Source organism: Delftia sp. WSY_12, assembly GCF_043104645.1.
GTDB classification, from domain to species: Bacteria; Pseudomonadota; Gammaproteobacteria; order Burkholderiales; family Burkholderiaceae_C; genus Comamonas; species Comamonas tsuruhatensis.
Genome location: NZ_JBICKW010000003.1, coordinates 447,945 through 502,549, shown reverse-complemented (window position 1 = coordinate 502,549; position 54,605 = coordinate 447,945). Strand labels below are relative to the sequence as shown.

General features: G+C 68.8%; 52 protein-coding genes and 1 pseudogene (2 of these 53 cut by a window edge). 31 read left to right on the top strand and 22 right to left on the bottom strand.

Going from position 1 to position 54,605, the window contains the following annotated elements; all coding sequences use genetic code 11:
- From ACF8LI_RS02565 to ACF8LI_RS02525, 9 genes are all read left to right on the top strand, one after another.
- Positions 1–609: the final stretch of a thiamine pyrophosphate-binding protein gene (locus tag ACF8LI_RS02565; protein WP_392411955.1), read on the top strand. 1,098 nt of this gene lie to the left of the window's left edge; the window shows 609 of its 1,707 coding nt (coding positions 1,099–1,707); its start codon lies off the left edge, out of view; the stop codon is at positions 607–609.
- A gap of 35 nt (positions 610–644) precedes the next feature.
- The gene (locus tag ACF8LI_RS02560) at positions 645–2,120 is read left to right on the top strand and encodes an aldehyde dehydrogenase (RefSeq protein ID WP_392411953.1); all 1,476 of its coding nucleotides are present in this window, start codon (positions 645–647) and stop codon (positions 2,118–2,120) included.
- A gap of 12 nt (positions 2,121–2,132) precedes the next feature.
- Positions 2,133–3,095 carry a VOC family protein gene (locus ACF8LI_RS02555; protein ID WP_047217885.1) on the top strand — a complete coding sequence of 321 codons (963 nt, stop codon included), beginning with the start codon at positions 2,133–2,135 and terminating at the stop codon, positions 3,093–3,095.
- A 51-nt stretch (positions 3,096–3,146) separates the two neighbouring features.
- Positions 3,147–4,124: a tripartite tricarboxylate transporter substrate binding protein gene (locus tag ACF8LI_RS02550; RefSeq protein WP_199135944.1), complete on the top strand. Its 978-nt coding sequence runs from the start codon at positions 3,147–3,149 to the stop codon at positions 4,122–4,124.
- A 43-nt stretch (positions 4,125–4,167) separates the two neighbouring features.
- Complete coding sequence (locus tag ACF8LI_RS02545; protein WP_012202895.1) at positions 4,168–4,389, top strand: recombinase-like helix-turn-helix domain-containing protein; 222 nt, start codon at positions 4,168–4,170, stop codon at positions 4,387–4,389.
- A gap of 24 nt (positions 4,390–4,413) precedes the next feature.
- Positions 4,414–5,439, top strand: coding sequence for an aromatic ring-hydroxylating dioxygenase subunit alpha (locus ACF8LI_RS02540; protein WP_012202896.1), 1,026 nt, complete (start codon positions 4,414–4,416; stop codon positions 5,437–5,439).
- The gene (locus ACF8LI_RS02535; RefSeq protein WP_012202897.1) at positions 5,436–6,395 is read left to right on the top strand and encodes a PDR/VanB family oxidoreductase; all 960 of its coding nucleotides are present in this window, start codon (positions 5,436–5,438) and stop codon (positions 6,393–6,395) included. Before ACF8LI_RS02540 ends, ACF8LI_RS02535 begins: the two co-directional genes overlap by 4 nt.
- 68 nt (positions 6,396–6,463) lie before the next feature.
- A complete protein-coding gene (locus ACF8LI_RS02530; protein ID WP_012202898.1) occupies positions 6,464–7,531 on the top strand; it encodes a porin in 1,068 nt (355 codons plus the stop codon).
- 29 nt (positions 7,532–7,560) lie between these two features.
- On the top strand, positions 7,561–8,856 hold the full coding sequence (locus ACF8LI_RS02525; RefSeq protein WP_392411951.1) for an MFS transporter: 1,296 nt from the start codon (positions 7,561–7,563) through the stop codon (positions 8,854–8,856).
- A 6-nt stretch (positions 8,857–8,862) separates the two neighbouring features.
- Here the strand turns inward: ACF8LI_RS02525 and ACF8LI_RS02520 are convergent, their stop codons facing one another.
- Positions 8,863–9,771 carry a LysR family transcriptional regulator gene (locus tag ACF8LI_RS02520; protein WP_034363435.1) on the bottom strand — a complete coding sequence of 303 codons (909 nt, stop codon included), beginning with the start codon at positions 9,769–9,771 and terminating at the stop codon, positions 8,863–8,865.
- A 72-nt stretch (positions 9,772–9,843) separates the two neighbouring features.
- On the opposite strand from ACF8LI_RS02520, the gene ACF8LI_RS02515 reads away from it, so the two are divergent.
- The 4 genes from ACF8LI_RS02515 to ACF8LI_RS02500 all read left to right on the top strand — a co-directional run bounded on the left by ACF8LI_RS02515 (position 9,844) and on the right by ACF8LI_RS02500 (position 13,136).
- Positions 9,844–10,509 (top strand): HAD family hydrolase, encoded by a 666-nt coding sequence (locus ACF8LI_RS02515; protein WP_016449108.1) that lies wholly within the window; start codon positions 9,844–9,846, stop codon positions 10,507–10,509.
- A 66-nt stretch (positions 10,510–10,575) separates the two neighbouring features.
- A complete protein-coding gene (locus ACF8LI_RS02510; RefSeq protein ID WP_016452041.1) occupies positions 10,576–11,589 on the top strand; it encodes a tripartite tricarboxylate transporter substrate binding protein BugD in 1,014 nt (337 codons plus the stop codon).
- Positions 11,590–11,608: 19 nt separating this feature from the next.
- Complete coding sequence (locus tag ACF8LI_RS02505) at positions 11,609–12,751, top strand: DSD1 family PLP-dependent enzyme (RefSeq protein ID WP_392411948.1); 1,143 nt, start codon at positions 11,609–11,611, stop codon at positions 12,749–12,751.
- Complete coding sequence (locus ACF8LI_RS02500) at positions 12,741–13,136, top strand: RidA family protein (protein ID WP_392411946.1); 396 nt, start codon at positions 12,741–12,743, stop codon at positions 13,134–13,136. The genes ACF8LI_RS02505 and ACF8LI_RS02500 overlap by 11 nt, the downstream gene beginning before the upstream one ends.
- 34 nt (positions 13,137–13,170) lie before the next feature.
- On the opposite strand, the gene corA is transcribed toward ACF8LI_RS02500, so the two are convergent.
- The 4 genes from corA to tsaB form a co-directional block, all read right to left on the bottom strand.
- Positions 13,171–14,157, bottom strand: a complete 987-nt coding sequence (gene corA / locus ACF8LI_RS02495) for a magnesium/cobalt transporter CorA (protein ID WP_016449112.1) — start codon at positions 14,155–14,157, stop codon at positions 13,171–13,173.
- 173 nt (positions 14,158–14,330) lie between these two features.
- Positions 14,331–15,272, bottom strand: a complete 942-nt coding sequence (locus ACF8LI_RS02490) for a uracil-DNA glycosylase family protein (RefSeq protein ID WP_392411943.1) — start codon at positions 15,270–15,272, stop codon at positions 14,331–14,333.
- A complete protein-coding gene (rimI, locus tag ACF8LI_RS02485; protein ID WP_016449114.1) occupies positions 15,263–15,787 on the bottom strand; it encodes a ribosomal protein S18-alanine N-acetyltransferase in 525 nt (174 codons plus the stop codon). Before rimI ends, ACF8LI_RS02490 begins: the two co-directional genes overlap by 10 nt.
- A complete protein-coding gene (gene tsaB / locus ACF8LI_RS02480) occupies positions 15,784–16,524 on the bottom strand; it encodes a tRNA (adenosine(37)-N6)-threonylcarbamoyltransferase complex dimerization subunit type 1 TsaB (protein WP_016449115.1) in 741 nt (246 codons plus the stop codon). The genes rimI and tsaB overlap by 4 nt, the downstream gene beginning before the upstream one ends.
- A 69-nt stretch (positions 16,525–16,593) precedes the next feature.
- Between tsaB and dacB the strand changes: the two genes are divergently transcribed.
- From dacB to ACF8LI_RS02465, 3 genes are all read left to right on the top strand, one after another.
- Complete coding sequence (gene dacB, locus ACF8LI_RS02475) at positions 16,594–18,162, top strand: D-alanyl-D-alanine carboxypeptidase/D-alanyl-D-alanine-endopeptidase (protein ID WP_392411941.1); 1,569 nt, start codon at positions 16,594–16,596, stop codon at positions 18,160–18,162.
- A 263-nt stretch (positions 18,163–18,425) separates the two neighbouring features.
- Positions 18,426–19,559: an SGNH/GDSL hydrolase family protein gene (locus ACF8LI_RS02470; RefSeq protein ID WP_338498768.1), complete on the top strand. Its 1,134-nt coding sequence runs from the start codon at positions 18,426–18,428 to the stop codon at positions 19,557–19,559.
- 31 nt (positions 19,560–19,590) lie between these two features.
- On the top strand, positions 19,591–20,262 hold the full coding sequence (locus ACF8LI_RS02465) for an OmpW family protein (protein ID WP_016449118.1): 672 nt from the start codon (positions 19,591–19,593) through the stop codon (positions 20,260–20,262).
- Positions 20,263–20,326: 64 nt separating this feature from the next.
- On the opposite strand, the gene ACF8LI_RS02460 is transcribed toward ACF8LI_RS02465, so the two are convergent.
- Complete coding sequence (locus tag ACF8LI_RS02460; RefSeq protein WP_133073068.1) at positions 20,327–21,865, bottom strand: CoA-acylating methylmalonate-semialdehyde dehydrogenase; 1,539 nt, start codon at positions 21,863–21,865, stop codon at positions 20,327–20,329.
- 82 nt (positions 21,866–21,947) lie between these two features.
- Here ACF8LI_RS02460 and ACF8LI_RS02455 point away from each other — a divergent pair, with 82 nt between their 5' ends.
- A complete protein-coding gene (locus ACF8LI_RS02455; protein ID WP_392411939.1) occupies positions 21,948–22,898 on the top strand; it encodes a LysR family transcriptional regulator in 951 nt (316 codons plus the stop codon).
- Between the two features lie 10 nt (positions 22,899–22,908).
- On the opposite strand, the gene ACF8LI_RS02450 is transcribed toward ACF8LI_RS02455, so the two are convergent.
- From ACF8LI_RS02450 to iolC, 4 genes are read right to left on the bottom strand one after another with little or no spacing between them, the layout of a single operon-like run.
- Positions 22,909–23,889, bottom strand: a complete 981-nt coding sequence (locus tag ACF8LI_RS02450; RefSeq protein ID WP_392411937.1) for a tripartite tricarboxylate transporter substrate binding protein — start codon at positions 23,887–23,889, stop codon at positions 22,909–22,911.
- Between the two features lie 46 nt (positions 23,890–23,935).
- Positions 23,936–24,955, bottom strand: coding sequence for a Bug family tripartite tricarboxylate transporter substrate binding protein (locus tag ACF8LI_RS02445; protein ID WP_392411936.1), 1,020 nt, complete (start codon positions 24,953–24,955; stop codon positions 23,936–23,938).
- A gap of 45 nt (positions 24,956–25,000) precedes the next feature.
- Positions 25,001–25,804, bottom strand: coding sequence for a 5-deoxy-glucuronate isomerase (gene iolB / locus ACF8LI_RS02440; protein ID WP_017404006.1), 804 nt, complete (start codon positions 25,802–25,804; stop codon positions 25,001–25,003).
- Complete coding sequence (iolC, locus tag ACF8LI_RS02435; RefSeq protein WP_392411934.1) at positions 25,801–27,774, bottom strand: 5-dehydro-2-deoxygluconokinase; 1,974 nt, start codon at positions 27,772–27,774, stop codon at positions 25,801–25,803. The genes iolB and iolC overlap by 4 nt, the downstream gene beginning before the upstream one ends.
- 104 nt (positions 27,775–27,878) lie before the next feature.
- On the opposite strand from iolC, the gene ACF8LI_RS02430 reads away from it, so the two are divergent.
- Positions 27,879–28,778: a MurR/RpiR family transcriptional regulator gene (locus ACF8LI_RS02430; RefSeq protein ID WP_392411932.1), complete on the top strand. Its 900-nt coding sequence runs from the start codon at positions 27,879–27,881 to the stop codon at positions 28,776–28,778.
- A gap of 36 nt (positions 28,779–28,814) precedes the next feature.
- Here ACF8LI_RS02430 and ACF8LI_RS02425 read toward each other — a convergent pair whose 3' ends face one another.
- The 6 genes and pseudogenes from ACF8LI_RS02425 to ACF8LI_RS02400 all read right to left on the bottom strand — a co-directional run.
- A complete protein-coding gene (locus ACF8LI_RS02425) occupies positions 28,815–29,504 on the bottom strand; it encodes an NYN domain-containing protein (RefSeq protein WP_392411930.1) in 690 nt (229 codons plus the stop codon).
- Positions 29,505–29,718: 214 nt separating this feature from the next.
- The gene (locus tag ACF8LI_RS02420) at positions 29,719–30,717 is read right to left on the bottom strand and encodes an L-threonylcarbamoyladenylate synthase (RefSeq protein ID WP_392411928.1); all 999 of its coding nucleotides are present in this window, start codon (positions 30,715–30,717) and stop codon (positions 29,719–29,721) included.
- A gap of 11 nt (positions 30,718–30,728) precedes the next feature.
- Positions 30,729–31,895, bottom strand: coding sequence for a 5-(carboxyamino)imidazole ribonucleotide synthase (locus tag ACF8LI_RS02415; protein ID WP_392411926.1), 1,167 nt, complete (start codon positions 31,893–31,895; stop codon positions 30,729–30,731).
- On the bottom strand, positions 31,892–32,389 hold the full coding sequence (purE, locus tag ACF8LI_RS02410) for a 5-(carboxyamino)imidazole ribonucleotide mutase (protein WP_016449129.1): 498 nt from the start codon (positions 32,387–32,389) through the stop codon (positions 31,892–31,894). Before purE ends, ACF8LI_RS02415 begins: the two co-directional genes overlap by 4 nt.
- Positions 32,390–32,472: 83 nt before the next feature.
- A complete protein-coding gene (locus ACF8LI_RS02405; RefSeq protein ID WP_392411924.1) occupies positions 32,473–33,861 on the bottom strand; it encodes a hypothetical protein in 1,389 nt (462 codons plus the stop codon).
- Positions 33,858–34,778: pseudogene (locus ACF8LI_RS02400) on the bottom strand (ABC transporter ATP-binding protein); the annotation flags it as partial. The pseudogene ACF8LI_RS02400 and the gene ACF8LI_RS02405, both read right to left, overlap by 4 nt.
- Before the next feature lie 334 nt (positions 34,779–35,112).
- Between ACF8LI_RS02400 and trxA the strand changes: the two are divergent.
- Complete coding sequence (trxA, locus tag ACF8LI_RS02395) at positions 35,113–36,069, top strand: thioredoxin (RefSeq protein ID WP_392411922.1); 957 nt, start codon at positions 35,113–35,115, stop codon at positions 36,067–36,069.
- A 63-nt stretch (positions 36,070–36,132) separates the two neighbouring features.
- Here trxA and ACF8LI_RS02390 read toward each other — a convergent pair whose 3' ends face one another.
- A complete protein-coding gene (locus ACF8LI_RS02390) occupies positions 36,133–36,939 on the bottom strand; it encodes an aminotransferase class IV family protein (RefSeq protein WP_392411921.1) in 807 nt (268 codons plus the stop codon).
- Between the two features lie 99 nt (positions 36,940–37,038).
- On the opposite strand from ACF8LI_RS02390, the gene ACF8LI_RS02385 reads away from it, so the two are divergent.
- Entirely contained in the window at positions 37,039–37,950 is a 912-nt protein-coding gene (locus ACF8LI_RS02385; RefSeq protein ID WP_392411920.1) for a LysR substrate-binding domain-containing protein, read from the top strand.
- A 3-nt stretch (positions 37,951–37,953) separates the two neighbouring features.
- Here the strand turns inward: ACF8LI_RS02385 and ACF8LI_RS02380 are convergent, their stop codons facing one another.
- Positions 37,954–38,850 carry a LysR family transcriptional regulator gene (locus ACF8LI_RS02380; protein ID WP_017406462.1) on the bottom strand — a complete coding sequence of 299 codons (897 nt, stop codon included), beginning with the start codon at positions 38,848–38,850 and terminating at the stop codon, positions 37,954–37,956.
- 94 nt (positions 38,851–38,944) lie between these two features.
- On the opposite strand from ACF8LI_RS02380, the gene ACF8LI_RS02375 reads away from it, so the two are divergent.
- Positions 38,945–39,805, top strand: a complete 861-nt coding sequence (locus ACF8LI_RS02375; RefSeq protein WP_343739854.1) for a DMT family transporter — start codon at positions 38,945–38,947, stop codon at positions 39,803–39,805.
- Between the two features lie 29 nt (positions 39,806–39,834).
- On the opposite strand, the gene ACF8LI_RS02370 is transcribed toward ACF8LI_RS02375, so the two are convergent.
- A complete protein-coding gene (locus ACF8LI_RS02370) occupies positions 39,835–40,419 on the bottom strand; it encodes a DJ-1/PfpI family protein (RefSeq protein WP_016449139.1) in 585 nt (194 codons plus the stop codon).
- A 142-nt stretch (positions 40,420–40,561) separates the two neighbouring features.
- Entirely contained in the window at positions 40,562–41,485 is a 924-nt protein-coding gene (locus ACF8LI_RS02365; protein WP_016449140.1) for a phosphoribosylaminoimidazolesuccinocarboxamide synthase, read from the bottom strand.
- 364 nt (positions 41,486–41,849) lie between these two features.
- On the opposite strand from ACF8LI_RS02365, the gene hpf reads away from it, so the two are divergent.
- The 9 genes from hpf to ACF8LI_RS02320 all read left to right on the top strand — a co-directional run bounded on the left by hpf (position 41,850) and on the right by ACF8LI_RS02320 (position 51,812).
- On the top strand, positions 41,850–42,209 hold the full coding sequence (hpf, locus tag ACF8LI_RS02360) for a ribosome hibernation-promoting factor, HPF/YfiA family (protein WP_016449141.1): 360 nt from the start codon (positions 41,850–41,852) through the stop codon (positions 42,207–42,209).
- A gap of 155 nt (positions 42,210–42,364) precedes the next feature.
- Positions 42,365–42,838: a PTS sugar transporter subunit IIA gene (locus tag ACF8LI_RS02355; RefSeq protein ID WP_016452020.1), complete on the top strand. Its 474-nt coding sequence runs from the start codon at positions 42,365–42,367 to the stop codon at positions 42,836–42,838.
- A 31-nt stretch (positions 42,839–42,869) separates the two neighbouring features.
- Positions 42,870–43,826 carry an HPr(Ser) kinase/phosphatase gene (gene hprK, locus ACF8LI_RS02350; RefSeq protein WP_016449143.1) on the top strand — a complete coding sequence of 319 codons (957 nt, stop codon included), beginning with the start codon at positions 42,870–42,872 and terminating at the stop codon, positions 43,824–43,826.
- A 232-nt stretch (positions 43,827–44,058) separates the two neighbouring features.
- Positions 44,059–46,236, top strand: a complete 2,178-nt coding sequence (locus tag ACF8LI_RS02345; protein WP_016449144.1) for a TonB-dependent siderophore receptor — start codon at positions 44,059–44,061, stop codon at positions 46,234–46,236.
- 4 nt (positions 46,237–46,240) lie between these two features.
- On the top strand, positions 46,241–48,007 hold the full coding sequence (gene fes, locus ACF8LI_RS02340; protein ID WP_392411917.1) for an enterochelin esterase: 1,767 nt from the start codon (positions 46,241–46,243) through the stop codon (positions 48,005–48,007).
- 14 nt (positions 48,008–48,021) lie between these two features.
- Positions 48,022–49,032, top strand: a complete 1,011-nt coding sequence (locus ACF8LI_RS02335; protein WP_392411915.1) for a siderophore ABC transporter substrate-binding protein — start codon at positions 48,022–48,024, stop codon at positions 49,030–49,032.
- 46 nt (positions 49,033–49,078) lie between these two features.
- Positions 49,079–50,062: an ABC transporter permease gene (locus tag ACF8LI_RS02330; RefSeq protein ID WP_392411913.1), complete on the top strand. Its 984-nt coding sequence runs from the start codon at positions 49,079–49,081 to the stop codon at positions 50,060–50,062.
- A complete protein-coding gene (locus ACF8LI_RS02325) occupies positions 50,059–51,054 on the top strand; it encodes an iron chelate uptake ABC transporter family permease subunit (protein ID WP_392411912.1) in 996 nt (331 codons plus the stop codon). The genes ACF8LI_RS02330 and ACF8LI_RS02325 overlap by 4 nt, the downstream gene beginning before the upstream one ends.
- On the top strand, positions 51,054–51,812 hold the full coding sequence (locus tag ACF8LI_RS02320; protein ID WP_392411910.1) for an ABC transporter ATP-binding protein: 759 nt from the start codon (positions 51,054–51,056) through the stop codon (positions 51,810–51,812). Before ACF8LI_RS02325 ends, ACF8LI_RS02320 begins: the two co-directional genes overlap by 1 nt.
- A 68-nt stretch (positions 51,813–51,880) precedes the next feature.
- Here ACF8LI_RS02320 and queA read toward each other — a convergent pair whose 3' ends face one another.
- Both queA and ACF8LI_RS02310 read right to left on the bottom strand, forming a co-directional pair.
- Positions 51,881–52,981 (bottom strand): tRNA preQ1(34) S-adenosylmethionine ribosyltransferase-isomerase QueA, encoded by a 1,101-nt coding sequence (gene queA, locus ACF8LI_RS02315; RefSeq protein WP_016449150.1) that lies wholly within the window; start codon positions 52,979–52,981, stop codon positions 51,881–51,883.
- A 97-nt stretch (positions 52,982–53,078) separates the two neighbouring features.
- Positions 53,079–54,332 (bottom strand): HD-GYP domain-containing protein, encoded by a 1,254-nt coding sequence (locus ACF8LI_RS02310; protein ID WP_016449151.1) that lies wholly within the window; start codon positions 54,330–54,332, stop codon positions 53,079–53,081.
- 184 nt (positions 54,333–54,516) lie between these two features.
- On the opposite strand from ACF8LI_RS02310, the gene recG reads away from it, so the two are divergent.
- Positions 54,517–54,605: the 5' end (the start) of an ATP-dependent DNA helicase RecG gene (recG, locus tag ACF8LI_RS02305; protein WP_392411907.1), read on the top strand. The gene runs 2,176 nt beyond the window's last position; the window shows 89 of its 2,265 coding nt (coding positions 1–89); it begins with the start codon at positions 54,517–54,519; the stop codon falls past the right edge of the window.

Here is a 54,605-nt window from a genome sequence, read left to right as displayed (position 1 = left end):
CTGGTGCAGGAGCTGCAAAAGGCCGTGGGCCGCAACTTCAACTGGGTGCGTGACGTGACCGTCTCCAACAGCACCTGGGGCAACCGCGAGCTGCGCTTTTTCGAGCCCAACGCGGGTGTGCACGCCACGGGCGGCGGCATCGGCATGGGCATGCCCATGGCCATCGGCGCGGCCGTGGGCGCGGCCGTCAGCGGCTCGGGCCGCAAGACGCTGGGCCTGGCGGGCGATGGCGGCTTCATCCTGAACCTGGGCGAGCTGGCCACGCTGGTGCAGGAAGAGTGCGACACCCTGATCGTGCTGATGAACGACCAGCGCTACGGCGTGATCCAGAACATCCAGGACGCCTCCTACGGCGGCCGCCGCTGCTATGTGGAACTGCACACGCCCGACTACGCGCAGCTGTGCGCCTCCATCCAGCTGCCCCATGCCCGCGTGCAAGACCTCAAGGAGCTGCCGGCGGTGCTGCAGTCGGCCTGGACGAAGAAGGGCCCCTTCCTGCTGGAGATCGACATGCGCGCCATCGGCAATTTCAAGGCCACGTTCTCGGGCCCGCCGGTGAACAAGCTGGACCAGATCCCGGCCACCACCACGGCGTCCAAGGCCGCCTGAGGCGGCTGGATTCGAACGAACGAGAGAGGCTCACCATGTCGAACCTGGAACTGCTCCCCATCAATATCGCCGGCGAATGGCGCCTGGGCGGCGGCGGCGAATCCACCACGCTCTATCCCGCCACCGGCGAAGTGGTGGGCCGCCTGCGCGCGCCCAGCCTGGAGGATGTGGAGGAGGCCATCCAGAAGGCCGACCACGCCTTCCGCACCAGCGGCTGGGCCCAGAAAAAGCCCCATGAGCGCGCGGCCGTGCTGCACCGCGTGGCCCAGCTGATCCGCGAGCGCGCCGAGCCCCTGGCCCAGCTGCAGCGCCTGGACAACGGCAAGCCCATCAAGGAAACACGCATGCTGGTGGCCAGCGCCGCCGCCACCTTCCAGTTCTTTGCAGCCGCCTGCGAGACCATGGAGGAAACCATCACGCCCTCGCGCGGCGACTTCATGACCATGAGCGTGTACGAGCCCATGGGCGTGGTGGCGGCCATCACGCCGTGGAACTCGCCGATCGCCAGCGAGGCGCAAAAGCTCGCTCCGGCGCTGGCCGCCGGCAACGCCGTGGTCGTCAAGCCCGCCGAGGCCACGCCGCTGCTGGCGCTGGAGCTGGCCAGGATCTGCGAAGAGGCCGGCGTGCCCAAGGGCCTGGTCAGCGTGCTGCCGGGCCGTGGCTCGGTGATTGGCGATGCCATCACCAAGCATCCGCTGGTCAAGCGCGTGTCGTTCACGGGCGGCACGTCCACGGGCAAGCACATCGCCCACATCGCGGCCGACAAGATGATGCCGGTCTCGCTGGAGCTGGGCGGCAAGTCGGCCACCATGGTGCTGGCCGATGCCGACATCGACCATGCCGTCAACGGCGTGCTCTACGGCATCTTCAGCTCCTCGGGCGAGTCGTGCATCGCGGGCTCGCGCCTGTTCGTGGCGCGCAGCCTGCATGCCGAATTCATGCAGCGCCTGACGGCCAAGGCCGCCGCGCTGCAGGTGGGCGACCCGGCCGACGAGCGTACGCAGATGGGGCCGCTGATCACCGCCAAGCACCGCGAATCCATAGAGAACTATGTGGCCCTGGGCCTGTCCGAGGGCGGCCGGCTGCTCACGGGCGGCCAGCGGCCCGAGGGCGCGCAGTTCGAGCGCGGCTACTACTACCGCCCCACCATCATCGACGGCGTGAAGAACGACTGGCAGATCTGCCAGCAGGAAATCTTCGGCCCCGTGCTCGTGGCCATGCCCTTCGACAACGAGGACGACCTGCTCGCCCAGGCCAACGACAGCGTCTACGCGCTGGCCGCCGGCATCTGGACGCGCGACTACAAGAGCGCCTGGCGCATTGGCCGCGCCGTGCAGGCCGGCACCGTCTGGATCAACACCTACAAGCAGTTCTCCATCTCCACGCCCTTCGGCGGCTGGCGCGACAGCGGCCTGGGCCGCGAGAAGGGACGGCTGGGCATACAGCAGTACATGGAGCAAAAGAGCATGTACTGGGGCTTGAACGACCAGCCTTTGGCCTGGGCGAACTGAAAGGGAATCGACATGAGCGTACTGGGCATAGACGAAATCACCTACGGCGCGGACGACCTGGCCACCTGCCGCCGCTTCTTCCTGGACTGGGGCCTGGCGCTGGTGCAGGAAGCGGACGACCGGCTGGTGTTCGAGACCCTCAACGGCTGCCGCGTGATCGTGGCCGCCGTGGACCATCCCGATCTGCCGCCCGCCATCGAGGCCGGCCCCACGCTGCGCGAGGTGGTCTGGGGTGTGGAAAGCGAGGCGGACCTTGCGCTGTACGCCAGCCGCATTGCCGCGCTGCCGGGCTTCACACAGGGCCAGGGGCGCATAGGCTGCACCGACCCCAACGGCCTGTCCGTGCGCCTGCAGGTCACGCAAAAGCGTGATGTGGATGTGCAAGGCGCCGCCTACAACACCTGGAACCGCAAGGACCGCGTCAACCAGGCCAGCCCCGCCTACGAGCGCGCCCAACCCATCGAGGTCGGCCATGTGGTGTTCTTCGTCAAGGACGTGCAGGCCTGCGAGCGCTTCTACGTGGACAACTTCGGCTTCGCAGCCTCGGACCGCTACCCCGAGCGCGGTGCCTTCCTGCGCTGCGCGCCTGACGGCGGCCACCACGACATCTTCCTGCTGCAGCGCCCCGCCAAGGACGCTGGCCTGAACCACGTGGCCTTCACGGTGCGCGACATCCACGAGGTCTTCGGCGGCGGCATGCACATCTCGCGCTGCGGCTGGGACACCCAGCTGGGCCCGGGCCGCCATCCCGTGTCCTCGGCCTATTTCTGGTACTTCCGCAATCCGGCCGGCGCCCTGGTCGAGTACTACGCCGACGAGGACCAGCTCACCGCCGACTGGCAGCCGCGCGAGTTCGAGCCCGGCCCCACGGTGTTTGCCGAATGGGCCATCGATGGCGGCATCGACGGCAACACCCGGCGCCAAAAGGGCGTGGGTACCAGCGACGGGAAATTCATCACCGACAAGCGGCATTGAGACCGCGCCTGACGGCCTACCCCCACAACCCAACCACCCCACGGCCTCCCCATGAACAAGACACGTCGCCAGGTTTCTCTTGCCGCTGCATTCCTGGCTGCAGCCACGCTGTCCGGCACCGCGATGGCCCAGGCCTATCCGGCCAAGCCCATCACCATCATCGTGGCCTATCCGGCCGGTGGCGACACCGATGCCATGGCGCGCCTGTATGCCGAGAAGCTGTCCACGCGCCTGGGCCAGCCCGTGCTGGTGGACAACCGCCCCGGTGCCAGCGGCACCATCGGCAGCGTGCATGTGGCCAAGGCCGCGCCGGACGGCTACACCCTGCTGCTGGCGCCCAATACCTTCGCCATCGCGCAGTTCGTGCTCAAGACGGCCTCGGGCTCCAGCTACGACGTGCTGCACGGCTTCACGCCCATCGTGCAGACCAGCGTGCAGCCCATGTTCGTGGCCACCAACCAGGCCTCGGGCATCAAGGACATGAAGACCCTGATCGCCCAGGGCAAGCGCGACGGCCTGACCTACGCCAGCCCCGGCAGCGGCTCGCCCATGCACATCCTGGGCGAGATGTTCAACCGCGCCGCCGGCACGCGCATCGCCCACATCCCCTACAAGGGCGTGGCGCCTGCCGTCAACGACCTGATCGGCGGCCATGTGCCCACGACCTTCATGACCTGGGGCCCGATTGCGCCCTACATCGGCGGCAAGGTCACCGCCCTGGCCGTGGCCGACAGCCAGCGCAGCGCGCTGGCCCCCAATGTGCCCACCCTGGCCGAGCTGGGCGTCAAGGATGTGGAAGTGTCCGCATGGCAGGGCCTGTTCGGCCCCAAGGGCATGTCGCCCGAGACCGTGAAGCTGCTGAACACGCACCTCAACGAGATCCTGAAGATGCCCGACGTGGTCTCCAAGATGGCCACCTTCGGCGCGCTGCCCGCAGGCGGCGATCCCGCGCGCCTGGAAAAGACGAACGCCGCCGATTTCAATCGCTTCGGCAAGCTCATCAAAGACTTGGACATCCGCGCCGACTGAGCGCAGCCAACCCCACACAAGACAGTTTTCGAAGGAGAGAACCATGGCCGCTGATCGCTATCTCGAGCCGCACCAGGCGCGCGAACGTGCCCCCACCCTGATGGAAGACCTGCTGGGCGATTCCATCGAACGCGCCTTCGGCGAAGGCGTGCAGACCCTGCCCGAACTGGTGGCCTATCTCAACCGCAGCGGCCCCGCCGGCGAGAACGGCCAGGCCTGGACCGAAGACAGCTTCCAGGCGCTGATGGCGCGGCTGGGCTATTGATACCGAGCAGGACTGGAGAGCCCCATGAACGTACAAACCATCACCATCGATCCGGTGGACGGCCTGCTCAACAAAGGCCTGAAGAACCTCTGGTACGCGGTCTGCCCCTCGGACTTCGTGAAGACCCAGCCCGTGTCCGTGCGCCGCTTCGGCCGCAAGATCGCGCTGTGGCGCGATGCCGCCGGCCAGGTCCATGCGCTGGAAGACCATTGCCCGCACCGCGGCGCGCCGCTGTCGCAGGGCGTGATCCTGGGCGACCGCCTGGCCTGCCCCTACCACGGCGTGGAAGTGCGCGGCGACGGCACGGTGACCAAGGTGCCCGGCAGCCCCGGCTGCAAGCTCGAAGGCTCGCGCGCCGCGCTGGCCTTCCATGCGCGCGAGGCGCATGGCGCCATCTTTCTCTACAACAGCGACAAGGCCGTTGACGAGGCGCCCGAGTTCACGCTGCCCGAGGAGCTGACCTCGCCCGAGTACTCCAACTTCCTGTGCTATGCCGAGTGGCGCAGCGACTACCGCTATGCGCTGGACAACGTCATGGACCCCATGCACGGCACCTTCCTGCACAAGCAGTCGCACTCCATGGCCGAGGGTGACAGCAAGGCCACGTTCCAGGTGCGCGAGACCGATGACGGCTTCGTCTTCGAGAAGGTGGGCCAGCGCGGCGTGAACTTCGACTGGACCGAGTGGGGCAGCACGGGCGTGCACTGGATGCGCCTGGAGATCCCCTATCCCAAGACCGGCGGCCCCGGCGGCAACTTCGCCATCGTGGCCTGCGTCACGCCCATCAGCGCCGACCTGTGCGCCGTGTTCTTCTGGCGCTGCCGCAAGGTGCAGGGCTGGATGCGCGACACCTGGCGCTTCCTGTACCGCAACCGCCTGGAGGCGCGCCACTGGGCCGTGCTGGAGCAGGACCGGATCATGATGGAGCAGATGGAGCTGGACGCCAACGAGCGCGAGAACCTCTACCAGCACGACATCGGCCTGGTGCGCCTGCGCCGCCACCTGCGCCGCCTGGCCCAGGAGCAGATCGACGAAGGCGCCGCATCATGAGCACCAACCTCCAGGCCTTCGTGCACACGCTGCGCTTCGAGGCCCAGGACACCATCAGCGTGGACCTGCGGCCCGTGGCGGGCGGGGAGCTTCCCGCCTTCACGCCGGGCTCGCACATCGATCTGCACCTGCCCAACGGCCTGGTGCGCAGCTACTCGCTGAGCAACCCCAGCGAGGAGCGCCACCGCTACGTGGTCGGCGTGCTGCGCGACCGCGCCAGCCGCGGCGGCTCGCGCTGCGTGCACGAGTCGCTGCGCGTGGGCATGCCCATCACCATCTCCGAGCCGCGCAACCATTTCGCGCTGGACGAAAGCGCCGCGCACACCGTGCTGGTGGCCGGCGGCATCGGCATCACGCCGCTGCTGTGCATGGCGCGCCGGCTCAAGGGCCAGGGCCGCTCGTTCGAGATGCTGTACTTCGCCCGCGAGCGCAAGGGCGCGGCCTTCCTGGAAGAGCTGCAGGCGCTGGGCATGCCGCTGCACCTGCACTTCGACAGCGAGGCCGGCGGCCCGCCCGACCTGCGCGCGCTGCTGGCCCAACGCCAGCCCGACGCGGGCACGCACCACTACGCCTGCGGCCCCACGCCCATGCTGGACGCCTTCGAGAAGTTCTGCGCCGAGCTGGGCCACGCCAACGCCCACGTCGAGCGCTTCACGCCCGTGGAGGTCAAGGCCGCCGACGACGCGCGCAGCAACTACACGGTGGAGCTCAAGCGCAGCGGCCGCTTCATCGAGATCACGCCCGAGAAGTCGCTGCTCGACACCCTGCTGGATGCCGGCATCCAGATGGACCACAGCTGCTGCGAAGGCGTCTGCGGCTCCTGCGAGACGCGTGTGCTCGAAGGCATTCCGGACCACCGCGACTCGGTGCTCAGCCCCAAGGAAAAGGCCAGCAACAAAGTGATGATGGTCTGCGTTTCCGGCTGCAAGAGCGAACGTTTAGTGCTCGATATCTGAGCAGGCAATCAGACCTGCACGGCAACAACCCACCACCCCCAAGCCACCACCCCAGAGGAGACAACCCCATGAAAACCATCCATACGCCCATGCTGGGCGTGGCGCTAGCCTGCCTGGCGTCCTTGCCCGGTGCCGCTTCGGCGCAGTCCAAGGTCGAGATCTTCGGCGTCGTCGATGTCGGCGTCACGCACCTGAACGGCTCCGGCCCCTCCAAGACCGGCCTGTCCACGGGCGGCGCCAACATCAGCCGCATCGGCTTTCGCGGCACGGAAGAGCTGGGCGGCGGCCTGCGCGCTGGCTTCTGGCTGGAGGCGGGCATGGACGTGGACAGCGGCTCGGGCAAGGCCAGCGGTGGCGGCCTGAGCTTCAACCGCCGCTCCACCGTGAGCCTGTCGGGCGACTTCGGCGAAGTGCGCCTGGGCCGCGATGACTCGGCCACCTTCCTGAGCACGCTGATCTTCGACCCCTTCCTCACCAACGGCGTGGGCGGCACCATGGGCTTCACCATGCTGGGCATTCCCGGCACGGGCACGGCCACGGGCGGCGCGCCCATCCAGATCAGCAACGCGGTCAGCTACTTCCTGCCGCAGAACCTGGGCGGCTTCTACGGCCAGGTGCAGGTGGCCATGGGCGAGCAGGCGCGCAGCGCGCCCAACAAGAACCAGGGCGACTACCGCGGCCTGCGCTTCGGCTACCGCCAGGGCCCCTTCAACGGCGCGCTGGCCACGGGCAAGTTCTATGGCGACAGCGATGCGACCAACCTCACGGCCAGCAACGTGGGCCTGAGCTGGGACTTCGGCGTGGCCAAGCCCATGCTGCTGTGGGCCAGCGAAAAGCGCGGCGCCCTCAAGGTCACCGCCCTGCAGCTGGGCGTGACCGCGCCCGTGGGCATGGGCGAGTTCAAGGCCTCCTACGGCCACTACAACACCGACGGCAGCAATGCCGACTGGAACAAGATCAGCGTGGGCTACGGGCACAACCTGTCCAAGCGCACCCAGGTCTACGGCACGGTGGCCTTCCTCAAGAACAAGGACGGCGCGGCCAAGTCCATCGGCGTGCAGGGCCTGTCGGCCCCGGGCACCACGCTGGGCGGCCGCTCCTCCGGCTTCGAGGTGGGCGTGCGCCACTTCTTCTGATACAGCCCATCGGGCGATAGAGACTTGCCATGAAAGATATGCGTGCGGCCCGCTGGTGGGGGGTGATCAGCCTCTTCATCATCGTCGCCATCTCCTATGTGGACCGGATCAACCTTTCGATCCTCATCCTCGACCAGGGATTTCTGGACCACATCGGGCTGACGCACGACGACCGCACGCGCCAGGGCCTGCTGGCCACGGCCTTCATGGTGGGCTACGGCGTTTCTTCCTTCGTGTTGACGCCGTTTTGCGCGGCGCTCTTCGGCGTGCGCCGAAGCCTGGTGGTCGGCATGCTGCTGTGGGGCGCCGTGTCCTTTTTGTCCCCGGCCATGAACAGCTATGGCCTGCTGCTGGCCTCGCGCATCCTGCTGGGCATCTCCGAAGGGCCGCTGTACTCGCTGGCGGGCAGCTACATCAAGGCGCATTTCCAGAGCCATGAGAACGGCTTGCCCAACTCCTTCGTGAACATGGGCACGGGCCTGGGGCTGGCGGTGGGCTATCCGCTGATCGGCTACCTGGTGGCCGGCCATGACTGGCAGACCTCGTTCCACGTGCTGGGCCTGATCAATGTGGCCATCGGCATCCCGCTGGTGCTGGCCTTCATCCGCATGCCCCGGGTGGACACCGGCATGCCGCGCCCGCGCTCGCTGGGCGAGGCGGTGGGCCAGGTCGGCCAGATCGTGCGCGGCGCCATGCACACGCGCTATCTGGTGCTGGTGGCCGTGCTGTCGGCGGCCTTCTTCTCCTACCTCTGGGGCAGCAGCAACTGGCTGCCGGCCTACCTGGAGTCGCGCGGCTTTTCGCTGCGCGAGATGGGCTGGCTGGCCTCGCTGCCCCAGTACGCCACGGTGCTGGCCGTGCTGGTCGGCGGCATCGTCATCGACCGCCTGCCGCGCCGCCAGGTGCCCCTGATCTTCGTCGGCGGCAGCCTGGGCCTGGCGCTGGCCATCTGGCTGGCCATCCACATGGAAGACCGCTACGCGGCGGCCTACTGCCTGATCGCCGCCAACTTCTGCTGGGGCCTGATGAGCCCGGCCATTCCCAGCACCGTGCAGTACTGCGCGCGGCCCGAGCATGTGGCCAGCGCCTATGGCGTCGTCAACGGCACGGCGACCCTGGTGGCGGGCTTCATGCCCGCGCTCATGGGGGCCGTCATCGGCTGGACATCGCATTCGGCCGGCGGCGGTTTCGTTGCCGGCTTCGGCCTGCTGGTGGGCACGCAGCTGGTGGTCATGGTCTGCGGCCTGGTGCTGTGGCTGCGCGAGCGCGGCCAGGGCACCCACGGTGCCAGCGATGCCCGGGACACGTCCGCGCGCACGGCCTGACCTGCACTACAGCGCGCCCGCTGCGGCGCACTGCTCCAGAAACGTCACCAGGGCCTGCACGCGCGCCGTGCGTCCCTTGCGCGTGGGCACCAGCAGGGTGACGGGCGCGCTGCCGAAATGCCAGTCGGGCAGCACGCGCACCAGCCGGCCCTCGGCAATGGCCGGTGCCATGTCCCATTGCGAACGCAGCACCAGGCCCAGGCCCTGTTCGGCCCAGTGGCGGGCCACGCCGCCATCGTTGGTCACATAGGACGGCGTCACACGCAGGGTCTGGCCGTCCACGGCACGCCGGCTGGCGGCGGGGCGCAGGTGCCACAGCGTCACATCCTCCTCGTTCTCGCGGATGCAGATGCAGGCGTGCTCCAACAGCTCGCGCGGCGTGGCGGGCGTGCCATGGCGGCGCAGGTAGTCGGGGCTGGCGCACAGCCAGCGGTCGTTGGCAGCCAGCTCGCGCGCCACCCAGGAGGAGTCGCGCACCGTGCCGATGTGGACCACGGCATCGGCATCGTGGCGGTCGGGGAAAGGCGTTTCGCGCAGGTCCAGCTGCAGTTTCAGTTGCGGGTGCTGGCGCGTGAAGGGCACCAGGGCCGGGGCCAGCCGGCTGCGCCCGTAGCCGAAGGGCGCGGCCAAGCGCAGCGTGCCGCCCAGCTGGCGGGCATCGCCGTGCAGCGAGTCGCGCAACTCCTCGATCTGGCCCAGCAGCCGCACGGCCTCGCGGGCAAAGCGCTCGCCCTCGGGTGTCAGCGCCAGGCGCCGCGCGCTGCGGTTGGCCAGGGACAGGCCCAGTTCGGCCTCCAGTCGGCGCAGGCGCATGGACAGTGCAGGCGGTGTCACGTCAAGCGCACGGGCCGCCGCGCTCAGCGAGCTTTCGCGTAGCAAGGCGGCGGCAAGCTGCAGGTCTTCGATGGCAATCATTCAATTTGCCTTAACGATTGATGACGGCGGATTTAACCACGACCATGGTCTTGGTCCGTACAGTGCCAAGTCATGAACACCCCATACCCCACCTCTGCCGCATGGCCCCGGGCCGTGCTCTTCGACCTGCTGACCGCCTTGCTGGACTCCTGGACCGTCTGGAATGCGGCCGCCGGCAGCGAGGCTGCCGGGCGCGACTGGCGCGCCGAATACCTGCGCCTGACCTATGGCTGCGGCGCCTACCAGCCCTATGAGGACCTGGTGCGCACGGCGGCCCGCAACCGGGGCCTGCCCGAGGCGGTGGCCGACAGGCTGGAGGCGCAATGGGAGCAGTTGCAGCCCTGGGATGGCGCACGCGAGCTGCTGGCCGCCCTGCGCCCGCACTGCCGCCTGGCCGTGGTGACCAATTGCTCCGAGCGCCTGGGTCAACGTGCCGCCGCGCTGCTGGGCGTGGATTGGGATGTGGTGGTGACCTCGGAAGCAGCAGGCTTCTACAAGCCCGACCCCCGGCCCTACCAGCTGGCGCTGGACCGGCTGGGGCTGCCTGCGGGCCAGGCCGCCTTCGTGGCCGGATCGGGCTATGACCTGTTCGGCACCTCGGCCGTGGGCCTGCGTACCTTCTGGCACAACCGCGTGGGCCTGTCGCGGCCCACGGGCGCGCCGCAGGCCGAGGCCGAAGCACCCACGCTGGCGCCGGCACTGCCCTGGCTCAGGGACTTTTCCCTGCAGCAGGGTTGAACCCCGAGGGTGCAGCCGGTGCTGTGCCCGCCGTCCTTTCCTGTCCACCCTTGTGAGGAGCCTGCCATGCAGCTGCGTCCAGCCCTGCCGTTGTCCCTTGTGTCCGCATTCCCGGTCCTGTCCATCGTCTGTGCCATGGCGTGGAGCCAGGGAGCCCTGGCGCAGGCCGGCGCTGCCTTTCCGGCCAGGCCGGTCACGCTGGTCGTGCCGTTTCCCCCGGGAGGCCCCAGCGATGCGCTGGCCCGTGCCGTGGCTCAGAAGATGGGGGAGCATCTGGGCCAACCCCTGGTGATCGAGAACCTGGGTGGCGCCAATGGAACCATCGGCCTGAACCAGGCGCGCAAGGCCGCCGCCGACGGCTACACCCTGTCCTTTGGCGGCATAGGCACGCATGTGGTCAATGTGGCCTTGTACCGCAAGCTGCCCTATGACCCCGTGGCCGACTTCGCCCCTGTGGGACCTGCGGGCGCGGCGCCCATGCTGCTGCTGGCGCGTGCCAATCTGCCGGCCTCCGACCTGCGCCAGTTCGCCGACTGGCTCAAGCGCAACCAGGCCGCAGCCTCCTATGGCAGCGCCGGCGTGGGCTCGATATCGCACTATGGGTGCGTGCTGCTGCTGTCGGCGCTGGGCCAAAGCCCCACCCATGTTCCCTATCGCGGGATCGCGCCTGCCATGAACGATCTCATGGGCGGACAGACCGATTTCATGTGCGACCAGACGACGACGGCGCTGCCGCAGATCGCGGGCGGCCGCATCAAGGCGATTGCGGTGCTGGGAACACAGCGCCTGGCTCAGCTGCCGGGCACGGCGGCCAGCGCCGAGGCCGGCCACCCCCTGCAGGCGCGCTCATGGAACGCGATCTTCGCACCACGCGGCACGCCGCCGGCGGTGCTCGCGCGGCTGACGCGGTCGCTGCAGCACGCCATGGGCGATGCGGGCCTGCGCGCACAGATGGCCGCGCTGGGGGTGGAGCTGCCGTCGCCCGAGCAGGCCGTGCCGGCCACGGTCTCCGCCTTGATCGAACAGGGACTGCGCAACGACGTGCCTGCCCTCAAGGCCAAAGGCCAATACCTGGATTGACGATGGAGAGAGAAACACCATGCAAGACACACTTCTGACCCTGGACACGCCCGCTGCCGTGATCGACCTCGCACGCATGCAGCGCAACATCCACCGCATGCAGCAGCGCATGGACGCGCAGGGCGTGCGCCTGCGCCCCCATGTGAAGACCAGCAAGAGCGTGCCCGTGGCCGCCGCGCAGCGCGCGGCCGGGGTCTCGGGCATCACGGTCTCCACCCTGAAGGAGGCCGAGCAGTTCTTTGCCGCTGGCACCACCGACATCCTCTATGCAGTCAGCATGGCGCCGCACCGCCTGCCGCAGGCCCTGCAACTTCGCCGGCGCGGCTGCGATCTCAAGCTCATCGTGGACAGCGTGGCGGCGGCCCAGGCCATTGCCGCGTTCGGCCGCGAACAGGGCGAGGCCTTCGAGGTATGGATAGAGATCGACACCGACGGCCACCGCTCCGGCGTGGGCGCCGAAGATGCGCCGCTGCTGCTGGCCATTGGCCGCACGCTGCACGACGGCGGCATGCGCCTGGGTGGTGTGCTCACGCATGCCGGCTCCAGCTACGAGCTGGACACGCCCGATGCGCTGCAGGCGCTGGCCGAGCGCGAGCGCGCCGGCTGCGTGCAGGCCGCCGAAGCCCTGCGCGCGGCCGGCCTGCCGTGCCCCGTGGTCAGCGTGGGCTCCACGCCCACCGCGCTGGCGGCATGCCGGCTGGACGGCGTGACCGAGGTGCGCGCAGGCGTCTATGTGTTCTTCGACCTGGTGATGCGCAACATCGGCGTGTGCACGGCCGAGGACGTGGCGCTGTCGGTGCTGGCCACCGTGATCGGTCACCAGGCCGACAAGGGCTGGGCCATCGTGGACGCAGGCTGGATGGCCATGAGCCGCGACCGGGGCACGGCGAAACAGCGGCAGGACTTCGGCTACGGCCAGGTCTGCGACCTGCATGGCGAGGTGATGCCGGGCTTCGTGCTGACTGGCGCCAACCAGGAGCACGGCATCCTGGCGCGCGCTGATGGCGCGATAGAGGCCGACATCGCCGCCCGCTTTCCCCTGGGCACGCGGCTGCGCATCCTGCCCAACCATGCCTGCGCCACGGGCGCGCAGTTCCCGGCCTACCAGGCGCTGGCGGCAGATGGCTCGGTGCAAACCTGGGAGCGGCTCCATGGCTGGTGAAAACGGGATCGATCTGCGCCATGCATCGTCGAACCTGCCTGCGCCGGGCGGCCACTACAGCCACACGGCCATGGGCCAGGGGCTGGTCTTCGTGTCAGGGCAGCTGCCCATACGGCCCGACGGCACGCGCCTGGTGGACGCCAGCTTCGAGGACCAGGCGCGCCAGGCGCTGGCCAATCTGGCGGCGGCGCTGGAGCTGGCCGGCAGCGGCGTGCCCCGCCTGCTGCAGGTGCGCGTGTACCTGGACGACATGGCGCACTGGCCGGCCTTCGACCGCATCTACGCGGACTGGGCCGGCGCACACCGGCCCGCGCGCGCCGTGGTGCCCACCGGGGCGCTGCATTTCGGGTTGAAGGTGGAAATCGAGGCCGTGGCGCTGGCCTGAAGAAAGCCCGGCCCGAGGAGGGGGCCGGCTGCCGCTACTTCAGCCAGCCGCGCTTGCGGAAATACAGCATGGGCCCGACGGCACTGAGCACCATGAGCGCGATGACGTAGACGTAGCCGAACTCCCACTCCAGCTCGGGCATGAAGCGGAAGTTCATGCCGTAGACGCTGGCGATCAGCGTGGGCGGCAGCAGGGCCACGCTGGCCACCGAGAAGATCTTGATGATCTTGTTCTGGTTGATGTTGATGAAGCCGACCGTGGCATCCATCAGGAAGTTGATCTTGTCGAAGAGGAAGGCCGTGTGGCTGTCCAGCGATTCGATGTCGCGCAGGATCTGGCGCGCTTCCTCGAACTGCTCGGCATTGAGCATCTTGGAACGCATCATGAAGCTGACGGCGCGGCGCGTGTCCATGACGTTGCGGCGGATGCGGCCGTTCAGGTCTTCCTGGCGCGCGATGGCGCCCAGCACTTCGCGGGCCACATCGTCGGTCACGTCGCCGGACAGCACCATCTTGCTGGCCTTCTCCAGGTCGTCGTAGATGCCTTCGAGCGTATCGGCCGAGTACTCGGCGTCGGCGTCGAACAGCTTGAGCAGCACGTCCTTGGCCTCGTCGATCAGGCCCGGCGCGCGGCGCGCGCGCATGCGCAGCAGCCGGAAGACCGGCACGTCCTCGTCGTGGATGGAGAACAGCACGCCGCAGCTGCGCAGGTTCTTGTTGTGCTCGTTGACGATGAAGGCCACGCGCACGGAGCGGGGGTCCTCGTCATCGTCGATCAGGAAGTCGCTGCGGATGTGCAGCTCGCCGTTGTCTTCTTCGTAGAAGCGGGCCGATTCCTCGATGTCGTCGTCCATCGCATCTTCGGGGATGGACAACTCGTAGTGCTGCTTGATCCAGCGCTTTTCCTCGACCGTGGGCGACTCCAGGTCCACCCAGATCGGCTTGAAGCGGGACAGCTCCTCCAGCGACTCGATCTCTTCTTGAACCAGGCGGCCATTGGCCAGCGTAAAGATGTTGAGCATAGGCTCACTCCAGGTGTTCTTCTCAGGCGTGCGGGGTATCGGGGGTGCTTTCAACCCCACAGGCCAACCGGGAGTTGAAAGCTACCAACTGGGGTAGGTTTCCACGGAGCTTTCTCCAAGATGCAAAGCATCGGATTATGCAGCGTTGCGCTGCAGCATGCGGGCCGGCCGCGCTATTCGGAAGCGGCTCCAGGGGGCATCTGGCGGCCTGTCACAAAAGCCTGGGCATGGCACAGGTCGGCCCAGGCGCCGGCCTTGGCCTGGGGGGCGCGCAGCAGATAGTTGGGGTCGTAGCTGACCACGGCCGGCACACCGGCGATGCGGTGAGGCTCGGCGCGCAGGCGGCCCAGGGCCTCCTGGCGCCCCAGCACGGCGCGCGCCGTGGCCAGGCCCAGCACCAGCACGCAGGCCGGGCGCAGATCGCGCAGCAGTGCCTCCAGCGACGGTTGCAGGGCCGGGACCTCGGGCGCCTCCTGGCCTTCGGCCGGAGGCTGCACGCGGTGCAGGGCGGCGCTGTACAGGCGCGGATGGTCCTGCAGGTTCAGCGCGCGCAGCATGTTGTCCAGCAGCCGGGCAGCATCGCCTTCCAGCGCGGTGCGCGCGCAGTCGGGGCCGGGGCGCCGGGCGGGCGGCAGCGGCAGGGAGTTGGCCGGCGGCTCCAGCAGGATCAGCCAGCCGCCTTCGCCGCCATCACCGGCCGGCGGCGTTGCCGCATACACGGGACGCACGGGGCCCAGCCGCCAGCCCAGGCCCGGTGCGCCGGCCACGGGCTGCTGCACGTAGCGGCGCGGCGGGCGTTCGCGTTCGGGGATGACGGGTGCGGGAGGCGGTGGCGCCTGGACCGGCGCCTGAACGCGTGCGGGCGTTGGCGCGGCGACAGGCGCCGGTGCATCAGGCGCCGGTGCAGCAGACGCCGGGAGGGGCGCCTCCTGCACGGGCGGCGGCACGGGGCGGGCCACCGGCGGATCCGCCAGGGGCGCCGCTGCAGGCGCATCGGCGGGCACAGCCAGGGCCTCGGACAGCACGGCGGGCGCGGTCTCGGGTTCGGGCAGCCAGACAGTGATGCCCATGGCATGCAGCATGGCCCGCTGGCGGGTGTCTAGATTCAGGGCCATAGCTTGAGGCTCATGAGCACGGCATGCTCGCGCGGGCCGTCGTGCATGGGGTAGTAGTTCTTGCGCAGGCCCACCTCCTGGTAGCCATGCGCGGCGTAGATGCTGCGTGCGCGGACATTGCTCTCGCGCACTTCCAGCCAGATCCATTGGGCCTGGCGCTGGCGCGACCACAGGGCCAGGGCGTCCAGCAGGATGCGGGCCCAGCCCTGGCGCTGGCGCGCCGGGGCCACGGTGATGTTGAGCAGGTGCACCTCGTCGAGCACGATCATGGCGACGAAGTAGCCGACCAGCCCGCCCTGGGCATCCACCAGCAGCTGGGTTTCATAGCCGGCCGCCATGGCGTCGATGAAGTTGCCGCGCGTCCAGGGATGGGAATAGGCCTGCTGCTCCACGGGCAGCAGCGTGTCCAGCCACAGCACGTTCAGCGGCTCGAAGCGCACGCTGTCCCGCTCCGACGCCAAGGCGTCGGTCAGGGGCGGCAGCGGCCGCGAGGGCTGTGGCGTGTGCGTGCTCATGCCTGGGCAGGAGGGGTCTCTGTGGTCTGCACGGGTGAAGCAAGCGCGGCTGCCGCCTTGGCAGCCTCGCGCTCGGCCGTGGTCTGCGCGACTTTATCGCGGATGTAGCGCGGCAGGGCCTGGTCGGCCGGCAGGGCGCGGTCGGCCGCCAGCATCGCAGGGGCCAGGCGCAGCATGGCGGCGGCCGTGGGCAGCGCAGCCACATGGCTGGCCTGGGGCGCCAGGCGCTCGCCATAGGCGGCCAGGGCGTTGCCGGCCACCACGGTGCCGGGCGGCAACTGCAGGGCCTCGGGCGCGCACAGGCCGAAGTCGCCGCTTTGCTCGCCGATGTCGTTCCAGCGGCCATCGGCCCAGTGGTAGGCGGCGTGGTAGACCTCGTTCATGCGCGCATCGATCACGGCGATGAGGTCGGTGCAGCCGTATTGCATGCGCGCCTGCTCGGCCACGGCCAGCAGGCTGTCCATGGGCAGCACGGGCACGCGGGCGGCAAAGGCCAGGCCCTGGGCCACGGAGCACGCCGTGCGCAGGCCCGTGAACGAGCCCGGACCCCGGCCGAAGACGATGGCCCGCAGCTCGGCGAACTCCAGTCCGGCCTGGGCCATGAGGGCCAGGATGGCGGGGATCAGCTCGGTCGAGGTCTGCGGGCCGCCGGGGCCGCTGTGTTCCCAGACGGCATCGCCGCGCTGCACGGCGATGGAGAGGGTGTCGGTACTGGTGTCTAGGGCAAGAAGATTCATGGCGTGGGGCAGGCGGCGGTGCCGCAGCAAGCCCTGGATTATCGGTGCCCCGCCCGGCCCGCGCGCGGCATGGCCGCAATGACCGGCGTAGACTTGCCGGCCATGTTGCATCTTTCGCTGTCTTCTTTCCTTATTTCCTCGATTTCCTCCGCCTTCTCGCTCGGAACGCCGCGTTCACACCGGGGCCTGGCAGCCGCGCTGCTGGCGGCGGCTGCCCTGCCCGGCATGGCCATTGCCCAGGCCGATGCGCCCACGTCACCGGCGGCCCTTTCCACCAAGACTGCGCGCGAAAGCCGGCTGCCGCCTCCCGTGGAAGCCGCCCTGGCGCGCGCCAAGCTGCCGCGCGAGGCGGTCTCCGCCCTGGTGGTGGAGGTCGATGGCCGGGCCGCTCCGCGCCTGGACTGGCAAAGCCAGGTGGCCATGAACCCGGCCTCGGTGATGAAGCTGGTCACCACCTATGCGGCGCTGGACCAGCTGGGTCCTGCCCATGTCTGGCGCACGCCCGTCTTCCTGGGCGGGCCGGTGCAGGACGGCGTGCTGCGCGGGCCGCTGTACATCCAGGGCCAGGGCGATCCCAAGCTCGTGATGGAGCGGCTGTGGCTGATGCTGCGCCGCCTGCAGGGCATGGGCATCAAGGTCATCGTGGGCGACATCGTGCTGGACCGCAGCGCGTTCTCCGTCCCTGCCCACGATCCCTCCACCTTCGACAACGAGCCCTGGCGCCCCTACAACGTCGCGCCCGACGCCCTGCTGGTCAACTACAAGGCCGTGACGGTCGGCTTTGTGCCCGACGCCGCGGCGGGCGTGGCGCGGCTGCAATACGATCCGCCGCTGGCCGGAATCCAGCAACAGGAAACCGTGCCGCTGGCACCGGCAGGCAGCGAGTGCGGCGACTGGCGCGCCCGGCTGCAGCTGGACATGGCCGACCCGTTGCGCATCGCCTTTGCCGGCACGTTCCCGGCCAGCTGCGGCGACAAGAGCTGGTCGCTGGCGCCGGCCCAGCCCGAGGCCTTCGCGGCGCGCGCCATCGAGGGCATGTGGCGCGAGCTGGGCGGCAAGCTCACGGGCACCGTGCGCGACGGCCGCGTGCCGGCCGGCCTGCAGCCGGCCTTCCAGAGCGAATCGCCCTCGCTGGCCGAGGTGGTGCGGGACATCAACAAATACAGCAACAACGTCATGGCCCAGCAGGTGTTCCTGACCATGGGCATGCAGCGCACCGGCGTGGCCAGCTTCGAGGCCTCGCGCCAGGCGCTGGGCCAGTGGTGGCAGGCGCGCTGGGGTGCGGCCGAGCAGCCCGTGGCCGACAACGGCGCGGGCCTGAGCCGCGAGGCGCGCATCACGGCCTCCGGCCTGGGCCGCATGCTGCAGCAGGCCTGGGCCTCGCCCGTGATGCCGGAGTTCGTGGCCTCCATGCCCATCGTCGGCGTCGATGGCACGCTGCGCCGCAGCCTCAGCCGCGTCCAGGGCATGGCGCACCTGAAGACCGGCACGCTGCGCGATGCCTCGGCCCTGGCCGGCTATGTGGATGGCGCCAGCGGCCGCCGGTACGTGCTGGTGGCCATGGCCAACCACGCCAATGCGGCCGCCGCGCGCGCGGCCTGGGATGCGCTGGTGGACTGGACGGCGCACGACCGCTGATACGCCGCCTGCGCTCCTGTTCCAGGGCCTGCTTTTGCAGGCCCTTTCCGTTGTGTTTCCGCCTCCTGCCCGGCAAGGGCCTTGTCCTGCCTGCGGGCGCCAGACCGGTATTTATCGTCTATTCGCCCGCGTGCGAAATGCCCGGTAGGCCCGCGATTCCTATCGGTACTTGCCCGGTGTCGCCAAGGTGCGACTGTCGCTACGATGGCAATCACCAAAAAAGCACGGTCGTGCTATTCACAACACTTCACGGAGATCACACCTTGGCAAATCGTTATCGAATCCTCGCGGCCTCCCTGGCCACGGCCGGCCTGCTGGCCGCTTGCGGTGGCGGCAGCGGCGCCGACACCACCCCCCGTGCCAAGATCACCTCCGTCAAGGTGATGGGCGACAGCCTCTCCGACAGCGGCACCTTCGGCTACAAGTTCACCGTGCAGAACGCCACGCTGACAGGCGCCGGCTCCAACCAAGTCTGGGCCGAGCGCGTGGCGGGCCTGTACAACATCTCCCTGTGCCCGCGCTTCAACGGCACGGCCTTCACGCCCAACACCTCGTGCAACAACTACGCCGTGGGCGGCGGCCGCATCAACTACACCAGCGCGCCCACGGCGCCCATCTCCATCACGCAGCAGATCCTGCTGGCCGGCGCGGCGGGCTTCACGGCCGATGACCTGGCCGTGATCGACGGCGGCGCCAATGACGCGGCCGACGTGATCGGCGCCTTCCTGGCCGCTTCCAGGGACCAGGGCGCCAACTTCAAGGCGCTGCTGTCCACCAAGATCGACGCTGCCACGCTGGGTGCGCTGCTGCAGCAGGGCCAGGCCGGCATGGCCCAGGCCGGCGGCCTGTACATGCAGAACCTGGCCAAGGGCTATGTGTCCGCCATCCAGGCGAATGTGCTGGGCAAGGGCGCCACGCGCGTGGCCATCCTCAACGTGCCGGCCATCACGCTGACGCCGCGCTTCCAGCTGGTACTGCAGTCGGTGGCCCAGCAGCAGGGCTCGGCCGCCGCCGCCCAGCTGGAGACCGTGTTCGACGGCTGGGTCAAGGCCTTCAACCAGCAGGTTGCCACCGGCTTCGCGGGCGAGAGCCGCGTGGCCATCATCGATTTCTACAGCGAGTTCCGCCAGCAGATGGCCGACCCCGCCCAGTACGCCTACACCAACGTGAAAAAGGCGGCCTGCCCTGCCACCGGCGTGGGCGCCGACGGCCTGCCCACCTACAGCTTCCCGACCTGCACCGAGGCCGCGCTGTCCGCCTCCATTCCCGTGGGCGAGACCAGCGCCAACTGGTGGAAGAGCTATGCCTTTGCCGACAGCTTCCACCCCACGCCCTATGGCCATCAGCAGATGAGCCAGCTGGCCTCCCGCACCCTGGCCCGTGCCGGCTGGCTGTGATCGCAGTCATGCAGCACGAGGAGACACATCCATGAAGACATTCCTGCGCATCACCGCCGCCGTGGCCATGGCCACGGCCTGCATGGCCGCCACCGCCCAGTCCGCCGGCACCTGGAGCGTGCGCCTGGGCGCCACGCGCATTGATCCCCAGACCAGCAGCGGCTGGCTGAGCACACCCAGCTTCCCCGACACCCGCGTGGACGTGAAGGCCAACAGCCAGCTCACGGGCGGCGTGACCTACATGGTCACCAACAACTGGGCCATCGACGTGCCCATGGGCCTGCCGTTCAAGCATGACTTCGTGGGCAATGGCGCCATCTCCGGCACGGGCAAGCTGGGCCGCACCAAGGTGCTGCCCGCCACCGTGTTCGCGCAGTACCGCTTCGGCGAGGCCAACTCCGCCTTCCGCCCCTACCTGGGCCTGGGCGTGACCTATGCCAAGTTCTTCGGCGAGCGCACCACGGCCTCCCTCAACGGCCTGACCGGCGGCACGCTGGCCAACCCGACCACGGCCTCGGTGGACAGCAAATGGGGCCTGACGCCCCAGATCGGCTTCGTCTACAACTTCAACGAGCGCTGGTTCCTGGACGTGGCCTACTACAAGAGCTTCCTGAAGACCACGGCGCACCTGTCCTCGGGCCAGAGCGTGTCGCTCAAGCTCAATCCGAATGTCTACGCCATCGGCATCGGATACCGCTTCTGACAGGTCGCAGTCCCCAAAGAAAAACCAGCCCGCGGGCTGGTTTTTTCATGGAGGGGGACTGCGCCTACTTGGCCGTGGGCATCACGAATTCCGCGCCCTTGGGCGTGCTCTCGGGCCAGCGCTGCATGATGCTCTTTTGGCGGGTATAGAAGCGCACGCCTTCCTCGCCATAGGCGTGCATGTCGCCGAACAGGCTGCGCTTCCAGCCGCCGAAGCCGTGCCAGGCCATGGGAACGGGAATCGGCACGTTGATGCCGACCATGCCGACCTCGATGCGGCGGCCGAACTCGCGCGCCACATTGCCGTCGCGCGTGAAGCAGGCCACGCCGTTGCCGAACTCATGGTCGTTGACCAGCTGCACGGCCTCGGCGAAGTCCTTGGCGCGCACCACGGCCAGCACGGGGCCGAAGATCTCTTCCTTGTAGATGCGCATGTCGGGCGTGACATGGTCGAACAGCGTGCCGCCCAGCCAGAAGCCGCCCGAGGTGTCCGTGCCTGTGGAGGCGCCGGCCGCCTTGCCGTCGAAGCCCCGGCCATCGACCAGCAGCTGCGCGCCTTCCTTGACGCCCAGGTCGATATAGCCGCTGATGCGCTCGTGTGCGGCGCGGGTCACGATGGGGCCCATTTCCGCGGCCAGGTCCTCGCCGTCCAGCACCTTCAGCGCCTTGGTGCGCTCGATCAGGCGCGGCAGCAGCTGGTCGGCCACGTCGCCCACGAGCACGGCCACGCTGATGGCCATGCAGCGCTCGCCGGCCGAGCCGTAGCCGGCGCCGATCAGCGCGTCCACGGCCTGCTCGATATCGGCATCGGGCATGACCACCATGTGGTTCTTGGCGCCGCCCAGGGCCTGCACGCGCTTGCCGTGGCGCGCGCCCGTCTCGTAGATGTAGTTGGCAATGGGCGTGGAGCCCACGAAGCTCACGGCCTTCACGTCGGGATGCTCGATCAGCGCGTCCACCGCCTCCTTGTCGCCCTGCACCACGTTGAACACGCCGTCAGGCAAGCCCGCCTGCTTGAGCAGGTCGGCGATCAGCAGCGACGGAGTGGGATCGATGGGGCTGGGCTTGAGCACGAAGGTATTTCCCGCCGCAATGGCCACCGGGAACATCCACATCGGCACCATCACCGGGAAATTGAAGGGCGTGATGCCCGTGACCACGCCCAGGGGCTGGCGCAGCGTCCAGTTGTCGATGCCGGTGGAGACCTGGTCGGTGAAATCGCCCTTGAGCAGCTGCGGAATGCCGCAGGCGAATTCCACGATGTCGATGCCGCGGCTGACTTCGCCCTGCGCATCGGTGAAGACCTTGCCGTGCTCGGCCGTGATCGCATGGGCCAGCTCGTCCTTGTGCTGGTTGAGCAACTCCAGGAAGCGCAGCAGCACGCGTGCACGGCGGATGGGCGGCGTATCGGCCCACTTCGGGAAGGCCGCCTTGGCCGCCGCCACGGCGGCATCGACATCGGCGCGCGAGGCCAGGGCCACGCGGCCCGTGACCTGGCCGGTGGCCGGGTTGGTCACGTCCTGCCCGCGGTCGCTGGCACCTGCCGTGCGCTGGCCGTTGACGTAGTGGACGATGGAAGCGAAGGAGGTGTTTGCGGTGTTCATGCCAGGCAGTCTAGAAGTGCGCTTTCTGCCTGCCTAGGCGCTGCGCTTGAATTGATTGTTCAATTTGCTGAACAATCCATGCATGGCAAATGAAAAACCCGATGCCAAGGCCGAGGCCTTGTGGAGCCACCTGCACTGGCTGGTCGTACTGGAGCAGCAGGGCAGCTTCACCTCGGCCGCCGCGCGTTTGGGCGTGAGCAAGGCGGCCATGAGCCAGCGCGTGGCCGAACTGGAGCGTGCAGCCGGCATCGCCCTGGTCACCCGCACCACGCGCAGCGTGCGCCTGACCGAAGTGGGCCAGCGCCTGGTGGACGACACGCGCGGCGCCTTCGAGCACATCGCCCACAGCTTCTCCGGCGTGCGCGACCTGGCTGCCGCACCGCGCGGCCTGCTGCGCGTGACGGCGCCGCTGGCCTTTTCGCGCCAGCAACTCATGCCGCGCCTGCCGGCCTTCCTGCGCGCACATCCGCAGATCCGGCTGGAGCTGGACCTGTCGGACCAGATACGCTCGCTGGCGCTGGAAGGGTTTGATCTGGCCATACGCCACGTCACGGCGCCGCCCGAAACCCATGTGGCCTGGGCGCTGGCGCCCACGCGCTCGCTGCTCGTGGCCAGCGCGGACTACCTGGCCGCGCACGGCACCCCGTCCACGCCGCAGGACCTGGCCGCGCACCACTGCCTGCACTATCCGCGCACCCAGGGTGCCCCGGCCTGGAGCTTCGTTCCCCGCGACGCCGGCGTGGACGGCGTGCGCGTCGTCGTTCCCGTGACCGGCGGCTTTGCCGCCAACAACAGCGAAATCCTGCGCGACGCGGCACTGGCCGGCCTGGGCATCGCCCTGGTTCCGGACTTCAGCGCGCAATCGGGCCTGGCCTCCGGCCACCTGAGCGAAGTCCTGCCCGGCTGGCGGCCCGTCGACGCCTTCGGCGAACAGCTGTTCGCCATCCGCCCCTACGCCAGCCATGTCCCGCGCGCGGTGGCGGTGTTCGTGGACTTTCTGCGGGAGTCGTTTGCGGCGGGGTTCATCCGCTGAGGGCGAGCCCTCAGGCCTTGATCCCCAGCTTGTCCACCAATTGCTTGAACACCGCGTTGTCGCGGTCGATCACGGCCTTGAATTCGGGCTGGTCCAGGTAGCCCTCGCCCATGTTCTGCTTGGCCATGGTTTCGCGCAGGACGGGGTCCTTGAGGGTCAGGGCCATGGCCTTGCGCAGGGTCTGGACCACGGCGTCGGGCGTGTTGCGGGGCACGGCCAGGCCGCGCCAGCCGCCGATGAGCAGGTCGATGCCGCGCTCCTTGAGCGTGGGCACGGCTTCCCAGCCGGCCTGTATGCGCTGCTCGGCCATGATGGCCAGCGGGCGGATCTTGCCGGCCGCCACATAGGTGGCCACCTCCACGGGCGTGACGGCCACGGCCTCGATGTGGCCGCCCAGCAGGTCGAGCACGGCGGGGTTGGCGCCGCGGTAGGGCGCGTGGTTGAACTTCACGCCCGCCTTGTCCTGCAGCGCGGCGGCGGCCAGGTGGCCCAGCGAGCCCGGGCCGGCATTGCCGATGCGCACCGCTGCCTCGTCCTTGCGCGCGGCGGCGATCAGTTCCTCGATGCTGCGATAGGGCGAGTCGGCACGCACGGCGATGGTGGCGGGGTCGGCGTTCAGGCGGGCCACGGGCAGCAGGGCGTCGGAGCTGATTTTGGTCAGCCCCATGTGCGGGATCATGGTCAGCTCGACAGTGATGATGCCGATCTTGTAGCCGTCCGGCCGGGCATTGGCCAGCTCGGTCCAGCCCACGGCGCCGCTGGCGCCTGCGCGGTTGAGCACGATCAGGTCCTGCGGCAGGTGCTTGCGCGCCACCTCGGCCAGCGCGCGTGCCAGCACGTCGGTGCCGCCGCCTGCAGCGAAGGGCACGATGAGTTCGATGGGGCGCTGGGGCCAGGCGCCGGCAGGCGCTTGTGCCATGGCGGGCAGGACGGGCGCTGCGGCCAGGGCGCCGAGTGAGCGGATGAAATGGCGGCGGGATGCGGTGGTCATGTTGTCTCCGGAATCTGTTCTAAGTGTCTTTTGTCGCTGCTGCGCTTCAATCCATTTTGATTTGGGCCGCCTTGATCACGCCGCTCCACAGCGCCTGTTCCGAACGCACGAAGCCTGCGAACTGCTGCGGCGTCATCTCCATGGGCTGTATGCCGATCTCTTCGAGCTTGGCACGCGTTTCGGGGTGGCGCAGGGCTGTGGCCAGGCTCCTGTTCAGGCGCTCGGTGAGCGCAGGGCTCAGGTGGGCGGGGCCGACGAAGCCCTGCCAGGCATAGGCTTCGAAACCGGGCACGCCGGCCTCGGCCATGGTGGGTACGTCGGGCAGGATGGGCAGGCGCTGGGGCGTGGCCACGGCCAGCACGCGCAGCTTGCCCGCGCGGATGGCCGAGATGCTGGGCGGCAGGTCCACGAACATGGACTGGATCTGGCCGGCCATGAGGTCCTGCAGCGCCGGGGCCGAGCCCTTGTAGGCCACGTGCAGGATCTGGGTGCCCGTGCGCTGCTTGAACAGCTCCAGCGCCACGTGCAGCGGCGAGCCCGGCCCCGACGAGGCCGAGGAGATGCCGCCCGGCTCCTTGCGCGCCATGGCCAGGAATTCCTGCACGTTCTTCGCGGGGAAGGACGGATGCACGGCCAGCACCAGCGGCATGCGGCCCAGGCCGCCGATGTAGCTGAAGTCCTTGCCCGCGTCATAGCTCAGGCGCGCATACATGGCGGGGTTGAAGGCCAGCGTGCCCGAGTCGGCCGTGCCCAGCGTGTAGCCATCGGCCGGGGCGCGTGCGATCAGCGTGGCGCCGATGATGCTGGCCGCGCCGGGACGGTTGTCCACCACCACGGGCTGGCCCAGGTCCTTGCCCATCTGCACGGCCAGCTGGCGCGCGATCACGTCGGTGGTGCCGCCCGGTGCGTAGGGCACCACCCATTTGACGGGCTGGGTGGGCCAGGCTGGCGCACTCTGGGAGGACGGGGCTGGGGCGGATTGCGCCTGGGCGGTGCCCATGCCCAGCGTCAGCAGGGCGCAGGAAAGCCAGGCCTTGCGGTGCAGGGCCATTGGGTTGAACAGCATTTTTTTGTCTCCGGTGGTTTTTATGGGTGTCTGTTGCGCCGTGCGTCAGCGCGGCCGCAGCATCCATTCATGCGCGGGGTCGTTGCGAAAGGCCCAGCGCCGCTCGGGCCCGGCCATGGTGTTGAGGTAGTAGAGGTCGTAGCCGTGCGGGGCCACACAGGGGTGGTAGCCGCGCGGCACCATCACGGTGTCGCGATGCTCCACCGCCATGGCTTCGTCGATGCTGCGGTCATCGGTGTAGACGCGCTGGAAGGCAAAGCCCTGGCTGGGGTTGAGCAGGTGGAAGTAGGTTTCCTCCAGCACGGTCTCGGCGTCCGGCGCGGCGGGGTCGGCGCTGTCGTGCTTGTGCGGTGGGTAGCTGGACGAGTTGCCCGCCGGCGTGATGACCTCGACCACCAGCAGGGACTCGGCCGCCTCGGTCTCGGGCAGGATGTCGCAGACATGGCGCGTGTTGCTGCCCTGGCCGCGCACGCTGCGGCGCATGCTTTCGGGGGCGATCACGCGCGTGGCGTGGCGGCCCGTGGCGGGTGCGGCGCTCAAGGCAACGTCGGCTGGGCTGCGCGCCGTGATGCGCAGGCTTTGGCCGGGCGGCACGTACACGGCCGTAGGCGCACTCTCCTCGAACACGCTGGCGCGGCTGCCCAGGGCGCTAAACGCCTGGCTGCCGACCTGCACATCCACCTGGCCGGTGAGCACGGTGATGCAGTATTCAAGCGGTCCCGTGGACAACTCCTCCTGCTCGCCTGCCTGCAGCCTCAGGGCCTTGAAGTGGATGTGCTTCCAGCCCGCACTGGCCGGCGTGATGTCGGTGACGATGCGGCCGGGCGCGGCCTTGACGAGCAGGCTCATGCTGCAGCTCCTTCGGTGATGTCCTGGGAGGTTTCCACGCGGCTGGCATCCCAGCCGGCGATCAGCGCACGGAAGTTGGCGGCGACGGCATCGCGCAGCGCGGCGTCGTCCAGCTCGTTGCGCAGCCACTGCAGCGCGGGTCCGGCCCAGACGCTGCGGCCGATCATGAAACCCTTGACCACGGGCGCCCGCGCCTGGGCAAAGCCCTGCACCAGTTGCTCCACGGGCTGGGACAGGCCCAGGATCACGGCGCCCCGGCACCAGGGATCGCGTTCGTTCACCAGGGCGTCCAGCGCCTCCCAGTTCTCGCGCGCCATGGTGCCGACCTTCCACCATTCGGGCCTGAGGCCCAGGTCGTAGAAGTGGCGTATGGCACGCAGCACGGCCTCGCCCCGGTCGTCGGGCGCCAGCGTGTCCTTTGGCGGGATCACTTCCAGCAGCAGCTCATGGCCGCTGGCGCGCGTGGCGGTCCAGACCTGCTGCAGCCAGGCATCCTGCTCGGCGCGCAGTGCGGGCGTGTCGTCGGGGTGGTAGAAGACCAGGCATTTGACGGTATGGCTTTGCGGCCAGTGCAGCAGCTCGGAAGCCAGCGAGTCCGTGCCGTCGAAGCGCAGCGGGCGCGAGCCCGGCAGCTCGATGGGCCGGCCTATCCACCAGCCGCGTCCCGTGGCGTCGTGCAGCGCGGCCTCGCCCAGGTCGTGCCGGCCGTCGATCAGCACGCCCATGCGGCCCGCATTGCCCGGGTCGCGCTCGACCTGGGCGACCACCTCGTTGATCAGCCGCTTGAGCGGGCGCAGCCGCGCGGGCGCTGCGCCGGCCTCGCGCGCCAGATCGTCGAACTGGCTGCGGTGGTCATAGGCCAGCACGCACAGCGCGGGCCACTGCGGCCGCGCGCGGCTGACGCGGTGCAGGTGGGACAGCTCGGGGTCCTGGTCGGGACGCGGATGGCGGTGGCCCGAGAACCAGTGCGCCAGCTCGGCCTGCGTGGGCATGGCCGGCGCGCAGCCATGGCGCGAGACCACGATGGCGCCGCAGGCGTTGGCAATCGCCGCAGATGCCTCCAGGCTCTTGCCGCGCAGCAGCCCCGACAGAAGGCCGGAGGCAAAGGCATCGCCCGCGCCCAGCACATTGAGCACTTCCACGCGTTCGCCCGGCACCGTGGGCGCCTGGTCGATGGCATCGGGCACCGCGCCTTCGATCAGCGAGCAGCCCAGCGGCCCGCGCTTGACCACGAAGACGGCGCGGCTGCACGCGCGCACGCGGCGCAGGCTGGCGATCAGGTCGCCCTCCACGCCACCGGCGATCAGCCATTCCTCCTCGGTGCCGATGATGAGTTCGAACGGGCCCAGTTCGGCCTGCAGCCTGCGGCTGACCTCGGCGCTGGCGACATAGCGTGTCTCGCCGTCGCCCCGTCCGGTCAGGCCCCACAGCACGGGCCGGTAGTCGATGTCCAGCACGCGCACCAGTCCGTGGCGGCCTGCGATCTCCAGCGCCCTGCGGCTGGCGGCCAGCACGCCGGGCGCGCTCAGGTGGGTGCCCGTGATGGCCAGGCAGCGGCAGCGGGCCAGGAATTCCTCGCTGATGGCTGCGGCGTCCAGCGCCATGTCGGCGCAGTCCTCGCGGGCGAACAGCAGGGGGAAGGTCTCCTGGTCCTTGATGCCCAGTAGCACCATGCCGGTCAGGCGCCGGGCATCGACCTGCACCTGGCTGGTGTCGCAGCCCTCGCGCTGCAGCGTCTCGACCAGGAAGCGGCCGTTGTGCTCATTGCCCACGCGCGAAATCATGGCCGAGCGCAGCCCCAGGCGCGCCGTGCCGAAAGCCATGTTGCCGGAGGAGCCGCCCAGGTACTTGGCAAAGCTGCCGGCCTCCTCCAGGCTGCAGCCTATCTGCTGCGCGTACAGGTCCACGGCCAGACGGCCCAGGCAGGCCACGTCCAGCGGACGGTCGGAGGGAAAGTTCAGCATGCTCATGGTCATAGGCCCGTGCGTTGCGAGGGGCCCGGGGCGTGCGGGCCTCCCCATAATCGTTGCGTTCGTGCGATCATAGATCGAAATAGAAAATATTTTCCACAAATATGAAAAATAGAAAAACACTGGCCGATGCGGGCGCCACTGCGGCCTGCGGCCCTTACGCCGACCGCGCTGCCTTCCTGGACGTGCTGCGCCAGGGCTTCGAGGCACTGAGCCGCCAGCTCAAGGCCATAGGCCGGCATGTGGAGATGCAGGGCGACCGCCTGGCCTTCGACGGCATCCAGGCCACGGCCGAACAGTGCGGTGTGCAGCCTTCTGCCGTGGTGCGCTTTGCCAAGCATTTCGGGTTCTCGGGGTACTCGGAACTGCAGGCGCTGTTCCGCGCCGATGCGGCGCGCCAGCTCTCGGCCCAGCATGACTACCAGGACCGCATCCGGGGCCTGATCGCCTCGGGCAACGAACCGCGCAGCGGCGCGCGCCTGGCGCACGAGGTCATCGAAGGCAGCATCGAAAGCCTGCAGGCCCTGCAGCGCGGCCTGCCGCCGGAGCAGTTCGAGGCGGCGGTGGACCTCATGCTGGATGCCCCCTCGCTTTGGCTGGCCGCCTCGCGCCGCGCCTTCCCCGTGGGCGCCTACCTGGCCTATGCGCTGCAGCACACCGAAAAGCCCGTGCACTGGCTGCACGGCCTGGGCGCCATGCAAAAGGGCGAGCTGCGCGCGCTGGCGCGCGGCGACGTGATGCTGGCCGTCTCCTTCGAGCCCTATGCGCCCGAAACGCTGGAAATGGTGGACGCGGCCCTGGCACGCGGCGCGCGCCTGCTGGCGCTGACCGACAGCCAGCTCAGCCCCCTGGCATCCCGCGCCACCGTCACCCTGCTGGCCCAGGACGCAGCCACCTTCGGCTTTCGCTCCCTGACCAGCACGCTGACCCTGGCGCAGTCGCTGTTTCTGGCGCTGGCCTACCGGATGGAGCTGGCGTACGAGCCTTCGGGGAAGAGGTCCTAGGCGGCAGCGTTCCGCCCAGCGCCGCTTTGTGGGGGTTCACCAATGCGCAGGCTTGCCGGCTGGTTTTTTCCGCGTCTGCACGTTCAGCGGCAACTGCGATTGCGCCAGCTCGTCGTCCCTGATGTGATGGCGAACCCAGTGCGCCAACGCCGTCAAGCGCTTGTTGGGCACTTTGCCGTCTGCTGCGGTCCTGTCGCGCAATGGCATGACCAGCCCCAGCCTGGCGGCGGGCACGTCCTCGCGCAGCATGCGCAGTGCGGGTTCCACGTCACTGTCGTTGGAGCAGATCACCAGCTGGTCGCATTCGCCACGTACTGCATCACGGTAGGCGTGCAGCGCAAGGTTCACGTCGGTCTGCTTTTCTTCGATCATCCAGACGCGCGACACGTTGTTCTTGCTCGGGTTGGCGCCCGCTTGGTAGCTCGGCAGGGATGTGGGTTCGAAGACGTGGAAGCCGTTGACGATCTGGATCAGGCCAGGGTCTTGTGCCTGAAGGGCGCGAAGGTACTGGGTCTGTGCCTGGACCGATGCCTCGCCATGCCGGGCGTACGAGGCTTTGACGGGGGCCGTGAAGTACTTGATGGCGACAACCTCTGCGCCAGGGTCTTGCGGCAGCAGGATGCGATCACGAAACAGCGCAGCAATGTCCAGCCACTTGTACGGCGTGCCCTTGAGCCGCGAGTAGTAGAGGTTATAGCCGTCGATGTAGATGGTTGTTCTGGTCAATGTCCAAGCCACCAATGAAAAGACCACCTTGCGGTGGCCTTTTCGCCCTAAGCCTGAGCCAACTGAATGACACCGCGAAGGGATTGTGTAGTGCGATTCTAGCAACTCCTGCCATTCAAAGGCCTGGAACGGCGCCTGTTCCTGCGCCGCACGCCGTTGGACAGGGGCGCGGGTTGATGCCCGATGCGGCACTGCAGTCCCCGGGGGGCCTCTTCTACCCCGCAGCCGCCGCGCGCAGCAGCCGGTCGCGCACGCCTTCCCAGTCCGGCGTGTCGGGCGGGGTCTCGATCCAGATCAGCTGGGCGCCGATCTCGTCGAAGTCGCGCAGGGCGCCGAACAGCTCGCGCGCGGTGGCGGCGGCGTCGGCGGGCATGGCGCGAAGCGTGACGGCGCGCGAGGCGGTGCGCAGCGGTGCGCGGTGGTAGACGGCCAGGTTCCTGGCGTCGGCGCCCAGCACGTCCAGCCCGGCCTGCAGCTGCCTTGCATCCATGAGCCGGACCTTGGCGTTGGGCGCGTAGTGGGCCAGCAGCGTGCCGGAGGCGCGTGGCGTGTTCTCCAGCAGCTCGTCCTTGGACAGGGGACGCTGGCCGCAGGCGCGCTCGATGTCGTCGCGCGTGATGGCGCCGGGGCGCAGCAGCACGGGCACGCCGCGCGTGCAGTCCACGATGGTCGATTCAATCCCCACTTCGCAGGCGCCGCCGTCCAGCACCAGCAGCGTGTCGCCGAACTCGCCGGCCACATGGGCCGCCGTGGTGGGGCTGACGCGGCCGAACTTGTTGGCGCTGGGCGCCGACACGCCCCAGACGGGCGGCTGCAACTGCTGGCAGGCGGCCAGCACGGCATGGGCGATGGGGTGGGAGGGGCAGCGCAGGCCCACGCTGTCCTGGCCGCCGGTCGAGGCGCGGGCGGCCTGGGGCAGGCGCGGCAGGATCAGGGTCAGCGGGCCGGGCCAGAAGGCGTCGATCAGCTGCTGCGCGAACAGCGGCACTTCACGTGCGTAGCGCGTGATGGCGCCGCTGTCGGCCACATGCACGATGAGCGGATGGTTGGGCGGCCGGCCCTTGGCGGTGAAGATCTGCGCGACGGCCGCGTCGTTGTCGGCATCGGCCGCCAGGCCGTAGACGGTTTCCGTGGGCAGGCCCAGCAGTTCGCCGCGCTGCAGCGCCTGTGCGGCGGCCTGGACAGAGGCCGCCAGCGTTCCATCAAGAATCATCGCGCGGGCCTTCAGAACGGCTCTATACCCAGGATGGCAGCGGCCTGCAGGGCGGTGGAGCGCACGGCCTCGGGCGTGGGGCCGGTGACGTTCAGGTGGCCCATCTTGCGGCCGCGCTTGGCGTCGTGCTTGCCGTACAGGTGCAGGTGGCAGCCGGGCAGGGCCAGGACCTGGTCCCAGGCCGGCGCCTTGGCCTGTTCGCCGTCCTTGAACCACAGGTCGCCCAGCAGGTTCAGCATGATGGACGGGCTGTGCTGGCGCGGCTGCGTCAGCGGCAGGCCGGCCATGCAGCGCACCTGCAGCTCGAACTGCGAGACATCGCAGGCGTTCTGGCTGTAGTGGCCGCTGTTGTGCGGGCGCGGCGCGATCTCGTTGACCACGAGCATGCCGTCCTGCAGCACGAAGAATTCGACGCAGAGCACGCCCACGTAGTCCAGGCCGTCGGCCACGGAACGTGCGGCGGCCAGCGCCTGCTCGACCTGGGCCTGTGGCAGGTTGCCTTCGTAGACCTCGGTGACGGAGAGGATGCCCTCGCGGTGCAGGTTGCGCTGCACGGGCAGGTTGACCATGGAGCCATCACGGCCGCGCGCCACGATGACCGAGCATTCATGGGCCAGCGGCAGCATTTTTTCCAGCACGCAGGCCACGCGGCCCAGTTGCTCCCAGGCGGTGGCCAGCTCGGCGGCGTTCTTCACGCGCACCTGGCCCTTGCCGTCGTAGCCCATGCGCGCGGTCTTGAGGATGCCGGGCAGCAGGCTGGCGTGCACGGCCGCCAGCTGGGCCGGCGTCTCGATCACCGCGTAGGGCGCGCAGGGCACGCCGCAGCGCACGAAGTGGGCCTTCTCCTGGGCGCGGTCCTGGGCAATGGCCACGGAGGAGCCGGCCGGCGAGACCGGCCGCTGGGCGGCCAGCAGGTTCAGCGCCGCGGCGGGCACGTTCTCGAATTCGGTGGTGACGGCGGCCGCCAGGCGCGCCAGTTCGGCCAGGCCCTGCGGGTCTTCGTAGCCGGTGCGTATGTGGTGGTGGCTCACCAGGCCCGCGGGGCTGGTCGGGTCGGCGTCGAGCACGGCCGTGAAATAGCCCATGGCCTGGGCCGACTGCACGAACATGCGGCCGAGCTGGCCGCCGCCCAGAACGCCCAGGGTCGCGCCGGGCAGGATCACTTCAGCGGCGCTCATGCGGCCACCGAGGGAAGCGTCATGGCACGCGCGGCGGCGGTCTGCTCGGCGCGGAAGGCTTCGAGCTTCGCCCGCAGGGCCGGGTCCTCATTGGCCAGCAGGGCCACGGCGAACAGTGCCGCATTGGCCGCGCCGGCCGCGCCGATGGCAAAGGTGGCCACGGGCACGCCCTTGGGCATCTGCACGATAGAGTGCAGCGAGTCCACGCCCTGCAGGTGGCGGCTGGCCACCGGCACGCCGAGCACGGGCACCACGGTCTTGGCGGCGATCATGCCGGGCAGGTGTGCGGCGCCGCCGGCGCCCGCGATGATGGCCTTCAGGCCCCGGCCGGCGGCGGCTTCGGCATAGGCGAACATGTCGTCGGGCATGCGGTGGGCCGAGACGACCTGGGCTTCATGGGCGATGCCAAATTGCTGAAGAATGGCAACTGCGTGCTGCATGGTCTCCCAGTCGCTGCTGGAGCCCATGACCACACCGATCTGGATGGAGTTCATGTCGTGAGGGCGCCTGCGGCCCGGCCTAGTGGAACCCGCGATTTTACTTTTTTAGTCCGGATCGGCCCGCATCCCCCTGCAAATCACCGCACAGCCGTGTGCTGCTCGCGCGCAAAACCCAGCACACGCTGGCGAAACACATGGGCCAGCCAGGCCAGGGCCACCGCCACCTGCGCGGCCAGCGACAGCCACATGCCGCTGGTGACGGGCTTGGTCAGGCCGGCTGCCAGCGGCTGGGCCAGCATGGCGGCATCGGCCCCGGCCAGGCCAAAGGCCAGCAGCGGCAGCACGATGTTGACCAGCAGCCAGGTGACGGCGAACGCGGCCAGCGGTGACTTGATGCGCCCGGCCAGCAGGGAAAAGCCCGTGGCCAGCGCGGCATCACGCAGCAACTGCGCCGTTGCCAGTGCCGCCAACTGGGCTGTACCGGGCAGGATGGGCTGGCCGCCTGCGGGCCACAGCAGCCACAGCGCACAGGCCAGCACGGCCAGCAGCCAGCTCACAGGCCACAGCGGCAGGGCCTCGAGCGCGCCACGCCAGCGCCCCTGCAACACGCACCATTGCACCTGGCGCCAGCTGCGCAGGCCTTCGTCCATGCCGTGCAGGCAGACATAGGCCGTGCCCGCCAGCGCCAGCCCCGTGGTCCATGCGAAGAAGGAGGCCGGACCGGGGCCCTGCAACTGCATTGCATCGAGGTGCATGCCGCCAAAGGCCAGGCCCGCCACGCACAGGCCCAGCGGCCAGGCCCAGGGCAGGGTGCGCACATCCAGCCGCGTGCACAGCAGCCGCCACAGGGCCAGCAGGCCCAGCCCCAGCGCGATGGCGCCGAACAGGTAGATGGCGCCGCGCCCGTGCAGCGGTACGGACCACCACAGCACAGGGCGGCCTTCCTCGCGGCCCAGCTGCTCGGTCAACCGGCCCAGGATGGGGCCGGGCAGCACCATCACGAACAGCAGCGGCACCAGCACGAAGCGGATGCGGCGCGCGGGTTGCTCCTTCGGACCCCAGCCCATGAGCACGGAGTGCATGCTCCAGGCCTGCAGGGCCAGGCCCCACAGCGCGGCCTGCAGCACGGCGTGCACGCCCCAGGCCAGCCCGCCCGGCTGGCCTGCCGAGGTGGCCAGCACGGCCAGCGCGCACCACAGCGTGTACAGCCAGGCCGGCAGCGGGGCGCCCAGCAGCTTGCCCCAGGCCATTTGCCAGGGCGTCAGGGCTGACAGGCGCTGCCAGTCCCAGGTGTGCTGGCGCGCTTCCTCGTTGAGGCCGCGTCCGGCCAGCACGCTGCCCAGGCCGGCCGCGGCGATCCACATGCCGACCAGCGCGGCGATCAGCAGCGTGTGCAGGCGGCGGTCGGGCTGGACCAGGGCCATTGGCGTGGCCAGCAGCAAGGCGGTGAGCAGCAGGCTCCAGCCCAGCTGGGACGGCCGCCAGTTGAGCCAGAGCTGGCGCTGGAATTCGGGGTTGTGCGTCATGGCTGTTCCGCAGGGGTGGGGGTTGCTGCGTTCTGCAGGCCGCGCGCATAGCGGTCCTGCAGGCGCTCGCGCACCGGGGCCAGGCTGGCCACGGGCAGGCCGGTACCGACCAGGCGGGCCAGCAGATCGGCGCGCTCGCGCGGCAGGGTGGGCAGCCACAGCTGCAGATGCACCAGGCCCTGGTCATCGGGTGGCGGCACAGGGGTGTCGGGAAGGACCAGATGCAGCTGCCGTGCCAGCGACCCGGCCGAGGCACCCGGTGGCGGCGCCAGCTCCAGTGCGTACAGTGCCAGCGGCGCATCGCCGCCGGCGGCAGGTGCCTTGATGCCGCCGTGCAGGGCCTCGTGGCTTTCCACGCGGCCGCCGCGCAGGCTCAGGATGTGGGTGCAGTACTCGTCCAGTTCGCTGAGGATGTGGCTGGAGACGATCAGGGTCATGCCCTGGGCCTGCAGCGCACGCATCAGCCGGGACAGGCTGGCGCGTGCCTCGGGGTCCAGGCCGCTGGCCGGCTCGTCCAGCAGCAGCACGCGCGGCTGGTGGACGATGGCCTGGCCGATGGCCACGCGCTGGCGCTGGCCGCGAGACAGCTCGGTGGGCAGGCGCTCCAGCAGATCGGCCAGGCCCAGCTGCCCGGCCACGTGCGCCACGCGCTGCGGCGCCTCGGACGGGGGCACGCCCATGGACAGGGCTGCGTACTGCAGGCAGCGCCGCACGCTCAGGCGGTCATAGAGGCCGAAGAAATCCGACAGATAGCCCAGGTGCCGGTGCACTTCGCGGGGCTGCTCCTGCACGGCAATGCCATGCACCTCGACCTGGCCCGACAGCGGCTGGTCCAGCCCGGCGATGCAGCGCATCAGCGTGGATTTTCCGGCGCCGTTGGGCCCTACCAGGGCCGTGACGGTGCCTGCGGCGATATGGACGCTGACGCCGTCCAGCGCGCGGTGGCCCGGGTACTCGAACACCAGCTGCGAAACCTTGATCAAGGCGAGCCCTCCCTCATTGTGTTGATGGCAGGCCGCAATGGCGGCTCAGCGCGCCAATATAGCCCAGCGCTGCCACGCCTCGTCCCCGGCCGGGCTGCTTGAAATGCACGCAGCCGGCTCCCAACTGGGGTGGTTGCCGTCCATGGCGCCCACGCCATGGAATTGCTGGAGAATCACACGGTCCGCATCGGAGGCATCCGGCCGCCGAACTCCGAACCGCCACAGTTCGCGCGCCCTGGCCGCGCGCCTTGCCACAGGGTCTGATCACATGATTGATGTCACCATTGAGAATTTCGAAGCCGAAGTCGTCGCCGCCTCCATGCAGGTGCCGGTGCTCGTCGACTTCTGGGCGCCCTGGTGCGGCCCGTGCAAGACGCTGGGCCCCATCCTGGAAAAGCTGGAAGTGGCCTACGAAGGCCGCTTCAAGCTGGTCAAGATCGATTCCGACCAGGAGCAGCAGCTGGCCGGCATGTTCGGCATCCGCTCCATCCCGACCTGCATCCTGATGATGGGCGGCCGGCCCGTGGACGGCTTCATGGGCGCCCAGCCCGAAGGCAAGCTGCGCGAGTTCCTGGACAAGCACCTGCCCTCCGAAGGCGAGCTGGCGGCCGAGGCCGAAGCCGACGAGGCCCACCAGCTGCTGGAAGCCGGCGACACGCAGGCCGCCCTGCAAAAGCTGGCCGATGCGCTGGCCGCCGACCCAGCCAACGACGATGCGCGCTTCGACTACGTGCGCCTGCTGATCGCCACGGGCGGCTACGAAGAGGCTGGCGCCCTGCTGACCGAGCCGCTCAAGCGCATTCCCCAGCCCACACGCTTCGAGGCGCTCAACCAATGGCTGCAGTGCATGCTCTTCGTGCACAACGACGATCGCGGCAACTGGGAGTTTGCCCAGTTCGATGCCGTCATCGCACAGAACAAGCGCGACTTCGACACCCGCTTCGGCAAGGCCCAGGCCCTGGCCGCCGAAGGCCAGTGGGCAGCCAGCATGGACGAGCTGCTGGAAATCATCATGCGCGACAAGGAATGGAACGGCCAGGCCGCGCGCAAGCTCTACGTGGGCATCCTGGAGCTGCTCACGCCCCCGAAGCCCAAGAAGCAGGACGCCATCCCCGGCAAGAGCAGCGGCGGCATCGAGCTGCTGGGCAAGGCTGGCGCCGAGCAGGACGAAGCCACGCAACTGGTCAACAGCTACCGACGCAAGCTCAGCATGGCGCTGAACTGAGACCGGCGCTGCACGGGTGAAGAGACGGGGAGCCTTGCGGCTCCCTTTTTTCATGGCGAGGACTCAGGGCGCAACCGGTTCCTCGGCCGCATGCGCGCGGTGCAGCAACTGCACGAAGCCGGGCGCATCGGGCAGATGCACATCGGCCAGGCGCCTGACCGGAATGCCCGGGGACCACGAATTCATCACCACGGCGCCGGCCAGGGATGGCAGGTCGGCCCGGGTCAGCACGGCCTGGCGCTGTGTCACGCCCAGGCGCTGCAACTGGCGCCGCAGCATGGACTCGGTCGTGCCCCGCAGCACCTGGGCGTGCGGCCAGACCACGGCATCTCCATCCCAGAAGGCCAGGTTCCAGATGGTGGCCTCGCCAATGCGGCCGTGGCGGTCGGCAAAGGCGGCGTCGTCAAAGCCCTGGGCCACGGCGCGGCGCAGCAGATGCGTCTTGGCCACCTCGCCCACATGCTTGAGGTGGGGCAGCATGCGCTCATGCTCGAACAGCGCCAGGCTCAAGGGCCCGGCGGGGCCCGAGGCGGGTGCCGAGGTGCGCACCAGCATGCGCGGCCGCGCATCGGCGGCCGTGAATTCCCCGGCAGGCGAGTACACCGTGGCGGTCAGCGACACATCCTGCGGGCCGTTGGCAAGCGCCGCCCGCAGCTGGGCCTGGACATGGTCATCGGACAAGGCCTGGCCGTACAGCTCCAGCGAGGCCTGGCGCAGACGCTGCAGATGCAGGTCCAGCCCGCGCAGCCGGCCGCCGCGCACCTGCATGGCCGTGAAATGGGCATGGCCGGCAAAGGCCAGGGCGGCGAGTTCGGCCGCCGTAGCGGGCTGCCCATCGACGAGGCTGGTGAAGAAGGAGGCGGTTTCCATGGATTCATCCATCAACAAGTTTTCTTGATTGTTCGATGGCGGTTCCAAAAGAGGAAGCAAGTAGTATTCGATGCTCCATCAAGAAAAATTTGAAGATCCATGCGCCAGCTTCCACCGGGCACACGCGCCCTGCGCAGCTTCGAGGCCGCAGGGCGCCACCTGAACTTCACGCGTGCGGCCGACGAACTGGGACTGACCCCGGCGGCGGTCAGCCACCAGATCAAGGAGATGGAGGAACAGCTGGGCCTCGTCCTCTTCACGCGCAACAGCCGCAGCATGCAGCTCACGCCCGCAGGCAGCGTGCTGCTGGAGGCCACGGCCGAGGCGCTGGGCCTGCTGCGGCGCGCCACCGCCCGGGCGCGCCAGCTGGCCCGGGGCGAGACGCGGCTGCGCCTGTCGCTGGGCGCGCGCTTTGCCACGCAGTGGCTGCTGCCCCGGCTGCCGCGCTTTCGCGCCGCGCATCCGCAGATCGAACTGAGCTTCGACATCAGCGACGAGGTGCGCGACTTCGACGCCGATGACATTGATGCAGCCATCCGCTTCGGCACCGGCCGTGATCCGCACACCCTGGCGGTGCGCCTGTTCGACGCCAGGGTCATCCCCGTCTGCAGCCCGGCCCTGCTGCAGTCCGGCCCGCCGCTGGCCAGCCCCGCCGACCTGCTGGGCCACACGCTGTGCCACGTGGACTGCATGGTGGACGGCCAGGTCTGGCCGAACTGGCCGATGTGGATGGCGGCGGCCGGCGTGGAGGGCCTGGACGCAGGCCGCTGCATCGCATTCACCGACTCCAGCCATGTCGTGCAGGCCGTGCTGGACGGCGGCGCCGTGGGCCTGGTCGAGCAGGACCTGGTGGCCGAAGACCTGGCCCGCGGCCGCCTGGTGCGCCTGTTCGACATCGCCGTGGGCCTGGGCCCGGCCTATGCCTACCACCTGCTCTACCCCCGGCGCAGCCAGGGCCAGCCGGCCATCGAGGCGCTGCGTGCGTGGGTGCTGCAGGAGGCCGGACTGTAGCGCCTACTTCCGTACGGGATCGGCAAATCGCATCAACCCGCGCACCACGGCCTGCACGGCCGGGTCTTGCTGCGAGGCGCTGCGGCAGGCCAGGCCCAGCGGGCGTGTCAGGGCGGGACTCAGCCCGCGCTGCTGCAGCGTGCGGCTGACGGCGTCCATGGGCTCCTCGCGTGGCAGGACGGTGGGACCGTGGCCTGCGGCGACCAGGGCGCGTATGCCTTCGGGATAACTCATCTCCATGCGCGGCTGGGGCAGCAGGCCGGCCTGGGCAAACCATTGCGACAGCAGGCGGTGCATCTGGGTGCCGGCGGCAAAGCCTATCCAGGGCTGGGCGTTGAGCCATTCGGGCGTGATCTGGTCGGGCAGCGGCATCTGCGGCGGCGCGAACAGCTCCATGGGGTCGTTGCGCCAGGCCAGCACCTCGAGCCCCGCAGCCACGGGCTGGGGCAGACCGACCAGGGCCAGGTCCAGGCTGCCGGCCGCCAGGCGCTGCATGGCCTGGGCCGAGCTCACGACTTCCAGGCGCAGCTCCACGCTCGGTGCGTGCTCGGCCAGCCATTGCAGCAGTTCGGGCAGCAGCAGGGGGCTGACGCCGGCCGAGGCGCCTATGCGCACGCTGGCGCCAAAGCCCTCGGCACGCTTGCGCACCTGGCGCAGCAGGGATTCGCTGTCTGCCAGCAGGCGGCGTCCGCCTTCGGCCAGCAGTTCGCCCGCAGGCGTCAGCTGCGCCTGGCGCTTGCCGCGCACCAGCAGCGGTGTGTCCAGGCGCGCTTCCAGCTCCTGGATGTGCAGGCTGACGGCAGGCGGCGACAGGTGCAGGGCCTGGGCCGCGGCGGCCAGGGTACCCAGGTCGGCCACGGCCACCAGGGTCTGGAGCTGGTCGAGGTTCAGGCGTCGCATCAGGTTTCCTGAAGATAAGGTTCCGAAGATTCGACTTTATCTAATCTGGGTGCGAATCCATCATCCCGTCCCGTATCAGGAACGAGGCCATGGAATGGAATTGAGCAACGCGGTGCTGGCCGCGGCCCTGGGGGCCGCGCTGATGAATGCGGGATGGAACAGCGCCATCAAGCTGGGCGGCGACAAGATGGTCGCCATGGCGCTGACCACGGGGCTGGCCAGCCTGTGGTCTCTGCTGGTGCTGCCCTGGCTGGACTGGCGTGCGGCGGCGCTGTGGGATGCATCGGTGTGGTGGTGGCTGGCGGCCTCGGTGGCCGTGCACACCGCCTACCACTTCGTGCTGCCGCGCGCCTACCAGCATGGCGAGTTCGGCGTGGTCTACCCGGTGGCACGCGGCAGTGCGCCGCTGTTCGTGACGCTGGGCGCGGCGCTGCTGGCCGGTGAGTGGCCGGGCGCGACCGGGCTGGCCGGCGTGCTGTGCCTGTCGCTGGGCGTGCTGGCGCTGTCGTTGCGCAGCGGTGCGGCCAGCGGTTATGGCGGCAGCGGCTATGCGCTGGCCACGGGCGCCATGATTGCCTGCTACACGGTCATCGACGGGCTGGGTGCGCGCGCATCCGGTTCCGCGCTGCTCTATGCGGCCCTGCTCACGCTGGGCGATGGCCTGGCCACGGTGCTGATCGTCGCCTGGCGGCGCGGTCCTGCCGTGCTGCGCGCCGATGCTCGCACTTGGCGCCTGTGCGCCCTGGCCGCCGCCATGCAGCTGAGCGCCAGCTGGATGGCGACCTGGGCGCTGTCACAGGCGCCCATGGGGCTGGTGTCTGCACTGCGTGAAAGCAGCGTGCTGTTTGCAGGCTGGATTGCCGCCTGGCTGATGCGCGAGCGCCTGGGCCGCGTGCGCATGCTGGCCTCGGCCCTGGTGTTCGGCGGCATCGTGCTGGTGCGCTGGGGCGGTTGATCCGCCCGGCGCCAACGGCGGCTGCGTGCTCAGCCGTGGCTGATGCGCGTGCCCAGCAGGGACAGGAACTGTGCGATCCAGGCCGGATGGGCCGGCCAGGCGGGGGCGCTGACCAGGTTGCCTTCGGTGTGCGCCTGGTCCACGCCGATGTCGGCGTAGGTGCCGCCGGCCAGTTCGACCTCGGCACGGCAGGCCGGGTAGGCCGAGCAGGTGCGGCCCTTGAGCACGCCGGCGCCGGCCAGCAGCTGGGCGCCATGGCAGACGGCGGCCACGGGCTTGTTGTTGTCGAAGAAGTGGCGCACGGCGGCGCGCACGGCATCGTAGTTGCGCAGGTATTCGGGGCCGCGTCCGCCGGGGATCACCAGGGCGTCGTACTGCTCGGGCTTGATGTCGGCGAAGCTGGCGTTGAGCGTGAAGTTGTGGCCGGGCTTTTCGCTGTAGGTCTGGGCGCCCTCGAAATCATGGATGGCCGTCTTGATGTGGTCCCCCGCCTTCTTGTCGGGGCAGACCGCGTGCACCGTGTGTCCCACGGCCTGCAGGGCCTGGAACGGGACCATGGTTTCGTAGTCCTCGCAGTAGTCTCCGCAGATCATCAGAATCTTCTTGCCGGCCATGTGCTTGCTCCTTCGAAAAAAGTCAGAGGGAGCAAGCATTGTGGCAGTGTCGGTGACGCCGGCGTGACCGGCTGCAGAAACGGGCCCGCGCAATGAAAAAGAGAGCCGAAGCTCTCTTTTGCGGGGACAGGCAGGCTGCAGCTCAGGCCGTCAGGCGCTGCAGCGCTTCGCGGTACTTGGCGGCCGTCTTCTCGGTCACCTCCTGGGGCAGGCGGGGCGCCGGGGCGCTCTTGTCCCAGGGCTTGCCGTTGACCTGGGCCTGCTCCAGCCAGTCGCGCACGAACTGCTTGTCGTAGCTGGGCGGGTTCTCGCCCTTGGCCAGCGCCTGGGCATAGCCTTCCACGGGCCAGTAGCGCGAGCTGTCGGGCGTGAGCACCTCGTCCATCAGCACCAGTTCGCCGTTTTCGTCCAGGCCGAATTCGAACTTGGTGTCGGCAATGATCATGCCCTTTTCGAGGGCGATGGCGGCGGCTTCCTTGTAGATGCGGATGGCTGTATCGCGGATCTGGGAGGCCAGCTTCTCGCCGACCATCTCCACCGTGCGCTCGTAGGTGATGTTCTCGTCATGGTCGCCCATCTCGGCCTTGGCGGCCGGCGTGTAGATGGGCTCGGGCAGCTTGGCGGCGTTGGTCAGGCCTTCGGGCAGGGGAACGCCGCAGACCGAGCGCGATTCCTGGTATTCCTTCCAGCCGCTGCCGGCCAGGTAGCCGCGCACCACGGCCTCGATCAGCACGGGCTTGAGGCGCTTGACCAGCATGGAACGGCCCGTGACCTGGGGCACTTCGGCGGGCGTGACCACGGATTCGGGCGCTTCGCCGGTCAGGTGGTTGGGGCAGATGTGGCCGAGCTTGTCGAACCAGAACAGCGCCATCTGCGTCAGCAGCTCGCCCTTGCCGGGGATGGGCTCGCCCATGATCACGTCAAAGGCCGAGAGGCGGTCCGAGGCCACCATCAGGATGCGGTCATCGCCCACGGCATAGTTGTCGCGCACCTTGCCGCGCGCGAGCAGCGGCAGCGAGGCAATGTTGGAAGTGTGCAGGGCGGAGGGACGGGACTGGGTGGTCATGTGAGGCAAGGGGCAATCTGGCAAAGAGGCTGCAGGGGCCGGAGGGCTGCAAGCGGCACGCGCAGGAGCGCGATTCTACCCAACGGCGCCTCACGGTGACGGACGGCCTGTGGCCACCCCCACCCCAGGGGCGCAGCCTGGCAAACCCGCCGATTGTGCGCCCAATCGCATGGCGCGCAAAACCCGCCTCCAAGGCCCTGCACCGTCCTGCGCTATCGGCTTGCGGCGTTGCTTTTGACCCGACCCGGGCGCATAGTGGATTCGCAAGCAAACGAATGCGCATTCCGGCCTGCAAGCACCTGTCCCGGCGGATCGTCCCCCGGTGGACCGGGCTGTTTCCATCCAGAGCAAGGAGTGTTTAGATATGAATCTGACGATTAGTGGGCATCACCTGGAGGTCACTCCCTCGCTGCGCAGTTACGTCATGGCCAAGCTCGAACGCATTCTTCGACACTTTGACCAGGTGGTGGATGTCAAGGTCTTGCTGACCGTTCATAACCAGAAGGAGAAGGAAAAGCGCCAACGTGCCGGTTGCACGCTGCGCGTCAAGGGCCAGGATCTCTTTGTCGAAACCTCTCACTTCGACCTTTATGCCGCCGTCGACGCGCTGGCTGACAAGCTGGACCGCCTCGTGGTGCGCTACAAGACCCGCCAGCAGGGCAGCCGCTACGGCACGGCAAAGCGGCTCGATGATGCTGGACTGACCCTGGCGTCAGTCGGGTGACAGGTAAGGCGCCGGCCCTGTGCGGGCGCTTACAATACCTGCGTTTTTGTGGCTGATGTGCCACGCACGACCACCGCCCTTCGGGGCGGTTTTTGATGGGGGTCAGGGTTTCCCCACGGTTTCCGGCACTGCGGTGCATAATTGTTTCCCGAACCATGAACCGTCTTGCCTCCATCCTGCCCGCCGCTCAAGTGCTCGTGAGCGTCGACGTCACCAGCAAAAAGCGCGCTTTCGAAGAAGCAGGTCTGCTATTCGAGAGCCTGCATGGCCTGTCCCGCGCACTCATCACCGACAGCCTCTTCGCGCGTGAACGCCTGGGCTCGACGGGGCTGGGCCATGGCGTGGCCATTCCCCACGGTCGCATCAAGGGGCTGACCGCTCCGATGGCAGCCGTGTTCCAGCTGGACCATCCCATTGGCTTCGATGCGCCCGATGAGCAGCCCGTGGGCCTGCTGATCTTTTTGCTGGTGCCCGAAGCGGCGACGCAAAAGCATCTGGAAATCCTTTCTGAAATCGCCGAACTGCTCAGCGACAGCCAGCTGCGCGAGCGGCTGAAGTCCTGCGGCGATGCGGCCCGGCTGCATGGAATGATTGCCGGCTGGCAGTCTTCCGCCGCTCCGCTGGTCTAGACTTTCTCTTCCCCTTTTCACGGGCCTTGCCATGAGACCCAGTGCCATCAGCGCCGACGTCCTTTTCGAGGAGTTCCGCTCCAGCCTGCGCTGGGAGTGGGTGGCGGGCCTGGGGGCCTCGGAGCGCCGCTTCGACGAGATGGCCGTGCGCTCGGCGCGCTCGGGCGCCGATCTCGTCGGCTACCTGAACTACATCCATCCCTACCGGCTGCAGGTGCTGGGCGAGCGTGAGATCGCCTATCTGACCAACGCCACGCCGCAGGACTGCCAGCGCCGCGTGGCACGCATCGTCACGCTGGAGCCGCCCGTGCTGGTGCTGGCCGATGGCCAGACGGCGCCCGAGGCGCTGCTGTCCATGTGCGAGCGTGCCCACATTCCCATGTTCGCCACGCGCGAGCAGTCGGCCTTCGTGATCGATGTGCTGCGTGCTTACCTGGCCAAGCATTTCGCCGACCGCACGACCATGCATGGCGTGTTCATGGACATCCTGGGCATGGGCGTGCTGATCACGGGCGAGTCGGGCCTGGGCAAGAGCGAGCTGGGGCTGGAGCTGGTGACGCGCGGCAACGGCCTGGTGGCCGACGATGCCGTGGACCTGTACCGCATCAACCAGACCACGATCGAAGGCAAGTGCCCCGAGCTGCTGCAGAACCTGCTGGAGGTGCGCGGCATCGGCCTGCTCGATATCCGCGCCATCTTTGGCGAGACGGCCGTGCGCCGCAAGATGCGTCTCAAGCTCATCGTGCACCTGGTGCGCAAGGAAACCATGGAGCGCGAATACGAGCGGCTGCCAGCCGAGCCGCTGACGCAGGACGTGCTCGGCGTGCCCGTGCGCAAGGTGGTGATCCAGGTGGTGGCGGGCCGCAACATCGCCGTGCTGGTGGAGGCGGCCGTGCGCAATGCCATCTTGCAGCTGCGCGGCATCGACACCTACCAGGAATTCGTGCAGCGCCACCGCCGCGCCATGGAACGCGGCGACACCTTCTAGAAGTCTGCGCCGTCGCGGCGGCCGGCGGCCTGTTGCCTGGCCCCCACTGTTTTCCCCGGGATTGTTTGCGGACCGTGCGCCCATGTTTGCGCGCGGTGCGTTGTCGTTGTTTTCTCAAATAAGAATAATTCTCATTTTCTATAATTCGGGCAGATGCCGTATCCGGCCTGTGTCCCGACGGGCTGCGGGCCTGGATGCGGCGCATTTTCTTCCGCCTTGAAAGCCCTCCCGGATGTCCTCTCGTTCCCGCACCGGCCTGCCGCGCGCAGGCGCTGTCAGCCCCTTCGCCCCCGTTTCACCGTTCCACGGCCTGGGCACCATCGCCCGTGTTTGCGCCATGGTTGCCGCTGCCGCTTTGCCCGCCGCGTCCTGGGCGGCCGACGCCGAACTGGGCGAGATCACGGTGCGCAGCACCACCGATCCCCAGGCACTGCCCACCGTGGCGCCGGGCGGCCAGGTGGCCAAGGGCGCGGGCCTGGGCGTGCTGGGCCAGCGCGATGTGATGGATACGCCGTTCAACATCACCTCCTACACGGCCGAAGGCATTGCCGACCAGCACGCGACCACGCTGATGTCGGTGCTGGAAAACGACCCCTCCGTGCGCTTCACCACCAACACCGGCCACGCCTACGAGAACTTCACCATCCGCGGCCTGGGTGTGAATGCTTCGGAACTGGGCTTCAACGGCCTGTACGGCCTGGCGCCCGATGGCCATGTGCCCACCGAGATGATCGAGCGCGTGGAAGTGCTCAAGGGCCCGGGTGCGCTGCTGAGCGGCATGACGCCGGGCGGCGCCGTGGGCGGCACCATCAACCTGGTGACCAAGCGTCCGCTGGCCCGGGACCTCACGCGCGTGACCACCATGTTCAGCAGCTCCTCGCAGCTGGGCCTGCAGGCCGATGTGTCGCGCCGCTTCGGCCCGGAACGCCGCCTGGGCATACGCATCAACGGCAGCACCTCGGGCGGCGATACCGAGATCGACGGCCAGAACCGCCGCCATGGCCTGGGCGCACTGGCGCTCGACTACCAGGGCGACGGTTTCACGCTGGGCCTGGATGCCTACAGCTACCGCTCCAACATCCGCGACGGCAGCCCGATGATGGTCAGCATGCAGAACCTCAAGCAGGTGATTGCAGCGCCCGACGCCAAGACCAATCTCTTCCCGGGCATACGTGCCCAGCAGCAAAGCGATGCGCTGATGCTGCGCGGCTCGGTGGACCTGGGGGCGGACTGGACGCTGTTCGGCTCGGTGGGCAGCGGCAAGCATTCCTATGACGGCATGCTCAACGGCACGCGCGTGGTGCTGCGCGCCCAGGGCGACGGCTCGGCCGTGGGCCAGACCTACAACCAGTACGGCTACACCGACAGCATGGCGGCCGAGTTCGGCGTGCGCGGGCGCCTGCGCACGGGCAGCGTGAACCATCTGCTGGTCGCCTCCGTGAACTGGATGAACCAAAAGGGCGGCCGCGCGGCCGTGGCCACCAGCGCCAGCTACATCACCAACATCTACGACCCTGCGCCCATCACGCTGGCCGGCCCCTACGGCGCCATCAAGCAGGAGCGCGACGACGTGCTCAGCAGCCTGGCCCTGGCCGACACGCTGAGCTGGGGTGGCGACACCGTACAGCTCACCGTGGGCGCGCGCCTGCAGCGCGTGAACCAGAAGATGGCGCGCTATGACGAACATGCCATCTCGCCCGCGCTGGGCCTGGTGGTCAAGCCCTGGGGCGATGCGGTCTCGCTGTACGCCAACCATGTGCAGGGCCTGAGCGCGGGCTCCATCGTCGGCGCCACCTACGCCAATGCCGGCGAAGTGTTCGCGCCCTACAAGACCAAGCAGTTCGAGATCGGCGCCAAGTGGCGCACGGGTGATTTCACGCAGACGGTCTCGCTGTTTCAGATCGAGCGGCCTTCGTCCGTGGTGGAGACTGCGACCAACCGCCTGCTGATGGATGGCGAGCAGCGCAACCGGGGCCTGGAGTGGAATGTGTTCGGCGAGCCGCTGCGCGGCACGCGCGTGCTGGGCGGCCTGGCCTATACGCAGGCCATCCAGAGCAAGACCCAGGGCGGCGCGCGCGACGGCTACGGCGTCTACGGCGTGCCGCGCTGGACGGCCAACCTGGGCGGCGAGTGGGATGTGCCCGCGCTGCCGGGCGCCACGCTCACCGGCCGCCTGATCTACACGGGCGCGCAATGGGTGAATTCGGCCAACACGCTGAAGATGCCCAGCTGGACCCGCGTGGACGTGGGCGCGCGCTATGCCACCCGCATCGCGGCCAAACCCGTCACCTTCCGCGCCACGGTGGAGAACCTTTTCGACAAGTCCTACTGGGCCGGCAGTTTCAATGACAACTTCGCCACCACGGGCGGCCCGCGCACGGTGCGTGTCTCGGCCACGGTGGACTTCTGACGCCATGGCGCAAGCTGCACGACAAGGCCTGTGCCTGGCCGCCTCGCTGCTGTGCCTGCTGGGCGCAGCCGTCCATGCCGCTGAAGACATGACGGCAACCGCATCGCGGCAGGCCCTGGCCGCACGGCCGGGCACGCTGGCGCCGGGCCAGGCGGCCACAGGGGTCCTGGCTGCCGGTGGGCGCGAGTCCTGGCGCGTCGATCTGCCCGCCGGCCATGTGGTCCAGGGTGAATTCGAGGGGCAGGGCGTGGCCCTCGACCTGGAGGATGCCCAGGGCCGGCACCTGCGTCGCCTGGCCAGGCCTGATGGCGGCGCCCAGTCGCTGATGTGGGTCACGGAGGGAGCCGGACGGCAGCGGCTGGTGGCCAGGCGTGTGGCCCTGGCTGACCCCCGTTCCGGCGGTGAGGCGCAAGAAGCGGGGCGCTTCGCGCTGCGGCTGACCTCCAGCCTGGCGCCTGCCGGCAACAAGGCCTCGGCCACCTCCGAGCCTCCGGCACTGCAAAGCCCGCGGCTGCGGGCTCTGGCGCAGGCAATCCAGCGCGGCGCGGGTGCTGGTGTGGCTGCCGACGCCTTCTGGCGGCGTGTGCAGGAGGAAGGAACACCCATGGTCGAGCCCCTGTCCGAGGGGCACTCCCTGGTCACCTTCCTGTGGCGCGGCCAGCCGCGTGCGGGCATGCAGGGCGTGCGCCTGTTCGGCAGCCCGGCCGGCAACCATGATCCGCTGCAGCATCTGCCCGGCAGCGATGTCTGGTGGGCCAGCTTCCGCATGGCGGACAACGCCAGGCTCAGCTACCGGCTGGCGCCCGATGTGCCGCTGATCGAAGGCTCGGCCATGGAGCAGCGCCGCGCCCTGCTGGCCACGGCGCAGCGCGATCCGCTCAATCCCAAGACCTTCCCGCAGCCGCCCGAGGGCGGCTTCATCGATGTCTTCCAGGGCGCCTCCGTGCTGGAGCTGCCCAAGGCCCCACCCCAGCCCTGGACGGCGCCGCGCGCGGGCGTGGCGCAAGGACAACTGGTGCAGCATCGCCTGCGAAGCCGCGTGCTGGGCAACAGCCGCGATGTCTGGACCTACCGCCCGGCGGGCGGCCAGGCGCCCGAGGCGCTGCTGGTGCTGTTCGACGGCAATGCCTATGCAAAGCAGGTGTCCACGCCCACCCTCATCGACAACCTCATGGCCGACGGCCTGATCCCGCCCACGGCCGTGGTGCTGGTGGACAACGCCAGCCCGCAGGCACGCGGCAGGGAATTGCCGCCCAACACCGCCTTCGCGCGCTTTCTGGATGAGGAGCTGATGCCCTGGGTGGAGGAGCAGGGCCTGGGCCAGCCTGCGGCGCGCACGGTGATCGGCGGCTCCAGCTTCGGCGGCCTGGCCTCTGCCTATGCGGGCCTGGTCAATGCGCGCTGGTTCGGCAACGTGCTGAGCATGTCGGGATCGTTCTGGTGGTCGCCGGCCGGCGAGGTGCCGGGCTGGGTGCAGCGCCGCTATGCCCAGGAGCCGCGCCAGCCCGTGCGCTTCTATCTGGATGCAGGCCGCTACGAGCGTGCACGCGGCGGGCAGGACGGCATCCTGGAAACCAACCGCCACCTGGCCGACGTGCTGCGCGCCAAGGGCTACGAGGTCACGCAGGCCGAGCATGAAACCAGCCATGACTACCTGCAATGGCAGGGATCGCTGGCCTGCGGCCTGGTGGCCCTGCTCAACCCCGGGCGCTTTGCCCAGGGCCTGCCGGCCTGCGAGCGCATGCCGGACAGCACGTCCGCACTTCCCTGAGGCCGCCAAGGCCAATGTTTGAACTTCCTGGCGATACAGCAATCATTGAAAGAATGAACACCTTGAATGCAAATCATTCCCGGCGCCACATCCTGGCGACGATGGGCCAGGGCGCGGGCATGCTGGTCACGCTGCCTCTGGCACTGTCCATGGCCCATGCGCAGACGGCAGCGGTCGGCAAGACCGTGACCGTGCCGCACGCCAAGGGCGAGATCCAGGTGCCCTTCAAGCCCGTGCGCGTGCTGGTGTTCGAGCTGGCGGTGCTGGACACGCTGCAGGCGCTGGGCGGCGAGGTGCGTGGCGTGCCCGAGTTCAAGATGCCGCCGCTGCTGGCCCGCTATGCCGATGCGAAATACGCACGCATCGGCAGCCTGTTCGAGCCCGACTACGAGGCCGTCAAGGCGCTGTCGCCCGACCTCATCATCGTGGGCGGCCGCTCCGAGGCCAAGTACAAGGAGCTGTCGCGCTTCGCCCCCGTGCTGGACCTGAGCGTCAGCGACCAGCACCAGATGGCCGATATCTACCGCAACATCCGCACGCTGGGCGCCGTCTACGGCCTGCAGGACAAGGCCGAGGCCGAGGTCCGGGCCGTGGAGCAGGCCATCGCCGCGCTGCATGGCAAGGCGCAGAACGCGGGCAAGGGGCTGGTGCTGCTGACCTCGGGCGGCAAGCTCAGCGCCTACGGTCCGGGCTCGCGCTTCGGCATGCTGCACGATGTGTTCGGCGTGAAGCCGGCCATCGACAACCTGACGGTGGCGCGCCATGGGCAGGTGGTCTCCTTCGAGTTCCTGCTCAAGACCAATCCCGACTGGCTGTTCGTCATCGACCGCGACGTGGCCATCGGCCAGGATGGCAAGACCGCCCAGCAACTGCTGGACAACCCGCTGGTGCGCGCCACCAAGGCCTGGCGCGGCAAGCAGGTGGTCTATCTGAACGCAGCCAACTGGTACACCCTGTCCAACGCCGGGCCGGGCGCGCTGAAGGCCAATATCCAGCAACTGTCGGATGCCTTTGCCCGCACATGACGCCAAAGCGTTGAGCCCGCCTGTCGCCACCGCGCACGCCGTGCCCATGTCACGCCCCTCTCGCCAGGCCCTTGCCTGGCTTTTCGCGCTGGGCCTGCTGCTGGCGCTGTCGCTGGCCAGCCTGATGGTGGGCGCGGGCGACATGCACTGGAGCGTGCTGTGGTCGCGCAGCGAGGACGACCTGGCCAGCCAGGTGCTGGTCTACAGCCGCGTGCCGCGCACCCTGGCCCTGTTGCTGGCCGGCGCGTCCATGGCGGTCTGCGGACTGCTCATGCAGATGCTGGCACGCAACCACTTCGTGGAGCCTTCCACCGTGGGCACGGTGGAGTCGGCCAGCCTGGGCATGCTGGCTGCGTTCCTCTGGGTGCCGCACTGGCCGGTGATGGCCAAGATGGGAATTTCGGCCGTGGCGGCACTGCTGGGCACGGCGCTGTTCCTGGCCGTGCTCTCGCGCATCCGGCTGCGCTCGTCGTGGATGGTGCCCCTGGTCGGCCTGGTGCTGGCCGGCGTGCTGGAGGCTGCGGGCAGCTTCGTGGCGCTGCAGTTCGACATGATGCAGGCGCTCAAGTCCTGGTCCAACGGCGACTTCTCCCTGGTGGTGCAGGGACGGTACGAGTTGCTGTGGCTGTCGCTGGGCGTCACGGCCCTTACCTGCCTGGCGGCCGACCGCTTCACCGTCGCCGGCCTGGGCGAGAGCTTTGCCACCACTCTGGGCCTGAACTACCGGCGCCTGGTCTGGCAGGGGCTGGTGGTGGTGGCCGTGGCCACTTCCGCCGTGGTGGTCACGGCCGGCAGCCTGCCCTTCGTGGGCTTGATCGTGCCCAACGTGGTGCGCCTGGTCCTGGGTGACAACGTCCGCCGCAGCGTGCTGTGGGTGGCGCTGATCGGCGCGGGCCTGACCCTGCTGTGCGATTTGGTCGGGCGCATGCTGATCGCGCCCTATGAAATCCCCGTGGGCACCGTGCTGGGCGTGCTGGGCAGTGCCCTGTTCCTGGCGCTCATCCTGCGCCGCCGCAAGGACCGTGCATGAGCAGCTTGCCGCAATCCGTTGCTTGCGCCGATCCGGCTGCGCGCAGTTGGGGCCGGGGCCGACGCCTGGCGCTGCTGGGAGGGCTGGCGCTGCTGTGCCTGCTGGCCTTCATGACCGTGGGCGTCAGGACCGACTGGGCCTTCGTGCTGGAGCACCGGGGCGCCAAGGTGCTGACCATGGCCCTGGTGGCCTGCGCCATCGGCCTGTCCACCGTGGTGTTCCAGACCGTGTCGCACAACACCATTCTCACGCCTTCGGTGATGGGGCTGGATGCGCTGTACCTGTTCGTGCAGGCGGCCATGGTGCTGATGCTGGGCGCGGCAGGCGTGTCCGCCATGGGCGAGGTCGGGCGCTATGCGCTCAACATCGTGCTGATGGTGGGCTTCAGCGTGCTGCTGATGCGCTGGCTCTTCGTGGGCCATGCCAGCAGCCTGCACCTGATGCTGCTGGTGGGCATGGTGGGCGGCATCTTCTTTCGCAGCCTGGCGGGGCTGGCCATGCGCGTGCTCGATCCCAATGAGTTCACGGCGCTGCAGGACCGCATGTTCGCCAACTTCAACGCGGTGAACCTGCAGCTGCTGGTGCCGTCGCTGCTGCTGATCGCGCTGGGCAGCGCCTGGATCTGGCGCCAGCGCCACGTGCTGGACGTGATCTCGCTGGGGCGCGATGCCGCCATCGGCCTGGGCCTGGACTACGATGGCCGCGTGCTGCGGCTGCTGGCCGTGGTGGCCTGCATGGTGGCCGTGTCCACGGCCCTGGTCGGGCCTGTCATCTTCTTCGGCCTGCTGGTCAGCAACATGGCGTATCACGCCATGGGCACGCGCCGCCATGCCTGGGTGCTGCCTGCGGCCGTGCTCTGGGGCTGCGTGCTGCTCATGGGCGGCCAGGTGCTGCTGGAGCAGCTTTTTCAATTCAATACCGTGCTGAGCATCGTGGTGGAGTTCCTGGGTGGAATCGTCTTCATCGTGCTGCTCATGCGCAAGGGGACCTAATGATCGAGGTGCGTGATCTGCTCAAGCGCCATGGCGGCACGACCGTGCTGCAGGAGCTCAACTTCAACGTGCCCGAGCGGGCGCTGACGGCCATCATCGGCCCCAACGGGGCCGGCAAATCCACGCTGCTGTCCCTGGTCAGCCGCCTCATGCCGATCACGGAAGGCCAGGTGCTGGTGGCTGGCCGCGACGTGGCCACCACGCCCACCGAGGCGCTGGCGCGCATCATGGCCATCCTGCGCCAGGACAACCAGAGCACGCTGCGCCTGACGGTGCGCGACCTGGTGGGCTTCGGCCGCTTTCCGCACAGCAAGGGCCGGCTGGGCCCCGAGGACGTGTGCCATGTGGACGAGGCGCTGGAGTACCTGCAGCTCACGCCGCTGGCCGAGCGCTTTCTCGACGAGTTGTCAGGCGGCCAGCGCCAGCGCGCCTACATCGCCATGGTGCTGTGCCAGGACACGCCTTTCATCCTGCTGGACGAGCCGCTGAACAACCTGGACATGGCCCATGCCGTCAGCATGATGGGCCTGCTGCGCCGCGCCGTCACCGAACGCGGCAAGACCGTGGTCATGGTGCTGCACGACATCAACTTCGCCTCCTGCTACGCCGACCACATCATCGCGCTCAAGGACGGCCGCCTGGCCGTGGCGGGCACGCCGGCCGAGGTCGTGCAGGACGAGGTCCTCAGCACCCTATACGGCATCCCCGTCAGCGTGCACGAGGTCAAGGGCCGCAGGCTCTGCCATTACTTTGGCTGAACATGCGGCGTTTCGGGCTTGGCGCGGCCTGAGGCGAGGGACACCAAGCAAGGGCCTAAGCCAGCCGCTCAGGGGGTGCTTTTCTTCTTCAACAGCATGGAGTCGCCATAGCTGAAGAAGCGGTACTCCTGCGCGATCGCATGGCGGTACAGCGCCATCACCTGCTCGTAGCCGGCGAAGGCGCTGACCAGCATCATCAGCGTGCTCTTGGGCAGGTGGAAGTTGGTGATCAGCAGATCGACCACCTGGTACTCGAAGCCCGGTGTGATGAAGATGCGCGTATCGCCTGAGAAGTTGCCCGTCTGGGCCCAGGACTCCAGCGTGCGCACCGTGGTCGTGCCCACGGCGATGATGCGGCCGCCGCGCTGGCGGCAGCGTTCCAGCGCGGCCAGGGTGGCCAGCGGGATTTCGTACCACTCGCTGTGCATCTGGTGGTCTGCCAGGTTCTCGGTCTTCACGGGCTGGAAGGTGCCGGCGCCCACGTGCAGCGTGACGCTGGCGCGTTCGATGCCGCGCTCGGCCAGGCGGGCCAGCACGGCGTCGTCGAAGTGCAGGGCGGCCGTGGGCGCGGCCACGGCGCCGGGGCGGGCCGCGAAGACGGTCTGGTAGCGCTCGCTGTCTTCGGCGGCATCGGGGTCGTTGCCGGTTTCCTGGTGGCGCTCGATGTAGGGCGGCAGCGGCAGATGGCCGAAGCGCTCCATCAGCTCATGGGGCGTCTCGCCGCGCGGGCCTTCAAAGCTCAGGTGGAACAGCGGGCCGTTCTCGTCGGGCCAGCGGCCACGCAGCACGGCGTCGAAGCCGCCACCGTTCTTGCCGCCGCACAGGTGGATGCGCGAGCCGGGCAGGGGCTTCTTGCTGACGCGCATGTGGGCCACGACGTCGTTGCCTTCGAGCACGCGCTCGACCAGCAGCTCCAGCCGGCCGCCGCTGGCCTTCTCGCCGAAGATGCGCGCCTTGATCACGCGCGTGTCGTTGAACACCAGCAGGTCGCCGGGCTGCAGCAGATCGGGCAGCTCGTGGAAGATGCGGTCGGCGGGCGGGTTGGCATCGTCGCGGCCGTCGAGCAGGCGCGAGGCACTGCGCTGGGCGGCAGGATGCTGGGCAATCAGCTTCTCGGGAAGCTCGAAGTCGAAATCGCTGAGCGAGAACACACGGGACAGGGAGGACATGCAGTGCTTGAGGGCCGGACATGGCCCGTTCCAAGTTCGTTGAACGGAAGCTGGCAATTGTCGCAAACCCTGGGGTCATCCCCGGAATTGCCGGCGATCACCTGGCCATGGCGGCCTGAGGCTGGCGCTCGAACTCCAGCCACAGCGATTCCAGATCGGGGAAGTCCCAGTCCGCAGGGTCTTCGCGCGCGATGATGCGGTCGTTGCCCTGGCTTTCGGACAGGTCCTCGATCTCCGGCGTGATGCGGCAGGACTGGCGCAGCGAATAGAAGACCTTGACGCGCGGCGCCAGCAGGCTGGCCGGCGAGGCATCGACCACCACCGCCAGACGCTGCGAATGCAGGCGCACCAGCGAGCCCAGCGGGTAGATGCCCACGGTCTGCACGAACTGCTCGAACAGCCGCTTGTCGAAATGGCGCGGACTCCACTCGGCCATGCGACGCAGCGCCTCCGAAGGCGGCCAGCCCTTCTTGTAGGGCCGGTCTGAGGTGATGGCATCGTAGACGTCGCAGATCGCCGTCATGCGCGCCAGCAGGCCGATGTCGCCCTGCTGCAGCCCGTCGGGGTAGCCGCTGCCGTCCACCTTTTCATGGTGGTGCAGGCAGGCATCGATGACCTCGTCGTCCAGGCCCAGCGGGCGCAGCAGCTGCTCGCCGTGGCGTGGATGGGCGCGCATCAGCGCCCATTCGGCGTCGTCCAGCGGGCCGGGCTTGTTGAGCACGGTCACCGGAATGGCGGTCTTGCCCAGATCGTGCATGAGGCCGGCCATGCCGGCCTTGCGCAGGCTGTGGTCGTCCAGGCCCATGCGCTTGGCCAGGGCCACCATCAGCGCGCACACGGCCAGACTGTGCATGTAGGTGTAGTCGTCGGCGGTCTTCAGGCGGGCCAGGCCGATCAGCGCATGGGGATTGCGTGCCACGGAGGCCGTCACATCGTCCACCAGCTGTCCGGCGGCCGAGGCGTCCACGGGCCGGCCCAGCCGCGCATCGCTGAACAGGCGGCTCAGCAATTGCCTGGCCTGGGCGCAGGTCTGGGCCGCGCGGCGCAGCTCGGTGGCGGTGGAGATGGGGGCCGTGCTCTGCTCGGACGCAGGGCGGGCGTTGTCGGGGATCTGGTGGCGAAGCTCGTCCTGCGGGTCGAAGCGCAGGCAGGGCACCTGCACGCCCACGTCCAGGCCTTTGCGCACATCGATCCAGACCTCCTGGATGGAGGTGGCGCGCAGACGCTGGAGATCGGCCTCGGAGCGAAGCAGGAAACGGGTTCGCCAAAAGGGATGCTCCATCCAGGAGCCGCAGAACTCGTGCAGGAACATGCCCAGAGTGACATGCTGGACATTGATACGCTTCAACATGGCATTCGGTGGCGGGGTAACACTACGTAACGTCAGCGTGCATGGTAGCGGCTTCCCCAGAGACCCGGGGCGTCAAGGGTGCTTTGGGCAGGGCCGGCCGGCATGAACGTGGCGTGTTGCCTACACCTGTATATTCATACACTATGCTGCAAGCCAACGCGCATGTTCTGAAACAGGAAAGCCCATGCCCCTGAACGTCTCCTCTGCCTTTCCCGACCTGGGGCGCGACGCCCCTGGTGGCAAGGCCGCGCGCGCCGGCAAGGCAAAGGCTGG

What these genes read in the sequence shown, in the direction of transcription:
- ACF8LI_RS02375 (WP_343739854.1), top strand. Translation starts at nt 38,945, where the DNA reads ATGGAATTGAGCAACGCGGTGCTGGCCGCGGCCCTGGGGGCCGCGCTG.
- ACF8LI_RS02420 (WP_392411928.1), bottom strand. Translation starts at nt 30,717, where the DNA reads ATGATTCTTGATGGAACGCTGGCGGCCTCTGTCCAGGCCGCCGCACAG.
- rimI (WP_016449114.1), bottom strand. Translation starts at nt 15,787, where the DNA reads ATGAGCACGCACACGCCACAGCCCTCGCGGCCGCTGCCGCCCCTGACC.
- ACF8LI_RS02370 (WP_016449139.1), bottom strand. Translation starts at nt 40,419, where the DNA reads ATGGCCGGCAAGAAGATTCTGATGATCTGCGGAGACTACTGCGAGGAC.
- hpf (WP_016449141.1), top strand. Translation starts at nt 41,850, where the DNA reads ATGAATCTGACGATTAGTGGGCATCACCTGGAGGTCACTCCCTCGCTG.
- ACF8LI_RS02325 (WP_392411912.1), top strand. Translation starts at nt 50,059, where the DNA reads ATGAGCAGCTTGCCGCAATCCGTTGCTTGCGCCGATCCGGCTGCGCGC.
- iolC (WP_392411934.1), bottom strand. Translation starts at nt 27,774, where the DNA reads ATGAGCATGCTGAACTTTCCCTCCGACCGTCCGCTGGACGTGGCCTGC.
- ACF8LI_RS02520 (WP_034363435.1), bottom strand. Translation starts at nt 9,771, where the DNA reads ATGATTGCCATCGAAGACCTGCAGCTTGCCGCCGCCTTGCTACGCGAA.
- ACF8LI_RS02405 (WP_392411924.1), bottom strand. Translation starts at nt 33,861, where the DNA reads ATGACGCACAACCCCGAATTCCAGCGCCAGCTCTGGCTCAACTGGCGG.
- ACF8LI_RS02320 (WP_392411910.1), top strand. Translation starts at nt 51,054, where the DNA reads ATGATCGAGGTGCGTGATCTGCTCAAGCGCCATGGCGGCACGACCGTG.
- ACF8LI_RS02390 (WP_392411921.1), bottom strand. Translation starts at nt 36,939, where the DNA reads ATGGAAACCGCCTCCTTCTTCACCAGCCTCGTCGATGGGCAGCCCGCT.
- ACF8LI_RS02465 (WP_016449118.1), top strand. Translation starts at nt 19,591, where the DNA reads ATGAAGACATTCCTGCGCATCACCGCCGCCGTGGCCATGGCCACGGCC.
- ACF8LI_RS02355 (WP_016452020.1), top strand. Translation starts at nt 42,365, where the DNA reads ATGAACCGTCTTGCCTCCATCCTGCCCGCCGCTCAAGTGCTCGTGAGC.
- queA (WP_016449150.1), bottom strand. Translation starts at nt 52,981, where the DNA reads ATGTCCTCCCTGTCCCGTGTGTTCTCGCTCAGCGATTTCGACTTCGAG.
- ACF8LI_RS02385 (WP_392411920.1), top strand. Translation starts at nt 37,039, where the DNA reads ATGCGCCAGCTTCCACCGGGCACACGCGCCCTGCGCAGCTTCGAGGCC.
- iolB (WP_017404006.1), bottom strand. Translation starts at nt 25,804, where the DNA reads ATGAGCCTGCTCGTCAAGGCCGCGCCCGGCCGCATCGTCACCGACATC.
- ACF8LI_RS02525 (WP_392411951.1), top strand. Translation starts at nt 7,561, where the DNA reads ATGAAAGATATGCGTGCGGCCCGCTGGTGGGGGGTGATCAGCCTCTTC.
- ACF8LI_RS02540 (WP_012202896.1), top strand. Translation starts at nt 4,414, where the DNA reads ATGAACGTACAAACCATCACCATCGATCCGGTGGACGGCCTGCTCAAC.
- ACF8LI_RS02505 (WP_392411948.1), top strand. Translation starts at nt 11,609, where the DNA reads ATGCAAGACACACTTCTGACCCTGGACACGCCCGCTGCCGTGATCGAC.
- trxA (WP_392411922.1), top strand. Translation starts at nt 35,113, where the DNA reads ATGATTGATGTCACCATTGAGAATTTCGAAGCCGAAGTCGTCGCCGCC.
- ACF8LI_RS02460 (WP_133073068.1), bottom strand. Translation starts at nt 21,865, where the DNA reads ATGAACACCGCAAACACCTCCTTCGCTTCCATCGTCCACTACGTCAAC.
- ACF8LI_RS02335 (WP_392411915.1), top strand. Translation starts at nt 48,022, where the DNA reads ATGTTTGAACTTCCTGGCGATACAGCAATCATTGAAAGAATGAACACC.
- ACF8LI_RS02530 (WP_012202898.1), top strand. Translation starts at nt 6,464, where the DNA reads ATGAAAACCATCCATACGCCCATGCTGGGCGTGGCGCTAGCCTGCCTG.
- ACF8LI_RS02310 (WP_016449151.1), bottom strand. Translation starts at nt 54,332, where the DNA reads ATGTTGAAGCGTATCAATGTCCAGCATGTCACTCTGGGCATGTTCCTG.
- fes (WP_392411917.1), top strand. Translation starts at nt 46,241, where the DNA reads ATGGCGCAAGCTGCACGACAAGGCCTGTGCCTGGCCGCCTCGCTGCTG.
- tsaB (WP_016449115.1), bottom strand. Translation starts at nt 16,524, where the DNA reads ATGAATCTTCTTGCCCTAGACACCAGTACCGACACCCTCTCCATCGCC.
- purE (WP_016449129.1), bottom strand. Translation starts at nt 32,389, where the DNA reads ATGAACTCCATCCAGATCGGTGTGGTCATGGGCTCCAGCAGCGACTGG.
- ACF8LI_RS02330 (WP_392411913.1), top strand. Translation starts at nt 49,079, where the DNA reads ATGTCACGCCCCTCTCGCCAGGCCCTTGCCTGGCTTTTCGCGCTGGGC.
- ACF8LI_RS02510 (WP_016452041.1), top strand. Translation starts at nt 10,576, where the DNA reads ATGCAGCTGCGTCCAGCCCTGCCGTTGTCCCTTGTGTCCGCATTCCCG.
- ACF8LI_RS02500 (WP_392411946.1), top strand. Translation starts at nt 12,741, where the DNA reads ATGGCTGGTGAAAACGGGATCGATCTGCGCCATGCATCGTCGAACCTG.
- ACF8LI_RS02365 (WP_016449140.1), bottom strand. Translation starts at nt 41,485, where the DNA reads ATGACCACCCAGTCCCGTCCCTCCGCCCTGCACACTTCCAACATTGCC.
- hprK (WP_016449143.1), top strand. Translation starts at nt 42,870, where the DNA reads ATGAGACCCAGTGCCATCAGCGCCGACGTCCTTTTCGAGGAGTTCCGC.
- ACF8LI_RS02455 (WP_392411939.1), top strand. Translation starts at nt 21,948, where the DNA reads ATGGCAAATGAAAAACCCGATGCCAAGGCCGAGGCCTTGTGGAGCCAC.
- ACF8LI_RS02345 (WP_016449144.1), top strand. Translation starts at nt 44,059, where the DNA reads ATGTCCTCTCGTTCCCGCACCGGCCTGCCGCGCGCAGGCGCTGTCAGC.
- dacB (WP_392411941.1), top strand. Translation starts at nt 16,594, where the DNA reads ATGGCCGCAATGACCGGCGTAGACTTGCCGGCCATGTTGCATCTTTCG.
- ACF8LI_RS02560 (WP_392411953.1), top strand. Translation starts at nt 645, where the DNA reads ATGTCGAACCTGGAACTGCTCCCCATCAATATCGCCGGCGAATGGCGC.
- ACF8LI_RS02450 (WP_392411937.1), bottom strand. Translation starts at nt 23,889, where the DNA reads ATGACCACCGCATCCCGCCGCCATTTCATCCGCTCACTCGGCGCCCTG.
- ACF8LI_RS02490 (WP_392411943.1), bottom strand. Translation starts at nt 15,272, where the DNA reads ATGGCCCTGAATCTAGACACCCGCCAGCGGGCCATGCTGCATGCCATG.
- ACF8LI_RS02445 (WP_392411936.1), bottom strand. Translation starts at nt 24,955, where the DNA reads ATGCTGTTCAACCCAATGGCCCTGCACCGCAAGGCCTGGCTTTCCTGC.
- ACF8LI_RS02430 (WP_392411932.1), top strand. Translation starts at nt 27,879, where the DNA reads ATGAAAAATAGAAAAACACTGGCCGATGCGGGCGCCACTGCGGCCTGC.
- ACF8LI_RS02535 (WP_012202897.1), top strand. Translation starts at nt 5,436, where the DNA reads ATGAGCACCAACCTCCAGGCCTTCGTGCACACGCTGCGCTTCGAGGCC.
- ACF8LI_RS02545 (WP_012202895.1), top strand. Translation starts at nt 4,168, where the DNA reads ATGGCCGCTGATCGCTATCTCGAGCCGCACCAGGCGCGCGAACGTGCC.
- ACF8LI_RS02380 (WP_017406462.1), bottom strand. Translation starts at nt 38,850, where the DNA reads ATGCGACGCCTGAACCTCGACCAGCTCCAGACCCTGGTGGCCGTGGCC.
- ACF8LI_RS02555 (WP_047217885.1), top strand. Translation starts at nt 2,133, where the DNA reads ATGAGCGTACTGGGCATAGACGAAATCACCTACGGCGCGGACGACCTG.
- ACF8LI_RS02415 (WP_392411926.1), bottom strand. Translation starts at nt 31,895, where the DNA reads ATGAGCGCCGCTGAAGTGATCCTGCCCGGCGCGACCCTGGGCGTTCTG.
- ACF8LI_RS02550 (WP_199135944.1), top strand. Translation starts at nt 3,147, where the DNA reads ATGAACAAGACACGTCGCCAGGTTTCTCTTGCCGCTGCATTCCTGGCT.
- ACF8LI_RS02515 (WP_016449108.1), top strand. Translation starts at nt 9,844, where the DNA reads ATGAACACCCCATACCCCACCTCTGCCGCATGGCCCCGGGCCGTGCTC.
- corA (WP_016449112.1), bottom strand. Translation starts at nt 14,157, where the DNA reads ATGCTCAACATCTTTACGCTGGCCAATGGCCGCCTGGTTCAAGAAGAG.